Origin of the sequence: Anabaena sp. WA102 (genome assembly GCF_001277295.1) — a bacterium.
Classification (GTDB): domain Bacteria; phylum Cyanobacteriota; class Cyanobacteriia; order Cyanobacteriales; family Nostocaceae; genus Dolichospermum; species Dolichospermum heterosporum.
This window is the reverse complement of the sequence record NZ_CP011456.1, coordinates 1,614,801-1,672,471: the sequence shown is the minus strand read 5'-3', so window position 1 is coordinate 1,672,471 and position 57,671 is coordinate 1,614,801. Positions and strand designations below refer to the sequence as shown.

58 protein-coding genes and 1 pseudogene (2 of these 59 cut by a window edge) are annotated in these 57,671 nt (G+C 37.2%); 29 read left to right on the top strand and 30 right to left on the bottom strand.

All coding sequences use genetic code 11. The features are described from left to right. The 3 genes from AA650_RS07275 to AA650_RS07265 all read left to right on the top strand — a co-directional run. A protein-coding gene (locus tag AA650_RS07275) for a response regulator (protein WP_053541213.1) crosses the window boundary here: on the top strand, positions 1–1,007 show its 3' portion. Its footprint begins 34 nt before the window's first position; only the last 1,007 of its 1,041 coding nucleotides appear in the window; its start codon lies off the left edge, out of view; its stop codon occupies positions 1,005–1,007. 240 nt (positions 1,008–1,247) lie between these two features. Beyond that, a complete protein-coding gene (gene tmk, locus AA650_RS07270; protein WP_039200915.1) occupies positions 1,248–1,874 on the top strand; it encodes a dTMP kinase in 627 nt (208 codons plus the stop codon). 2 nt (positions 1,875–1,876) lie between these two features. Continuing rightward, positions 1,877–2,830, top strand: a complete 954-nt coding sequence (locus AA650_RS07265; protein ID WP_053538519.1) for a DNA polymerase III subunit delta' — start codon at positions 1,877–1,879, stop codon at positions 2,828–2,830. A 463-nt stretch (positions 2,831–3,293) separates the two neighbouring features. On the opposite strand, the gene AA650_RS07260 is transcribed toward AA650_RS07265, so the two are convergent. The 5 genes from AA650_RS07260 to AA650_RS07240 form a co-directional block, all read right to left on the bottom strand. Continuing rightward, positions 3,294–3,740 (bottom strand): VOC family protein, encoded by a 447-nt coding sequence (locus AA650_RS07260; protein ID WP_053538518.1) that lies wholly within the window; start codon positions 3,738–3,740, stop codon positions 3,294–3,296. Positions 3,741–3,758: 18 nt separating this feature from the next. Beyond that, positions 3,759–4,352: a Uma2 family endonuclease gene (locus tag AA650_RS07255; RefSeq protein WP_039200917.1), complete on the bottom strand. Its 594-nt coding sequence runs from the start codon at positions 4,350–4,352 to the stop codon at positions 3,759–3,761. A 165-nt stretch (positions 4,353–4,517) separates the two neighbouring features. Continuing rightward, positions 4,518–5,537 (bottom strand): aldo/keto reductase, encoded by a 1,020-nt coding sequence (locus AA650_RS07250; RefSeq protein WP_053538517.1) that lies wholly within the window; start codon positions 5,535–5,537, stop codon positions 4,518–4,520. 13 nt (positions 5,538–5,550) lie between these two features. Next, complete coding sequence (gene petJ / locus AA650_RS07245; RefSeq protein WP_027402187.1) at positions 5,551–5,886, bottom strand: cytochrome c6 PetJ; 336 nt, start codon at positions 5,884–5,886, stop codon at positions 5,551–5,553. Then, positions 5,883–6,107 (bottom strand): hypothetical protein, encoded by a 225-nt coding sequence (locus AA650_RS07240; protein WP_053538516.1) that lies wholly within the window; start codon positions 6,105–6,107, stop codon positions 5,883–5,885. Before AA650_RS07240 ends, petJ begins: the two co-directional genes overlap by 4 nt. Before the next feature lie 306 nt (positions 6,108–6,413). Here AA650_RS07240 and AA650_RS07235 point away from each other — a divergent pair, with 306 nt between their 5' ends. Further along, positions 6,414–7,196 carry a hypothetical protein gene (locus AA650_RS07235; protein ID WP_053538515.1) on the top strand — a complete coding sequence of 261 codons (783 nt, stop codon included), beginning with the start codon at positions 6,414–6,416 and terminating at the stop codon, positions 7,194–7,196. A gap of 71 nt (positions 7,197–7,267) precedes the next feature. Here the strand turns inward: AA650_RS07235 and AA650_RS07230 are convergent, their stop codons facing one another. Together AA650_RS07230 and AA650_RS07225 are read right to left on the bottom strand one after the other, a co-directional pair. Then, positions 7,268–7,459: a YqaE/Pmp3 family membrane protein gene (locus AA650_RS07230; RefSeq protein ID WP_027402184.1), complete on the bottom strand. Its 192-nt coding sequence runs from the start codon at positions 7,457–7,459 to the stop codon at positions 7,268–7,270. A 35-nt stretch (positions 7,460–7,494) separates the two neighbouring features. Continuing rightward, the gene (locus AA650_RS07225) at positions 7,495–7,863 is read right to left on the bottom strand and encodes a phage holin family protein (RefSeq protein ID WP_039201081.1); all 369 of its coding nucleotides are present in this window, start codon (positions 7,861–7,863) and stop codon (positions 7,495–7,497) included. Positions 7,864–8,478: 615 nt separating this feature from the next. On the opposite strand from AA650_RS07225, the gene AA650_RS07220 reads away from it, so the two are divergent. The 4 genes and pseudogenes from AA650_RS07220 to AA650_RS07205 form a co-directional block, all read left to right on the top strand. Continuing rightward, positions 8,479–9,489, top strand: a complete 1,011-nt coding sequence (locus AA650_RS07220; protein WP_053538514.1) for a hypothetical protein — start codon at positions 8,479–8,481, stop codon at positions 9,487–9,489. Positions 9,490–9,508: 19 nt separating this feature from the next. Next, positions 9,509–10,366 (top strand): hypothetical protein, encoded by an 858-nt coding sequence (locus tag AA650_RS07215; protein ID WP_053538513.1) that lies wholly within the window; start codon positions 9,509–9,511, stop codon positions 10,364–10,366. A gap of 51 nt (positions 10,367–10,417) precedes the next feature. Next, complete coding sequence (locus tag AA650_RS07210) at positions 10,418–13,189, top strand: dynamin family protein (protein ID WP_053538512.1); 2,772 nt, start codon at positions 10,418–10,420, stop codon at positions 13,187–13,189. A 60-nt stretch (positions 13,190–13,249) separates the two neighbouring features. Continuing rightward, positions 13,250–13,429: pseudogene (locus AA650_RS07205) on the top strand (DUF2887 domain-containing protein); the annotation flags it as partial. Positions 13,430–13,496: 67 nt separating this feature from the next. Here the strand turns inward: AA650_RS07205 and AA650_RS07200 are convergent. Beyond that, positions 13,497–13,772 carry a DUF5615 family PIN-like protein gene (locus AA650_RS07200; RefSeq protein ID WP_234413330.1) on the bottom strand — a complete coding sequence of 92 codons (276 nt, stop codon included), beginning with the start codon at positions 13,770–13,772 and terminating at the stop codon, positions 13,497–13,499. 36 nt (positions 13,773–13,808) lie between these two features. On the opposite strand from AA650_RS07200, the gene AA650_RS07195 reads away from it, so the two are divergent. After that, a complete protein-coding gene (locus tag AA650_RS07195) occupies positions 13,809–14,144 on the top strand; it encodes an Rpn family recombination-promoting nuclease/putative transposase (protein ID WP_442853954.1) in 336 nt (111 codons plus the stop codon). A gap of 464 nt (positions 14,145–14,608) precedes the next feature. On the opposite strand, the gene AA650_RS07190 is transcribed toward AA650_RS07195, so the two are convergent. Next, positions 14,609–16,768, bottom strand: coding sequence for a Tex family protein (locus AA650_RS07190; protein ID WP_053538510.1), 2,160 nt, complete (start codon positions 16,766–16,768; stop codon positions 14,609–14,611). A gap of 221 nt (positions 16,769–16,989) precedes the next feature. Between AA650_RS07190 and AA650_RS07185 the strand changes: the two genes are divergently transcribed. Beyond that, complete coding sequence (locus tag AA650_RS07185; protein WP_039202163.1) at positions 16,990–17,202, top strand: hypothetical protein; 213 nt, start codon at positions 16,990–16,992, stop codon at positions 17,200–17,202. Between the two features lie 172 nt (positions 17,203–17,374). Here AA650_RS07185 and AA650_RS07180 read toward each other — a convergent pair whose 3' ends face one another. Together AA650_RS07180 and AA650_RS07175 are read right to left on the bottom strand one after the other, a co-directional pair. Continuing rightward, positions 17,375–18,121 carry a DUF4276 family protein gene (locus tag AA650_RS07180; RefSeq protein WP_053538509.1) on the bottom strand — a complete coding sequence of 249 codons (747 nt, stop codon included), beginning with the start codon at positions 18,119–18,121 and terminating at the stop codon, positions 17,375–17,377. 1 nt (position 18,122) lies between these two features. Next, positions 18,123–19,307, bottom strand: a complete 1,185-nt coding sequence (locus AA650_RS07175) for an AAA family ATPase (RefSeq protein ID WP_053538508.1) — start codon at positions 19,305–19,307, stop codon at positions 18,123–18,125. Between the two features lie 302 nt (positions 19,308–19,609). Here AA650_RS07175 and AA650_RS07170 point away from each other — a divergent pair, with 302 nt between their 5' ends. Both AA650_RS07170 and AA650_RS07165 read left to right on the top strand, forming a co-directional pair. Continuing rightward, entirely contained in the window at positions 19,610–21,082 is a 1,473-nt protein-coding gene (locus AA650_RS07170; RefSeq protein WP_053538507.1) for a TldD/PmbA family protein, read from the top strand. A gap of 191 nt (positions 21,083–21,273) precedes the next feature. Continuing rightward, a complete protein-coding gene (locus tag AA650_RS07165) occupies positions 21,274–22,614 on the top strand; it encodes a TldD/PmbA family protein (protein ID WP_053538506.1) in 1,341 nt (446 codons plus the stop codon). Between the two features lie 220 nt (positions 22,615–22,834). Here the strand turns inward: AA650_RS07165 and AA650_RS07160 are convergent, their stop codons facing one another. Further along, positions 22,835–23,767 (bottom strand): lysylphosphatidylglycerol synthase domain-containing protein, encoded by a 933-nt coding sequence (locus AA650_RS07160; RefSeq protein WP_053538505.1) that lies wholly within the window; start codon positions 23,765–23,767, stop codon positions 22,835–22,837. A 62-nt stretch (positions 23,768–23,829) separates the two neighbouring features. After that, positions 23,830–25,116, bottom strand: a complete 1,287-nt coding sequence (gene larC, locus AA650_RS07155) for a nickel pincer cofactor biosynthesis protein LarC (protein WP_053538504.1) — start codon at positions 25,114–25,116, stop codon at positions 23,830–23,832. 86 nt (positions 25,117–25,202) lie between these two features. On the opposite strand from larC, the gene AA650_RS07150 reads away from it, so the two are divergent. Next, positions 25,203–25,862, top strand: coding sequence for an L-threonylcarbamoyladenylate synthase (locus AA650_RS07150; RefSeq protein WP_053538503.1), 660 nt, complete (start codon positions 25,203–25,205; stop codon positions 25,860–25,862). Between the two features lie 407 nt (positions 25,863–26,269). Beyond that, positions 26,270–27,490, top strand: coding sequence for a HetZ-related protein (locus AA650_RS07145; protein ID WP_039201475.1), 1,221 nt, complete (start codon positions 26,270–26,272; stop codon positions 27,488–27,490). 361 nt (positions 27,491–27,851) lie between these two features. On the opposite strand, the gene AA650_RS07140 is transcribed toward AA650_RS07145, so the two are convergent. Beyond that, positions 27,852–28,688: a DNA adenine methylase gene (locus AA650_RS07140; protein ID WP_053538502.1), complete on the bottom strand. Its 837-nt coding sequence runs from the start codon at positions 28,686–28,688 to the stop codon at positions 27,852–27,854. A gap of 65 nt (positions 28,689–28,753) precedes the next feature. Between AA650_RS07140 and AA650_RS26200 the strand changes: the two genes are divergently transcribed. From AA650_RS26200 to AA650_RS07130, 3 genes are all read left to right on the top strand, one after another. After that, positions 28,754–28,960 carry a DUF751 family protein gene (locus AA650_RS26200; protein WP_072033605.1) on the top strand — a complete coding sequence of 69 codons (207 nt, stop codon included), beginning with the start codon at positions 28,754–28,756 and terminating at the stop codon, positions 28,958–28,960. Between the two features lie 126 nt (positions 28,961–29,086). After that, positions 29,087–29,485: a 30S ribosome-binding factor RbfA gene (gene rbfA / locus AA650_RS07135; RefSeq protein WP_039201470.1), complete on the top strand. Its 399-nt coding sequence runs from the start codon at positions 29,087–29,089 to the stop codon at positions 29,483–29,485. 504 nt (positions 29,486–29,989) lie between these two features. Continuing rightward, complete coding sequence (locus AA650_RS07130; protein ID WP_028091717.1) at positions 29,990–30,232, top strand: DUF4327 family protein; 243 nt, start codon at positions 29,990–29,992, stop codon at positions 30,230–30,232. A 486-nt stretch (positions 30,233–30,718) separates the two neighbouring features. On the opposite strand, the gene AA650_RS27675 is transcribed toward AA650_RS07130, so the two are convergent. Together AA650_RS27675 and petN are read right to left on the bottom strand one after the other, a co-directional pair. After that, on the bottom strand, positions 30,719–30,880 hold the full coding sequence (locus tag AA650_RS27675; protein WP_168634893.1) for a hypothetical protein: 162 nt from the start codon (positions 30,878–30,880) through the stop codon (positions 30,719–30,721). 7 nt (positions 30,881–30,887) lie between these two features. Next, positions 30,888–30,974: a cytochrome b6-f complex subunit PetN gene (gene petN, locus AA650_RS26195; RefSeq protein WP_013189847.1), complete on the bottom strand. Its 87-nt coding sequence runs from the start codon at positions 30,972–30,974 to the stop codon at positions 30,888–30,890. A 101-nt stretch (positions 30,975–31,075) separates the two neighbouring features. Between petN and AA650_RS07125 the strand changes: the two genes are divergently transcribed. After that, positions 31,076–31,516, top strand: a complete 441-nt coding sequence (locus AA650_RS07125) for a hypothetical protein (protein ID WP_053538501.1) — start codon at positions 31,076–31,078, stop codon at positions 31,514–31,516. Between the two features lie 220 nt (positions 31,517–31,736). Here the strand turns inward: AA650_RS07125 and AA650_RS07120 are convergent, their stop codons facing one another. Beyond that, positions 31,737–32,162 (bottom strand): hypothetical protein, encoded by a 426-nt coding sequence (locus AA650_RS07120; protein WP_053538500.1) that lies wholly within the window; start codon positions 32,160–32,162, stop codon positions 31,737–31,739. 61 nt (positions 32,163–32,223) lie between these two features. On the opposite strand from AA650_RS07120, the gene AA650_RS07115 reads away from it, so the two are divergent. From AA650_RS07115 to AA650_RS07105, 3 genes are all read left to right on the top strand, one after another. Then, positions 32,224–32,451 carry an ATP-binding protein gene (locus AA650_RS07115; protein ID WP_039201459.1) on the top strand — a complete coding sequence of 76 codons (228 nt, stop codon included), beginning with the start codon at positions 32,224–32,226 and terminating at the stop codon, positions 32,449–32,451. Positions 32,452–32,527: 76 nt separating this feature from the next. Then, a complete protein-coding gene (locus AA650_RS07110) occupies positions 32,528–35,119 on the top strand; it encodes a cation-translocating P-type ATPase (protein ID WP_053538498.1) in 2,592 nt (863 codons plus the stop codon). A gap of 91 nt (positions 35,120–35,210) precedes the next feature. Then, a complete protein-coding gene (locus tag AA650_RS07105; RefSeq protein ID WP_053541212.1) occupies positions 35,211–35,492 on the top strand; it encodes a peptidase in 282 nt (93 codons plus the stop codon). Positions 35,493–35,623: 131 nt separating this feature from the next. On the opposite strand, the gene AA650_RS07100 is transcribed toward AA650_RS07105, so the two are convergent. Continuing rightward, entirely contained in the window at positions 35,624–36,859 is a 1,236-nt protein-coding gene (locus AA650_RS07100; protein ID WP_053538497.1) for a glycosyltransferase, read from the bottom strand. 808 nt (positions 36,860–37,667) lie between these two features. On the opposite strand from AA650_RS07100, the gene AA650_RS07095 reads away from it, so the two are divergent. The 4 genes from AA650_RS07095 (at position 37,668) to AA650_RS07080 (ending at position 42,280) form a co-directional block, all read left to right on the top strand. After that, positions 37,668–39,248 (top strand): glycosyltransferase family 39 protein, encoded by a 1,581-nt coding sequence (locus AA650_RS07095; protein WP_053538496.1) that lies wholly within the window; start codon positions 37,668–37,670, stop codon positions 39,246–39,248. 579 nt (positions 39,249–39,827) lie between these two features. Continuing rightward, the gene (cofH, locus tag AA650_RS07090) at positions 39,828–40,970 is read left to right on the top strand and encodes a 7,8-didemethyl-8-hydroxy-5-deazariboflavin synthase subunit CofH (protein ID WP_053538495.1); all 1,143 of its coding nucleotides are present in this window, start codon (positions 39,828–39,830) and stop codon (positions 40,968–40,970) included. A 191-nt stretch (positions 40,971–41,161) separates the two neighbouring features. Next, positions 41,162–41,560, top strand: coding sequence for a photosystem II protein Psb27 (gene psb27 / locus AA650_RS07085; protein WP_027402160.1), 399 nt, complete (start codon positions 41,162–41,164; stop codon positions 41,558–41,560). 144 nt (positions 41,561–41,704) lie between these two features. Beyond that, the gene (locus tag AA650_RS07080; RefSeq protein ID WP_039204034.1) at positions 41,705–42,280 is read left to right on the top strand and encodes a Uma2 family endonuclease; all 576 of its coding nucleotides are present in this window, start codon (positions 41,705–41,707) and stop codon (positions 42,278–42,280) included. 93 nt (positions 42,281–42,373) lie between these two features. Here AA650_RS07080 and AA650_RS07075 read toward each other — a convergent pair whose 3' ends face one another. The 3 genes from AA650_RS07075 to trmB all read right to left on the bottom strand — a co-directional run bounded on the left by AA650_RS07075 (position 42,374) and on the right by trmB (position 44,538). Further along, positions 42,374–42,703 (bottom strand): hypothetical protein, encoded by a 330-nt coding sequence (locus tag AA650_RS07075; RefSeq protein WP_168634897.1) that lies wholly within the window; start codon positions 42,701–42,703, stop codon positions 42,374–42,376. Positions 42,704–42,991: 288 nt separating this feature from the next. After that, positions 42,992–43,423: a hypothetical protein gene (locus AA650_RS07065; RefSeq protein WP_053538492.1), complete on the bottom strand. Its 432-nt coding sequence runs from the start codon at positions 43,421–43,423 to the stop codon at positions 42,992–42,994. 410 nt (positions 43,424–43,833) lie between these two features. Continuing rightward, entirely contained in the window at positions 43,834–44,538 is a 705-nt protein-coding gene (trmB, locus tag AA650_RS07060) for a tRNA (guanosine(46)-N7)-methyltransferase TrmB (RefSeq protein WP_053538491.1), read from the bottom strand. A gap of 150 nt (positions 44,539–44,688) precedes the next feature. Here trmB and AA650_RS07055 point away from each other — a divergent pair, with 150 nt between their 5' ends. After that, the gene (locus tag AA650_RS07055; protein WP_053538490.1) at positions 44,689–45,792 is read left to right on the top strand and encodes a metallophosphoesterase family protein; all 1,104 of its coding nucleotides are present in this window, start codon (positions 44,689–44,691) and stop codon (positions 45,790–45,792) included. Between the two features lie 60 nt (positions 45,793–45,852). On the opposite strand, the gene AA650_RS07050 is transcribed toward AA650_RS07055, so the two are convergent. The 4 genes from AA650_RS07050 to AA650_RS07035 form a co-directional block, all read right to left on the bottom strand. Beyond that, positions 45,853–47,109: an FIST signal transduction protein gene (locus AA650_RS07050; protein WP_053538489.1), complete on the bottom strand. Its 1,257-nt coding sequence runs from the start codon at positions 47,107–47,109 to the stop codon at positions 45,853–45,855. Between the two features lie 169 nt (positions 47,110–47,278). Further along, positions 47,279–47,833, bottom strand: a complete 555-nt coding sequence (locus tag AA650_RS07045) for a Uma2 family endonuclease (RefSeq protein WP_053538488.1) — start codon at positions 47,831–47,833, stop codon at positions 47,279–47,281. Between the two features lie 107 nt (positions 47,834–47,940). After that, positions 47,941–48,963, bottom strand: a complete 1,023-nt coding sequence (locus tag AA650_RS28630) for a hypothetical protein (RefSeq protein WP_234413328.1) — start codon at positions 48,961–48,963, stop codon at positions 47,941–47,943. Positions 48,964–49,417: 454 nt separating this feature from the next. Beyond that, positions 49,418–49,765 (bottom strand): hypothetical protein, encoded by a 348-nt coding sequence (locus AA650_RS07035; protein WP_027402149.1) that lies wholly within the window; start codon positions 49,763–49,765, stop codon positions 49,418–49,420. A 272-nt stretch (positions 49,766–50,037) separates the two neighbouring features. Between AA650_RS07035 and AA650_RS07030 the strand changes: the two genes are divergently transcribed. Then, positions 50,038–50,940: a cation diffusion facilitator family transporter gene (locus AA650_RS07030; protein WP_027402148.1), complete on the top strand. Its 903-nt coding sequence runs from the start codon at positions 50,038–50,040 to the stop codon at positions 50,938–50,940. A gap of 117 nt (positions 50,941–51,057) precedes the next feature. Here AA650_RS07030 and AA650_RS07025 read toward each other — a convergent pair whose 3' ends face one another. The 4 genes from AA650_RS07025 to AA650_RS29070 form a co-directional block, all read right to left on the bottom strand. Continuing rightward, the gene (locus AA650_RS07025) at positions 51,058–51,318 is read right to left on the bottom strand and encodes a chlororespiratory reduction protein 7 (protein ID WP_053538487.1); all 261 of its coding nucleotides are present in this window, start codon (positions 51,316–51,318) and stop codon (positions 51,058–51,060) included. Continuing rightward, positions 51,303–51,581, bottom strand: a complete 279-nt coding sequence (locus AA650_RS27670) for a hypothetical protein (RefSeq protein WP_199924397.1) — start codon at positions 51,579–51,581, stop codon at positions 51,303–51,305. The genes AA650_RS07025 and AA650_RS27670 overlap by 16 nt, the downstream gene beginning before the upstream one ends. Beyond that, the gene (locus tag AA650_RS07020; RefSeq protein WP_199924396.1) at positions 51,541–52,746 is read right to left on the bottom strand and encodes a histidine kinase; all 1,206 of its coding nucleotides are present in this window, start codon (positions 52,744–52,746) and stop codon (positions 51,541–51,543) included. The genes AA650_RS27670 and AA650_RS07020 overlap by 41 nt, the downstream gene beginning before the upstream one ends. Before the next feature lie 644 nt (positions 52,747–53,390). Continuing rightward, complete coding sequence (locus tag AA650_RS29070) at positions 53,391–53,594, bottom strand: AAA-like domain-containing protein (protein ID WP_256366864.1); 204 nt, start codon at positions 53,592–53,594, stop codon at positions 53,391–53,393. 113 nt (positions 53,595–53,707) lie between these two features. Here AA650_RS29070 and AA650_RS07015 point away from each other — a divergent pair, with 113 nt between their 5' ends. Continuing rightward, positions 53,708–55,036: an S-layer homology domain-containing protein gene (locus tag AA650_RS07015; protein WP_039204047.1), complete on the top strand. Its 1,329-nt coding sequence runs from the start codon at positions 53,708–53,710 to the stop codon at positions 55,034–55,036. A gap of 81 nt (positions 55,037–55,117) precedes the next feature. On the opposite strand, the gene AA650_RS07010 is transcribed toward AA650_RS07015, so the two are convergent. Continuing rightward, positions 55,118–55,810, bottom strand: coding sequence for a peptidoglycan-binding domain-containing protein (locus AA650_RS07010; protein WP_053538485.1), 693 nt, complete (start codon positions 55,808–55,810; stop codon positions 55,118–55,120). Between the two features lie 529 nt (positions 55,811–56,339). Between AA650_RS07010 and AA650_RS07005 the strand changes: the two genes are divergently transcribed. Then, a protein-coding gene (locus AA650_RS07005) for a hypothetical protein (protein ID WP_053538484.1) crosses the window boundary here: on the top strand, positions 56,340–57,671 show its 5' portion. The gene runs 87 nt beyond the window's last position; the window shows 1,332 of its 1,419 coding nt (coding positions 1–1,332); the start codon lies at positions 56,340–56,342; the stop codon falls past the right edge of the window.

The window sequence follows — 57,671 nt, the reverse complement described above, 5'->3', positions numbered from 1 at the left end:
TTCAAAATATCCAACCAATTAGCTTATTAAAAAAGATTACTAATAATTCTTTTACTGGTTGTTTGCAGGTATTTAGTGAGTCGGGTGCTTGGTCAATATATATGGATCAGGGTAAACTAATTTACGCTGGTTATTCTGAGGAAATGTTTGAACCTCTTTATCGTAATTTACAGAGATTGAGTCAGCAAATTTCGACTCTTCCTATGGGTATTAATGAACAGGTACGGATGATTTTTGAAAAGGATCTTGAAAATCAGTCAATACCAAATCCAGATTATTTAGCAATTTGTTGGTTAGTTAATCAAAAATATATTAGTCACTTTCAGACTGCTTTGTTGATTGAACAATTAGCATTGGAGGTTTTAGAATCATTACTAGATTTAGAATATGGCAGTTATGAATTTGTTCGACATACTTTTTTAGATAATCTTCCTAAATTTTGTCATTTAAATTTAAGAACTTTAGTAGAACAATGTCAATCAGGGGTTAAGGTTGATGTTCAGGAAAATTTGAATTTTGAAAATCATCATCAATCCCCGTCACATACTACATATCACGAACAGTTACCTAAAAGCAATTCTGAGCAAGTTGATTCTCAACTACATATACATCAGCCGATAAACTCCCCAGTTAGGGAGAGGAAGAAATATAGTATTTTGGGTGTGGACAATGATTATAGCATATTAAATACTGTGGAAAATTTTTTAGATGAGCAAATATTTTCTGTGCTGAAATTCATGGATTCTTCCCAAGCTTTAATGGAAATTTTGCGAGTACAGCCCGATATGATTTTATTAAATGTAGAAATGCCTAATTTAGATGGCTATGAAATCTGTTCTTTATTGCGGAAACACTCGCATTATAAAAATACTCCTGTGATTTTGATGACCGAAAGAATCGGATTAAGAGATAAAGCTAAAGCCAAATTTGTGAGGGCTAATGGCTATTTAGAAAAGCCTTTTTCTCAAGGGGATTTACTGAAAATTATTTTTCATCATATTGTGTGAAAATTTGACCCCTACAAAATTGATTAGTTTAGGGATTTTTATAATGTTCAATTTATTTTGCACTCATACCCAGATCCCCGACTTCTCTAAGAAGTCGGGGATCTGACTCTTGGAGTTAATGTAGCACCACGTCTTCGTGTCTACTGCGATATTTGGGGCAATCATATAAGGTTTGCTTTTGGTGTAGAGTTTATATAAATAGGGATGTCTAAAAAATCAGTATTTACAAAATTTAACAACATGAGTGGTAAGTTCATTGTATTTGAAGGTGTGGAGGGTTGTGGTAAAACTACTCAGATGCAACGGTGTTTTCAGTGGTTAGAAAGCTTAAATATATCAGTAATACTGACTCGTGAACCAGGGGGAACGGAGTTAGGAAAGGATTTACGGGCGTTATTATTGGAAAAGTCACCAAGTAAGCCGGTGGGGGAAGTCACGGAACTATTATTATATGCAGCGGACAGGTCACAACATATTGAAGAAGAGTTAAAACCTAATTTAGCCATAGGGAAATTTATTCTGTGCGATCGCTATACTGATTCTACTATCGCCTATCAAGGTTATGGTAGAGGTTTAAATATGAATCTCATTCATCAACTTAATCAGATTGCTACTGGTGGCTTAGAAAGTGATTTAACTATTTGGTTAGATGTAGATGTAGAGGTAGGACTATCCCGCAAACGGGGACAAGCTAAACTAGATAGAATTGAACAGGAAACTATTACTTTTCATCGTCGGGTACAGCAAGGATATACAGAATTAGCTGCATCCAATCCATCCCGAATTGTGCGAATAGATGGCAATGACAGTCAAGATATCGTTCAAAAAAGTATCCAGGAAATTTTACAGCAACGCCTGTTTTCATAACTATGTTCTCGTCATTAATCGGACAACAGCAAGCGGTAGAATTATTAACTCAATCCGTTAAACAACATCGAGTTGCACCAGCTTATATGTTTGTGGGTGCTGATGGTGTAGGCAGAAGTTTAGCAGCAAAATGTTTTATTGAATTACTTTTTTCTAGTTCTATAAAACCCGATCAAATTCCCATTTTACACAATCGCATTCAGCAAAGAAATCATCCAGCTTTATTGTGGGTAGAACCAACTTATCAATATCAAGGACAAAGACTCACCCCAGCAGAAGCAGCCGAAAAGGGAGTTAAACGCAAAGCACCACCGGTTATTCGTTTAGAACAAATTCGAGAAATTACGCAATTTCTTTCTCGTCCACCATTGGAAGCAGCGCGGAATATCATAGTATTAGAACAAGCAGAAACAATGGCGGAATCTGCGGCAAATGCGTTGTTAAAAACTTTAGAAGAACCGGGAAAAGCGACATTAATTTTAATTGCTCCCTCCCCCGAATCTGTGCTACCAACTTTAGTATCCCGTTGTCAAAAAGTTCCCTTTTATCGGTTAAATACTGCGGCTATGACTGAGGTATTGACACAAACAGGAAATGCCGAAATTTTGCAACATCCAGAAGTTTTAAATATAGCCGCAGGTAGTCCAGGAAATGCCATTTCCTCCTACCAACAATTACAAACCATTCCTAGCGAATTTATCGCCCAGGTGAAAAAAACGCCAACATCTTACCGTCATGCTTTAGAATTAGGTAAAAAAATTGATAAAGAATTAGATACAGAAGCCCAATTATGGTTAATTGACTATTTACAACAATACTATTGGCAACAAATACATGAACCTAAAATTATTCAACAATTAGAAAAAACTCGGAAACATTTACTTTGTTACGCCCAACCTCGTTTGGTTTGGGAATGTACATTTCTAGCCTTATTTCAAATATCCCAAAATCCGTAGGGTTTCCCCACCCTCAATTACAGTAGGTTAGCATTGAAAATTGTCTTTATGGGAGGGCAAGAGGCAAGAGGCAAGAGGCAAAAGGCAAGAGTGAAGAAGCTTTGGACGATTTTACTTTTCTTTTTTCTTTACACACCTTGGTTTTATAGACTTCCAATTAAAAAAATATCCCAAAATTTCTTGTGGTGCGGGCATCTTGCCCGCTAATAATAAAAGGACGGGCAAGATGCCCATCCCACAAGATTGGATCATCTTTTTTGTGGAGTTCTCTTATTCTCTTATTGTGTTCACCTACTTACAGTAGTTTCCAATGATATGAGTTACATCTTAGCCCCCTCATCGCTTGCGGGGAGGGGGTTGGGGAGGGGGTTGGGGGTGGGGTTCTTGTACCTCATAACACCGGGAAGTGCTGTATATTGCTTTTATATTGCCTTTAATTATCGAAATTTTCCCACTGTCTCATTTAATCAGGATCACAACGAATTTCAATCATAAACCCATCGGGATCATAAAAATACACTCCTCTACCAGTAGGACGGGAAACTGGTCCATAAGCAATGACCAAATTATTTTCTTGAATTACTGCTAATGCTTGGTCAAATAGTTCTGGATCAATATCAAAGGCTAAATGATACGCTCTAGTGAAAGACTTACTGGGATCTGGATCTGGTGGTAATAATTCTGGTTCTCCAAATAAGTCAATAATTGTACCGTCAGGAGTGGCAAAGTTGGCGACTTTTCCGGTGTTGACAAGTTCTATTAATGTTTCTGGTATTTCATCCCCTGTAAGTTCGTGTAAGCCTAAAATATGACCATAAAAATGGCGAGATGCTGCCATATTTTGGACGTTAAAAGCGATATGATGAACCTTGCGGAGGTAGCCAGTGGGAATATTTTTTTGAGAAATCATCATCCCGAAATTTAGAATCTATGGATTTAAAATTATCTGCAAATCGAGAATAAAGCCCGGTAAAATATCTTCACCAGAAAGTTTTGGTGGGTTGTCAACATCAAAGTTTAAAACTTCTACATCTTTTCCGTAACGATAAATTTCTACTAAGGGTGTTTGTGGATCAATTAACCAACCTAAAAGCGCCCCATTATTTTGATATTCTCGCATTTTAGCGCGTAATTTTTCTAAACTATCCGTTTCTGATCGCAATTCAATCACAAAATCAGGACAAAGGGGGGGAAACCGTTTTTTTTCTTCTTTACTTAAAGCCTCCCAACGTGCTAGTTTTACCCAAGCTGCATCAGGACAGCGATAAGCACCACTGGGTAATTTAAACTCTGTAGAAGAATCAAATACTTTACCTAATTTAGTTTGACGATTCCAAATACTTAAATCTGTAGTTATATCTGAGTTTCTAATTCCGCTTTCTCCACCTGTGGGAGGCATAATAATTAATTCTCCCGTTTGGGTAAGTTCTAATTGCCAAGGTTCGTTGGCAATGCAAAGTTGATAAAACTGCTCATCTGTTAAATTTACTGCGGGAGGTATGTTTAAGGTGAGGGTTTCCATAGGTTTTGCTTAAAGAGGCTAGTTTTATTATCAGATAAAATTCATGAAAATTCAGAAAAATTTAGGCTAGGCTAGGAAAATTCAGGCTAGGCGATCGCTAAAATTGACCCCAATGATCTAATACAATGCTGGTCGGTCAAGGAAAATGGGGAGTAAAATGTTCAATTAACGTCTATATTCATCTCCACAATCACCAATTAACTTATATAAATCTTTTGACTGTTCAGAAACTGCATCTATTTTCCCGATATCCTCAGCATCTAAATTGAAACTAAACACCCTAGCATTATCTGACAAATGTTCTGCAATTCCTAACCTTGCACCCACAATTACACCCCCAACTGCTGGCTGATTTAAAACGTAATTTACAGCCACATTAGCAATACTTACTTGATGTTTATTAGCAATGGTTTTTAAGGTATTTAGTAACTGTTGAAATAGTCCCCAACCACCCCAATTATCAATCATTTGTTTGTATTTTCTCAAACTGGTGGTATTTATTTCTAAGCCTTTAAGTTCTGGTTTATTCAAATACTTTTCTGATAACAAACCACCGCAAATACTACCATAGGTAAACAACTTAATATCATGTTCTTGACAAAATTTAACCATGTTTACCTGTGGTCTTCTGTCAACTAAAGAAAACTGCACTTGATTAGAAACAATCTTGATTCCTGCTTCGGTGATAATTTGCAAATGTTCGGTATCAAAATTAGTTAAAGCTAAATGTTTGATTTTACCTTCTGTTTGCAATTCTACCATATATTTGAGAGCATCTAAATAATTAGCATCTCGATATTCCCACCAGTGAAACTGCATTAAATCCAATGATTTAACGTCCATTCTTCTCAAAGAAATATCAATATTTTCCTCAACCAGTTTTTTTGTCATCTTCCCCGCACGAGGAACCCACTTGGTAAAAGCTTGAATATTATTTACAGCTTCTTCTCCACGAGTCGCTATCAGTTGACGACGAAACTCACCAATAAAATCTTCTGCTGGTCCATAATGGTCTGCTAAATCCCAGGTTGTAAAACCAGCATCAACATATTGAAACATAGACTCAATGGCAGTTTTGGGGTTAATGCGTCCATGTCCACCGGAAACTTGCCACATTCCATTTAAAATTCGGCAAATTTTCAAGTCGGGAGTAAATTGTAAATAGCTTTCTTGAGGTAACATCATATTTTTTATCTTGTTATTTCCAGTCTTTTTCTGCTTGTTCCAAAACATAAGCTGCAACTTGCTGAATTTCCTCAGTTGTCAATCTTTTTTTATAAGCTGACATATTATTCTTACCATTAGTGACAATGGCTGTAATCGCTTCTAAAGAATCCATGCCATATTTTTTAAGTGCATTCTTTTTTAAGTTTTTACCGCGTCTAATGATATTTTCCCCATTAATATGACAACCAGCACAATGAAAACTAAAAATTTCTGCCCCTTTGGCTGTATCTAAAGCGTTAGCGGGTGAGGTGAAATTGATAGTCCACAAGCAAAATGTGCATAATATCAATACTATTAGTTTTTTCATAAGGCTTCAAAATCAGATATGAAGCCGATAAAGTTTGTACATTGTTCCTGAAAAGCTTCTGCTTCGCTGACATCTTCAATTTTATAGGACATGATCCGTTTTCCATCTGGCATTTTTTTAGAACCAATCAATTCAGCTTGGTAATTTTCTACCATTTTCTTAAATTCAGCACCGTACACTTTCCACGCTTCACCATCGCAAGTGATATTTACCTGCCACATAATTTAAAATTTAGTTATTGACCAATATTGATTATTTCATAAATTGGCAACATTTAACTAAAAAATTCCTGGCGACTAGAAGTCGCGGCTATACAGACAAAACCCACTTGCGTGGGTTAAAAACTTCTAATTGCTGAATCTACGAAGGTAGACTTTGCTTGTGTAGCGTGGTGGAAGCATCTTTCTAATCGCCAAATACTTTGAAGTACCTAAAGATAGATATGATTTTATCTCTTTAGAGGGTGTTCATAGCTAAAAGATTTCGCCATAATGAGTGTAAGTGTTGTAATGAGATTTGTATTTAGTATGACCACAAATAAGAACATTAAAGAACAAATTCAAATAGATTTACACCAAGCTAAAGAAACAGGACAATTAAAAGCTGAACGCATTCGGGAAATTGTCAAATCTGCTGTTTCTCAAGTAGGTTCTGAGTTTCAAGAAGGTTCTCATGAACTGCGTAATTTAGTTAATGATGCTGTGTCTACCGTCATTGATAATTTACAAGAAAAAGGTAGTGAAGTTAAAGAAGGAGTGGTAGCTTCAATTGAAGGAGCGATGGAAGCAATAAATCTGAAAAAACACTCAGATATTGTCAAAACTCAAGCCGAAATTAAGCAATTACAAGCTCAATTAGATAGAGAAGAAGAAGAACTACAAGCAGAAATTGAAGGAATTTTAACGAAGATAATCGAAACAAGTCAAGATAAATCAGCAGACACAAAAATTGCGATTGATTCAGCCATTGATTCTATAAAAGATAGTGAAGAAATTGGATTATTAAAGAAACGCTATGCACAATTACAAGCACAGTCAGCAATTATTCGAGCCAATTTATCGGCACGTTATAGCGGAAGTGATCAAGAAGTACAGGATTATTTAAATGAAGCAAAACAATGGTGTGATAAATCCCATCCCAAAGCCGAATCTATCACAGCACAAGTAAAAGAAAGTTACTCAGTTCTAGAAAAAAAATTGACAGATGCAGGTGCAGTTATAGCAAAGAAAGAACGTCAATTAAAACAAACTTTACGCGAGTTACTTTTAGCAACGGCTGATTTATTCAAAGATAAAGATATTCGTGCTTAAAGACTAACTATCCTTTAGATCCCCGACTTCTCTAAGAAGTCGGGGATCTAAATTCTTGTTGCTTGTTATACTTAATAAGTACCTTCCTCTCTATTAATATTTTCTTCATGCTTGACAATTACCCAAACTGCATGAATGCTACCAGGAAGCCAACCAAGCAGAGTCAGCAAAATGTTAATTAACAAAGTTGGACCAAATCCAACGGTGAGAAAAACCCCCAAGGGAGGTAGAAATAAACCGATAAGTATACGCAGTAAGTTCATGGATATTTATTTCCTAGTTTTAAAGTTGGGTTTACCTATTGACTATCTTGTAATTCAAAACCTTTTTCTGCGAAGTATTTACTGAGAAAGGTATTAGCTAAAGAAAGAACTACAGGACCGATAATAAAAGCAATTAATCCTTGAACTTGAAAACCTGGAACTAAAACTGATGCTAACCAAAAGCAGAGTCCGTTAACAATTAGGGAAAATCCACCTAATGTGAGATATGTCAAAGGTAAAGACAAGATATTAATGGTTGGTTTAACTCCACTATTAATTAAACCAATCACAACAGCGGCAATTAAAGCTGCCGGAAAATTAGCAATATCTACACCGGGAACAACTAAATCAACAATCAGCAAACTTAAAGCTGTAGCGAGTGCGATGAAAAAATATGACAACATTTTTACCTCAGTAACAGCAATATCAGTGCTAATTACTATTTTCAAAGATAGACTAATATTTCACATCTTTTCTTAGATATAATCTTGATCTATCTTAGGTTAGATTAAATAATAAATTTTCAGTAAGATACCCGACTTCTCTAAGAGGGTGTTTGAAAAGTTATGGTTGATGTATCAAATATTTTTTACCCCTCCCTAACCCTCCCCTTGTAAAGGGGAGGGAACTGGATTTTTATTGTTTCCCCCCTTTACAAGGGGAAAGGGGGTTAGATTTCTGGAGATTATCGGTTTCATCTAATAGTTTTCAAACACCCTCTAAGAAATTATTGTATAACCAAAAAACCTAAAATTACAGTATTAAGTAATTGTACAGTATTAAGTAAGTAGGTGAACAGAAAAATTTAAAGGTATCTAACGATATGTAAAGTTGTCTCAATGCGATGACTGTGTTTCTACATGATCTCGCATTGACTAAATTGCATCGTGTATTTCTCTAGTGCAGTCATTTTATTTACACCAACTGTATATTTATTCTTATCAGTAGTCAATTATTGCTGTATTGAGTATAATTTATTTTATTAAACGCTTCTGTCAAATATAAAAAGGTAATTATCCATGTCTGACGATTCCCAGCGTAATTCTGCTGTCAATGCGGCTGCGACAACCAACATTCACCACGTCAATTTACAGGATCTATCTAAAAGCATGGTAGATAGATTAAGTAAAGGCGGTGTTCGTTCTGGCGAACCTATCCGAACGACAATAAAAGCCCAAGAAATGCTAGATAAGATTCCCCCATCTCAACGTGCGAGTATAGATAGTCAAACTGCGGCCAAGAATGTAGAACAGTACCTATCTGATAAGCACGCTAGTCACGTTAAACCCCACAGTAAGGGAGGTTCTAATGATCCGAGTAATATCAGATGGGAGAATGGTAAGGATAATATGGCTCGTGGTGATAAAACCATGACTAGTCGGGAGCAAATGAGATTAAATGCTAAATACCACTTTGATAACTTAACTGGTGCTGTAAAAGCAGGTTTGCAAGCTGCACCAATAGGGGCGGCTGTGGGTGCAGTTACAACTGTACCTTTTTCACTTCTAACTCATGGGCTGCGTGTAGTTCGAGGTGAAATTTCTGCACAGGAAGCGGCTACAGAAACATTAAAAGATACTGCTATGGGTGGTGCAGTTGGGGGTGTAACAGCATTTACAACAGCAACATTAGCAGCAGCTTGTCCACCAATAGCGATCGCATTAACTACAGTAGCACCTTTATTAGCTGTTGTTGGTACTGGAGGTATGGCTGTTGAGTTTTTCAGAATCTTAGATGATCATAAACAGGCTGTAAAAACCTATTATGAATCTTTAACTCAGCAAGAATTAAGAAGATTACAAGAAATTGAAAATGATCTGATTTATGAACATCAGAAAAATCTAGAATTTTTGGCAGAAGCAAAAGCAATTAATCAAGAAATTACAAATCGTCCAATTGCACCAGGAATAGAAGGGGCTATGCAACGGTTACGTGAATCAGTGGCTATTGCTCAATCTTTAGGACTTACATCAGCAGATAGTAAATTATTGCCTAATTCTCAACCTGTTTACCTTCCTTCTAGTCATTAAATAATAAATCAAGAATTCTATGATTTTCATACTACCTTTTGTATTTGGTGCTGTAGGTCTAGCTGTTGGTGCTGTTGCAGGTGCTTTTACTTCTCATGCTGCTGGAGAAAATGATAGACAAGCTGCAAAATATCACAGGAAAGTTGCAAATGAATTAGTTGAGAAATACACGAATCTACAAAAACAATACTATGAACTTGCTGATGAAAGTCAGAAACAAATTCACGATTTAACTCGACAGATTGCATTAGGTGAAATAGAAAAAGACTGTTTGCGTTTAGCACTGAGATTGCAACAGAGTTTGATTTATTTGATGTGGGAAATTGATAAAGAACCAACAGCAGAAATTTTAAATCAGTTTAAACTAGCAGTAGAACAAACTAATTATATTCTCTATCAATTAAATGAGGAATTAATTATTGTTCCTAGTGATTACTATCAACGTAGTATTTCGTCAGTTGTTCAAAAACCAGAACGAAGATTACCACAAAGATTTAGTTTTATTAATAATCCAGAATTGGAGGATCTATATAATAGAATTTACAATAGTGGTAATAGACTCTTACAGTATCTAAATGAGATTCGTAATAGACGTATTAAAGAAGGTGATATTATTAAAAAGCTTCAATTTTTTGAGGATAATATCACAAAAGCTTTGTATGACTTATCGCAATGCAAAAATCAGGCGGGCTTAATTTCGAGATTAACAGATATTTTGGATAAAATTAACAAATCTGCTCAAGATACAGCTTATTTATGTAATGTAGACCTTAGAGGATGGGATCTAGAATTTGAACAATTGAAAGCTAAAATATTTCAATATCAAAAAAATCATTATCCAGCTAAAACTAAGACTAAAATTAACTCAAGTAATTAATTTTTGCAGGTATTAACAACACTAATCAATAGAGGATTGATAAAAAATTATATGATTTTTATATTGCCTTTTGTAATCGGTGCTGTAGGCTTGGCCGTTGGTGCTGTTGCAGGTGCTTTTACTTCTCATGCTGCTGGAGAAAATGATAGACAAGCCGCTAAACATCACAGGAAAGTTGCCAATGAATTAGTTGAGAAATATACGAATCTACAAAAACAATACTATGAACTTGCTGATGAAAGTAAAAAGCAAATTGACGACTTAACTCGACAGATTGCATTAAGTGAAATAGAGAAAGATTGTTTGCGTTTAGCTGTGAGATTGCAACAGAGTTTGATTTCTATAATGTGGTCTATTGATAAAGAACCGACAATAGATGTCTTAAAGCAATTTGTAAAAGCAGTGGATCTTACAAATAATGTTCTCTGCCGAATTAATGAAGAGTTAGTTAATGTTCCTAGTGATTACTATGAACGTAATTTCACTCAAGCTGTGAAAAATAATCTTTTAACACAAACAGAAGAATTTACAGCTTTTCATAGTGGAGATACCACTGCCAATATAGTTTCAGAACCACCTACAAATAACACAACTACCCCAGGAATAAAAATAATGAAATCCTATTCACAAGAATTTCAAGATACCTATAACAGAGTTAATGATATAGGAAATAGACTCTTAACTTATCTAAAAGAACTTCGCGCAGGACGACTCCAAGAAGGAGATAATACCCAAGGATTAGAAAATGTTGAAAATAGTATTGTACAAGCTTTACAAGCCTTAGTTAAACAAAAATATCAAGTAGCTGTAATTGCAGCTATGAATGCAGGTAAAAGTACATTCCTCAATGCTTTGATTGGTGCAGATGTTTTAGCTACTAATGTAGAGGCTTGTACAGTTTTTCGTACAGATATTCGTCCAATTAACGCAGAACAAACACCCAGACTTTTAGAACATCGAGAAAATCAAGAATTTCCTGAAATTATAGCAACTGGTGATGCAGAAGAAATTAAGCGGAAGTTTTCAGAACGGACATATCAAATAAGAGATAATAAAAATTTAGATCATACTATAAGTTTTGAATTAGAACATCCTATTGAAGCTATTAGTAAATTGCCTTCTCTAGCTGGATTTACCTTAGTTGATACTCCTGGACCAAATGAGTGGAACTCAGAGAGTTTTAATACAGTAGCTTTAAAACAGACGAGTCTACAAGCACTTCGCACTTGTGATGCTATCTTATTTATTCTGGATTACCTATCTTTTAAAGACAATATTAATTTAGAATTGCTGCAAGATTTAATTGAAAACCGCCAGGACTTTTTGGCACAAAATACAGGAAAAATGTACTTTGTACTTAACAAGGTAGACATGAAAGGAGAAAGTGATAGAAAGATTGAAGATGTGATAGAATCTTTAAGAATGAGTTTGGTTAGCTTTGGTATTCCTGAACCAAATATTTCTCCAGTCATTGCTAGACAGGCTTTATTGTCTAAGCTGATTCAAGAAGGAAAAGCAACTGATAGTCATATTAAGGATTTTGAAAAGTTTTATATCATTAAATATGCAGAAAGAGATGAAAAAGGTAGGATGCTTATTCCCTTACCAGAAGAAATTGCATCTCAATCTTTAGAAGATAGCGGTATTCTCAAAATTGAAGAGACAGTAATTAAAAATATTGTGCAAACTTCAGGATGGAATTTATTGAGTGATGTCTTGGCTGTTTTGAATAAAGCTGCTCAATCTGTAGCTGATACACTTACTACGGAAATTCGCGGTTGGGAGTTAGAATTTGAGGAACTACAACAAAAAATAGAGGAATATAAACAACGTTTTGAGTTGATTGAAAATAAGTTAGCAAGTGTAAAAAAGTCTGTACAGTCACAAAAGAAAAGATTATTCAAAACTTTTAGGCAAGAAATTTATAAGTTTGCTGAAACTGCTAAAAATCGTATAGATTTGGAAATTGATAAAGTAGTAGAAGAACAAGCTAAAAATTCGGGTTCTGTATCTAGTAAAGAAAACCAAAATCTTGTCTCGTTTATTTGGAATAAAGTTACTTCATTGTTAAAAGAGGATTCAACTTCAGAACCATATAAAATCAAGGTAAAAGACAAAAAAGATGCTAAAGAAATAGGTAAAATTATTAATGATTACTGCGCTCCTATAGTTCATAACTTTTGGCTGGATACACAAGACAGACTTGTGAGAGAAGGTGCAAAGATTCACGAGGACTTAGTTAAGCAAATTCAACAAGAAATACAAGCTATTTCTGATGAATTATCTCAGTATATTGGTGAGACTTTGCAAATAGAGATTGGTACTAATGCAATTCAGTTTCCTAAGTTTGAATTTTCTGGCATTGATACTAAAATTCAAGAACAACGAGAAGTTTTTGAAAGAACTAAGAAAATAACTATGCAAGAGGAACGTTGTTGTGCAAGTCCTCATGTCTATGAACAAGATGTTGTTATGAAAACAGAAGTATCCTACTATGAAATTGATTTACGGCTGACTGCTCAAGGAATTAAAGACAAGATAGATGAGCAAGTAAAGAGAAACATAGGTTTACTCAAGGGTATTATTGACGAACAAGTAGAAGAGAATTTTCAGAAAGGTGAACAGCAAATCAATGATTATATCAATAGATTTCTGGATATTTTCGATAATTTGCTGACACAAAGGGTAAAGAGAGAATCAGAAGTGAATGAGATTGTTTCTACTCTTAAAAGCCAAAAATCAGAAGTAAGTGAATATCTCAATGAATTGATATTGATTCAAGAAGTGCTTGATAATTGGAAACCATCACCTATTAACCGATAATTCTCGCTACAAACAAAACCCACACAAGTGGGTTTAAAATCCTTTGAACAACTTTTTAAAATGAAAACAGACAGCATATTTTACCGATTGTTTCAAGAAATACCCAGCATATTTTTTGAACTTATTGGTAACTCTCCCCAATTAGCAGAACTTTATCAATTTTCATCAGTTGAAGTCAAACAAACAGCCTTGAGAATAGATGGAGTTTTCTTACCTAACCAAAATACAGCCAATCCTGTAGGGTGCGTTACATTTCATTAACGCACCTTATTACTGGTTTGAATGCAGTTCTAAATTTTCAGTGCGATTATGATAGAGCAAGCAATGATGAATTTTCATCTTCATAAAATAATTTGATTGTGCTGAACTCCCGACGCAGTAAATTTTCAACTTGTAAGGTAGAACAGTTTCCCAGTCTAAGCCAGATGACTTTTGGAGGATTCCCCAACACTAAACTCAGATCGTGCATATCAGCATCTTTCGAGACAATCATCAAATCATTATCTTTTGCATAATTCCAAACTATCGGGTCTATTGTTGCTTTCATCCCTACATCCCGATAGCGAAGCGTGGCGTAAGCCATACATGAAGGGAGTCTGGAAAAATATCGCTTAAACGGGTGGATAATTTAGGCGATAAGTTTTCATCAAAGCAACAGCAACAAGTATTACAAATCATCGAGACAATTTTAATTTACAAGTTTCCAAGAATGAATAGGGAGGAAATAGAAGCTATGTTTGGATTAAGTGAGTTAAAACAAACCCGATTTTATCAAGAAGCAAAAGAAGAGGGAAAGGAAGAAGGAATAGAAGTAGGTGAACGCAAAGCCAAATTAGACGCAGTTCCTGGATTGATAGGATTGGGTTTAACTGGAGAACAAATCGCACAAGTTTTAAACTTAAGTTTGGCAGAAATTAGCGAGATTATTCAACAACAGAATACAAAGGACAGGTAAACATTTGGTGATTTGTGATCAAATCTCTGATTTTCATCCTTTAATCCTGCATATCCTGTATCCCTTAGAGGATGTTTTAAAAGTGGTATTCCGTAATTTTCATCATATTGCTACCCCCCTTTACAAGGGGAAAGGGGGGAAACAATAAAAATCCAGTTCCCTGCCCTTTACAAGGGGAGGGTTAGGGAGGGGTAAAAAATATTTGATACATCAACCATAACTTTTCAAACACCCTCTTACGGGAGGTGTTAGCCACTTCTGACAATTTACCTAACTATACTGCAAACGGTTCATAGTTTAACCAAATATGAAACCCCTCTGGTAAACCTCTCCAGTATTAAATGTTATTCCTTTTCCCTCTCCTATAGGGAGAGGTGCGGGGAGAGGCTTTAAACCTTGTTCTTTGTATGATAAAAAAGTCCAGCTTCTAGCCGTTTTGAGTATAACAAGTCAGGGAGAGGTAATTATTGTTTGATTCCTTTCATTGATAAACCTATGCGTTTGAGTTTTTCGTTGATTTCTAAAACTTGCACTTTAACGACTTGTCCAACTTTTACAATTTTTTTCGGATCATCTACAAATCTATCAGCAAGTTGGGAAATATGCACTAAACCATCTTGATGGACTCCAATATCAACGAAAGCACCGAAGTTAGCAACGTTGGTAATAATTCCTTCTAGTTGCATTCCTACGGTTAGATCTTTAATTTCTTTGATTCCTTCTTTAAAGGTAGCATATTTAAATTCCGCACGAGGATCTCTGCCTGGTTTTTCTAATTCGCTGAGAATGTCGCGCAGGGTTGGTTCTCCAATGGTTTCGGTAACGTATTTTTTGATGTTGGCTTTTTTGAGGTTTTCTGCAACTTGTGTCACTTGATTTAAGGATACTCCTAAATCAGCCGCGATAGATTGTACCAAAGAGTAACTTTCTGGATGAACTGCGGTATTATCTAAGGGGTTTTCACCACCACGAATTCTTAAAAACCCTGCTGCTTGTTCAAAGGCTTTAGGTCCTAATTTCGCTACTTTCAAAAGTTGACGACGGTTTTTAAATGCGCCATTTTGGTTACGATAGGCAATAATATTATTAGCTATGGTGGGGGTAATTCCCGAAACAAAGGTGAGAAGTTCTTTGGAAGCAGTATTTAAGTCTACACCCACATAGTTAACGCAACTTTCGACGGTTTCATCTAATTTCTTTTTCAGTAATTTTTGATCAACGTCATGTTGATATTGTCCGACACCAATTGATTTAGGATCTATTTTAACTAGTTCTGCTAAAGGATCTTGTAATCTTCTCCCAATACTGATTGCACCCCGCACGGTAATATCTAAATCGGGAAATTCTTCTCTAGCTACGTCGCTGGCAGAATATATAGATGCACCAGATTCATTTACCACAACTTTAACTGGTTTATGGGCTATATTTGGTAATATTTCGGCCACAAATTCTTCTGTTTCTCGTGACGCTGTACCGTTACCAATAGCGATTAATTGAATTTGGTATTTTTCAAGTAATTTTTTAATAGTTTGGGCGGCTTTTTGTCGTTGTTCTGCTGCTTGGTGGGGAAAGACAGCTTGATATTCTAAAAATTGCCCAGTTTCATCTAATATAGCGACTTTACACCCGGTTCTAAAACCTGGATCTATAGCCATTGTCGGTTTCATTCCTGCTGGTGCGGATAATAGCAATTCTCGTAAATTGGTTTCAAAAGTTTTGATTGATTCTATGTCAGCGTAGGTTTTTTTCTCGTTTGTTACTTCGCTAATTAAGGAAGTTTTCATCAAGCGGTTAAAACTATCTTTTAACATGACTTGATAAAAATCTCGAATATTGCGAACTTGAGTTTTTATTTCTTGAGATTCTAAATAACCCAGCACAAAATCTTCATCAAACGCAACTTCAAAACTGAGAATTTTTTCATCTTCTCCTCGACATAATGCCAACAGATTATGAGGGGCGATATTTTTGACTCTAATCTGATAATTGCGGTACATTTCAAATTTAGTTGTCCCTTCAGGATGTTCGTCTTTAATCCGAGAAATAAATACCCCATTTTCTAACAGATAATCGCGGATATAAGCGCGTGATTCTGATTTTTCTGCTACTTCTTCAGCTAAAATATCAGACGCACCTTTTAAAGCTTCATCTGCGCTTTTTACTCCCAAGGTTTCCGAAATATACTTTGCTGATTCTGCCTCTAAAGATGCGGAAATACCATTTTTAACATTTAGGGATTTAATAAATGTAGCCAGTGCTTCTAACCCTTTTTCCCTAGCAATGGTAGCACGAGTCCGACGTTTAGGACGATAGGGTAAATATAAATCTTCCAGTTCAGTTTTTTGTAAACAGGATGCTATTTTTGCTTGTAGTTCTGGGGTAAGTTTATCTTGTTGAGCGATCGCACTCACAATTACTTTTTTTCTTTCTTCTAACTCCGTTAAGTAATTATGCCTATCTTGTAAATCCCGTAATTGCACTTCATCCATTTCATCAGTGCGTTCTTTACGGTAACGCGCAATAAAGGGAATTGTTGCCCCTTCTGCTAAGAGTTCTAGCGCATTTTGTACTTGGTGGGGTTTAAGTTTTAGTTCAGTTGCGAGGAGTTGGGAAATGTTCAACATTGGATATTTAAATTGAAAGTGTTAAGTTGATTCCAGCACGAATAGATAGTGTTAACTTAATTTAGCAAATAATGGCATCATTTGAGAATAGCTAATTTCATCACTTGAGAATAAATTTGTTGCCATTTTGTCTTACTTAAGTATAATGTTAATAACGTTCTTGAAGAAGGTTAAAATCTACTGGTATTAAACAGTAGCTCGTAGTTTGGAGATTAGTGAAAATGCCTTTATTTTTCTTAATAACATTAGTTACAGGTGTAATGACTGGCTATCTCTTCCAAAGAAATGATGATGAAATCACCAATATTGCAGGTGTCTTCACAGCCGTCATTTTTATTGTAAGTTTAGTGTTATCACCTTGGCAAATTCAGTTTGGTATGTTGATGTTTGTGGTCATTGTCAGTAACAAACTGCTGAATAAAAATTGGTTTTAAATCAATTTTCGCAATATTTAGAAATAAAATACAGTCAAGTCGGCAATTATCCACCCTCGATAAAATAATCATTGAGGGGAAGGAGGGTGTTGATAGTTGGATAAAAGATAGAATAGCTGAAACTAGATAATTCAGTTAGAACTAAAAACATTTATTCTTTATCTAAATCCTACTAATTAATATCATCTAGAAATACTTGTTTATTTTCATCTACTAATTTTTGCAAACATTTCGCAAACTCTACCAATGAATTATTTTTTCTGAGAGTTTGGTTATTAATTTCAATATATGCTGCTATATTAGATGATTGACTTTCTTCATATTCCCGTTCTTTCAAATTTTTGGGTTTATCTTGGAGATTCGGATTATGCTTAATTAGGATTTCGCGTGATAACTTTACTAAACATTCCTTGACACCCCTTCCTCCTGACTCAGCTTCTGCTATTAAATCTGTTTGTCCACGTTGTTTACTATTGGCAAATTTGATCCATTCTGGATGATTTCGATGATCAGCATTTTTTGTAAAAAAGCAGCATATACCCAAATAATCAACTAATAACCAAGCCTCCAATTCTTGAATCATCGGAAAATATTTTACTCTTCCTTCACCTTCAAACAATTTAACAACTTCTTCAATTCGATTAACCAGAGAATTTTTTTCCCTCCGTCTTTGGTTTTGCGATTGTGTCCCATCAGAATCTAGCAGAAAGATAACTAAATCATCATTTTTTAAATAAGTATCAACTGCCTTCTTTAAACCATCTTGGATTTTTGGATGTATAGCTGTATTAAAACCCTGTTTAGTGGCAAGTTGGATAGTTATATTACCACCATAAAGCGCGACTATTTTGTTAGCAATACAGCCAACTGCTTTACTATCATGATCAGATTCCGGCACCCAAAGACGAACACTAGGCATATTAATCAGCAAAAATTCCTTCTAGTAAGTGACTATGATAAATCGCGCTACCTATTCCAAAATCATTCATCCAATCGGAAAAATCATCTCGGTTTTCTGCTAATTTATCAAGTAGACAAGCTTTAGTTCCTATTTCTCCTTTCTGATTTAAAAGGATTACCGAAATGTCAGATGATATTTCTTCAGTAGAAAAACAATCTAATAATTGAGAACTATGGGTTGTAAAAATCACCTGTGTTCTCTTGGATAACCTTTTGATCATATCAGCAATATCTTGTAAAATACCAGGATGAAAATTTCTCTCAGGTTCTTCAATACTAATGAGAGTTGGAACATCAGATTCATAAAGCATGATAAAATAAGCTATCAACCTCAGAGTCCCATCTGACATATTAGATAAAGCTATTTTTTTACCATCTTCTTCAATAACTTTAATAAGTGGTTCTGCAACATCATCTAACTGTAACTTAATTTTCAGACAGTCATACAGTTCTTGGCTCACTTCATCAAACTTATTTTTATCATGTCTACCCCAGTATTGTAAAACTTCTTCAACTTCACTAGCGTCAGTATCAAGGCTAGGTATTCTTTCATCATGTTGTAAAGATTTATAGATCATATTTAATTTAGTAATTCTAGAATGTATTCTGACGCTATCAGGATCTACATCATAGAATTTCCAATCTTTTATATAGCTTGCCAACTTTTTTGTAATTGGTTTATGACCATATTTACCTACATCCGCTAATGTGAGTCCATCACCCTCAGAAAATTCGTATGGTTGAGAATTTTCGCCATTTTCATCATTCACTGTTCCTTTACCATCAATAATATTAATTACTTCAATTTCATTAACTAAGAGATACTCTCTATCAATTAAAGTATTATTTTCACTGATACTAAGTACCAAACTATATTCTACTTTAGCTTTATTATCTTCATCATCTTCTATAATAATTTGATAAAATGTTTGTTTTTCCCCCACCCTTAAGATACTATCCATATATTTTAGAGAAGGAAGTTCCTGGTCTTTTAAAAGTTTACTGAGAAAGCGTAATGCTTCTAAAGAATTGGATTTACCACTAGCATTAGCTCCTACCAAAATTGTTAGATCCCTGAAATTTAAATCCACATCTCCTAAGCTTTTAAAATTTTTAATTTTTGCGGATATGAGTTTAAGAGTCATAAATATCTCCAGTATATTAGTCAGTCTAGTGACTACGCAATTATTTTAAATAAAAAGTCACAGAAAGTGAGAATTAACTATAGTTTTATAGTAATACTCCAACCCAACGTTAACATAAAATCGGAATTAGATCACATCATTATCTGGCTTAGAATGTCCACTGATCACATCTTAAAAGACAATATGGCGGAAAACCCTACAGCCTAACTGCCAACAACGACTTTCATAGATTTGTTAGACTGAACACACCAGGATTTTTTTTCAGTCACATCTGTAGATAACGCCAGCAGACGAGGCACTTCATGCTTACAAACACCCTACTTCTCTCAAATCAACTTCCCAGTTTACAATATTCATCCACCACAGAACGCTTCGATGACACTTGGGAAGCCCCCCTGGCAACCCTTTTGGGACTAGGACGCGCTGCCGGTGCTGATTTTGTGGAATACTTCTTAGAACGTCGCAACTACATCAGTTGTTTAGCCGAAGAAGATACCATTACCAGCATTTCCCCCAGTTTAGCTACCGGTGCAGGAGTGCGAGTATTTCGTGGCAAAGCTGACTGCTACGTTAGCACCAATAACCTCACATTTGCCGGTTTAAAAGCTGCTTTAGAAAAAGCTCTTTCCATCTTAGGCTTACAACTACCAGGACCGAGTGCCTTCATTCCCGAAATCAACCTAGAACTACTCAGAGACTACGCCAGCAAACGCGGTAAAGATGGTTGGCTACCCTTATGTAGTTCTATCAGCGAAATGGGAGAAGTCCTCCTTGATGGTACAGCCCAACTTAATAAAAAAGCTACCCACGTCCAATCCCGCCGCGCTTCCTACTTCCGTGATTGGCAAGAAGTATTAGTTGCTGGTAGTGACGGAACATTTGCCCGTGATATCCGCCTCACTCAGTCTGTCGGATTCAACCTGCTTTGTGCTGACGGTGCTAACCGCTCCTCCATTGGTGAACGGGCAGGTAACACCAGTGACGCTAACTTCCTGAGAACCTGGGATTATCAACAAGCCTCCGAACAAATCGCCGAATCTGCTGGTAAAATGCTTTACGCAGATTACGTAGAATCAGGAACTTACCCGATTATCATGGCCAATCACTTTGGCGGTGTAATTTTCCACGAAGCTTGCGGACACCTTTTAGAAACCACCCAAATTGAACGCAAAACCACACCATTTGCCGACAAAAAAGGGGAAAAAATTGCCCACGAAAGCTTAACAGCTTGGGACGAAGGCCGCGCCGATAATGCCTTCGGGACAATTGATATGGACGACGAAGGAATGCCCGCCCAAAGAACATTATTAATTGAAAAAGGTATCCTCAAAAACTTCCTAGCTGACAGAACCGGTTCAGTGCGGACAGGACACCCCAGAACAGGCAGTGGCCGCCGTCAAAATTACACTTTTGCAGCCGCTAGTCGGATGCGAAATACATACATTGATTGTGGAGAACACACAACAGAAGACCTATTTGCCTCCGTTGATAAAGGTATTTACTGTAAGAAAATGGGTGGCGGAAGTGTGGGCGCAACAGGTCAATTTAACTTTAGCGTTGATGAAGCTTACCTAATAGAAAATGGCAAAATTACCAAACCATTAAAAGGTGCTACGCTCATCGGTGAAGCCAAGGAAATCATGAATAAAATTTCCCTATGTTCCCAAGATTTAGAACTAGCTCCCGGCTTTTGTGGCTCAGTCAGCGGCAGCATTTACACAACAGTTGGACAACCCCACATTAAGGTTGACTCTATTACCGTTGGCGGCAGATAAAAACCAATACGGTTTAGTTAAATTTAGAACTCTTTGTGAAAGTCATTTTTTAAACGAACCACAGAGGCACAGAGGACACAGAGAGAAGAAAAAATTTTTAACTAAACTGTATTGAGCTAAAAACAGATAAACCATATTATCCGCGTTTATCTGCGTTCATCTGTGTTCAAAATTCAAAAATTAATTCAATCATGTCTAACATTCAAGAAATCGCAACCTACGCCCAAGAAAATGCCGCCAAACTTGGCATTAAAAAATTCGATATCTACGGTTCTACTGTAGATGATACCAGCGTTCAAGTTGACCAAGGTGAACCCAAACAAGTTAAGGCTTCCAATCGTTCTGGGGTAACAGTTCGGGTTTGGAATGAAGAAAATACAATGGGTGTTACCAGCACTACAGATGTAGATGCTAAAGGATTAGAATTAGCCCTGAAAACTGCTTATGAAGCCAGCTTTTTTGGAGTCAAAGAAAACGTTCCTGATTTTAGTCCAGAAGCCACTATTCCTATCCCTAATAAACATCAAGAAAAAGCCCTCCAATCACCTGTTTCTGAACTTATAGAAAAACTATTAGTAGCAGAAAAAGAATTGTTAGCAATTCATCCGGCTATTACAAGTGTCCCTTATAATGGTTTAGCACAAAGAGATATTGATAGATTTTATCTCAATAGTGAAGGGGCTTTAAGAACTGAATCTCATTCTTTGGCTTCTGTATATTTATACAGCAAAACAGAAGAAGAAGGTAAAAAACCTCGCAGTGCTGGTGCTTATCGAGTTAAGGAAAGTGTCGCTGATTTAGATATTGCTGGTTGTATCAAAGAAACTGCTGAGAAAACTATCAGTCATTTGCATTATGAAAAAATCAAAACTGGTAAATATCAAGTAGTTTTCTCTCCTGAAGCTTTTTTAAGTTTGTTGGGGGCTTTTTCTAATTTATTTAACGCCCAAAGTATTCTGGATAATCAAAGTTTATCGAAAACTGATGATATTGGTAAAGAACTAGCTTCACCTTTACTTTCAGTTTATGATGATGCTTTACACCCTGCTAATATTGGTGCAGAAAGTTTTGATGGTGAGGGTACTCCTACCCGGCAAATTAAGTTAATAGAAAAGGGCATTTTAACTAGCTTTTTGCATAGTGCGGGAACTGCTAAACGGTTAAATGCTCAACCTACAGGTAATGCTAGTATTGGCGCAAAAGTTAGCGTTAGTCCGAATTTTTATCACGTTTTTGCGGCGGGAACTCCTGAGAAAGAATTGAGTCTAGAAACTGCGGAAAATGTGATTTTAATTGATGATTTACAAGCTCTCCATGCGGGTGTTAAGGCTTTACAAGGTTCTTTTTCTTTGCCTTTTGATGGTTGGTTAGTTAACAAAGGTGAGAAAACCAGTATTGAGTCCGCAACGGTAGCTGGGGATTTCTTGGAACTTTTGAAATCAATTGTTTATGTCGAGAAAGAGGTGGAATTAACACCAGGAGGAGTTGCTCCTAGAGTTTGGGTGAGTGAACTTTCTATTACTGGGGATTAATATCTTTTTCACTCTGTGCGTCTGCGGTTTAAAGATATTTTATCGAACCACAGAGGCACAGAGGACACAGAGGACAAGGAGAAAGGTTGTTAAGAGACTTCCAATTAAAAAAATATCCCAAAATTTCTTGTGGTGCGGGACGAAAAGCCCACTAATAATACAAGGACGGGCAAGATGACCATCACACAAGATTGGATAGCGAGGCGCTGCTGCAAGCAGTTCATCTTTTTTGTGGAGTTCTCTTAATTCTTTGATGTAAGGAAGCTATGGCTGCTCCTGTGGTTTCTGCTAAGATACTAATGAGCCGATAAAGTGCGATCGCACTAATCACCAAAGCCGCCGGAAAATGATATTGTAACAGTAACATCGCTGTGGTTTCAAACACGCCCAAGCCACCAGGCGCACCAGGAACAACTAACCCCAATACCCAAGCACAACTAAAAGCTCCCACTAATAAGGGTATTTGCTCCCAATTTACCGAAGTTAACGCCATTATAGTTAATATAAATCCAGCAGCCCTCAACCCTAAAAAAACTAATTCTCCTAATAATGGTTTCACGGGATAGCGTTGAATTATAAAACTATTAATTAACTGATTTTCTTCATCAGGTTTTTTATTTTTCCAACGTTCTAAAAGTTGAATAACTGGATTTAAAAATCGGGGATCAAGTACACCTAAGACAATTATTAAAGCTAAAAATTGGAGAATAATTAAATTATAATTCAGATTATTAACAATAATTTGAGTACCAAATAAAACAATAATAATTAAAGCTGCTGCTAACATTAATAGTGGTTCTAACAAAACACTTAAAGTGGCAATATTCGTAGGGATATTAGCATTTTTAGCCGCCATGATTCGCCCATAATAATGCCAAACATTCCCAGGTAAATATTTAGCAATATTCGTTTTTAAATAAACTTGGATAAACTCAATAGCAGATACAGATTGATTTAACTCCCTGAGTACCCAAGTCCAAATCCAACCTGCCCAAATATGTGCCAATAAAGTTACACTTGTAGCAGTTGCTAATATTAACCATCCGGTAATATTAATCCGAATAGCACTAACTCCTAACCAATTATCTTTTAACGCTTTCAATAAAAAAAACAGCGTTCCACCTAAAATCAACCACCGGATAATTTTCTTCATTTTAAAAGGATTTAGATCCCCGACTTCTTAGAGAAGTCGGGGATCTTGTTTTTGTGTTTTTGTTAATTTTGATTTTGCAAATACCAACTTTCTAACGCCAAACGATGAATTTCTCGCCAAGGAATATTATTTTTTCGTGCTAATTCTGCACAATCTTCATATTCTGGCTGCACATTAGTAATTACCTTTTCTGTAGCTGTTCCTGTCCATGCCACTTTTACCGATATTGTTCCATAAATAGTGTCTACATTTTGCATTTTTCGTTGTAAAATTGCCCGTTTTTGAGTAGTGCGACGAATGCCTAAAGTGCTAGTTTCTCGAAATAAAACTGCTTCACAACTAGCTAAATTTTCAGGATGACAAATCACAGTTAATAAAATTCCAGTTCGTGACTTTTTCATCCCTATCGGTTGAGTAAACACATCCACCGCACCCGCAGCAAATAAAGCCTCAAATACATAACCAAATACTTGAGGATTTAAGTCATCTATTTGAGTGTCTAGGACAGTAATCGTTTCTAAATTTGGGGAATATTCCGCTAAATTAGAGTTATCAGTCTGTAAAGATTCATTTTCACCGTACCAAAGCCGTAGTATATTGGGAATGGGTAAATCTAGAGAACCCGCCCCTAATCCTACCTGTTTGATAGTCATTGGTGGTGGTGAACCAAAGTCTTGAACTAAGGTAGTAGCGATCGCCGCCCCCGTTGGTGTTACCAATTCTCTGTCAATGCCATTGCTATAAACTGGACAACTCCGCATTTCCCACAACTTTAACACCGCTGGTACTGGTACAGCCATTCTTCCATGTGCCGCATTAACAGTACCACCTCCCGTTGGAAATGCAGAACAGTATAGCAAAGGCAAACCCTGGCGATCGCTATCAATACCCAACCAATCCAACCCTAAACAAGTACCAACAATATCCACAATCGCATCCACCGCACCCACTTCATGAAAATGAACTTTTTCCGGTGCGATGCCATGAACAGCCCCCTCTGCAACTGCCAACTGTCGGAAAACAGCTAAACTCCAAGCTTCCGCCCGCACTGGCAAATTCCCCTTAACAATCATCTCCTCTATTTCTGGCAAATGACGGGTGTGGTTGTGATCATGTTCATTGTGAGAATGATGATGGTGATGATGAGAAACCAAATCTACATGAACCTTAATCGCTTGTTGACCTTGACGGTGAACCAATTCCGCGCACAATCGGTATTCTTGCTCAATTCCCAAGCCATTGAGTTGTTCTATCAAATACTCCACAGGCACACCCAGACTAACCAACGCCCCCAAACACATATCACCAGAAACCCCTGTTGGACATTGAAGATAAACAATTTTATTCATAAATTTATTTGTTAATTGTCAGTTGTCAGTCGTCAGTTGTCAGGAAGAAGAAAACTATCACCCATTACCAATCACCAATAATCATTATGGCCAAAATATTCACCATTCATCCTGATAATCCTCAAAGCCGCCGAATAGAGGAAATAAAGTTAGCGCTATTAGGTGGCGCTATCATGCTCTACCCTACAGATACAGTTTATGCAATTGGTTGTGACTTGAATGCCAAGTCGGCGGTGGAAAGAGTGCGGCAAATCAAACAGTTAGCAAATGATAAACCACTGACATTTTTATGTCCCTCACTCTCCAATGTGGCGACTTATGCCTTCGTAAGTGATACAGCCTACCGACTAATGAAGCGGTTAATACCAGGACCCTACACTTTTTTGCTCCCTGCGACCAAATTAGTACCGCGACTAGTACAAAATCCCAAACGCAAAACCACAGGAATTCGAGTGCCAAATCATAACGTTTGCTTGGCATTAATGGAAGCGTTAGGAAACCCAATTATTTCTACTTCGGCTCATGTTAGAGCAAATGACGAAGACCAGGAAATAGTTGAAAATGGAAAACAACCAATGTTGTCACGGGTAGATTTATACGACCATTTGGATAAATTGGTAGATATCATTATCGACACTGCCGAAGAACCTACATATCAAGTGTCTACCATTTTAGATTTGACCGATGAAGAACCAGTTATTATTCGGAGAGGTTTAGGTTGGGAAGCTGTAGCTACTTGGGTTTAAGAATAAAGCTTTATAAGTGCAACCCCTTGTTTTGGACTCCGTTGCGCTAATTATTATGATCACCTGACTCCAATTTTGAAATTGTCATCCTCCCAGGCACTCTTATCCCAGTCATGAAATTATGGCTACGCCACACAGGCTATCGGCCAATCTTAGCATGACTAAGGTTTTGGCAATTTGTCCTCAGAGTGAATATCTATTATGCCATCTTTGATTTAGTTGCTAAAAATAAAGCGACACAATTAACAAGCCCTTAACTTTGGAAATTTCCTACAGTGTTTACATATCAGGAGTCTAGTTGGTGAGTTTTGAGGCATAAATCCCCAAAGATTTTTACTCCTGAGACTGGCCTTAAATACTGTATATGCGTTTGAGTTAAGGTGCAATACCAATTTTATAGAAAAGTCATGAAAGCTAACATCGCCAATCTGCCTAATTCTACATCTGCTTTTGATAGCTATATTTCTCTTGAAGAATTGTCTGTTCCTACCAGCGATACATTAGTACAACTTTTATCCCATGAGATGCAATCTCAAGTTAAATCCGCCACTTCAGGTGTACAAGATGTTGTTGGACGCATAGCCAAAGAAGTAGAACGGATATGTGATAAAAGCTCCCGCATTCAAAACTCAGGACAAATTCAGTCTTGGCAAATTACATTAGGAAGACATCGCTTACAAAAGTGCCTCCGTTACTATCAACTTGGTTCTAAACAAGGACGAGTAGAATTACACAGCAGCTTAGGCGCAATTGTTTATCGTCACGTAACTGTTGCAGGCTCAGATTTAGGATTTGAGGCTCGTTACAATCTGATTGAAGATTTTTTACAAGCTTTTTATATCGAAGCAATTAAAGCTTTCCGTCGAGAAACCGAACTACCTGAAGATTACACCCCCCGTACTCAGTTACAAGTAGCTGAGTATATGGCATTTACAGAACAATATGCCAAACGCCGGATTAATTTACCTGGTGGTGCTAATCAACAACTAATTGTTTTACGCGCTCAAGGTTTTGCCCGTCGTCAACCCCAAGAAACTACTGTAGATATTGAAATGGCAGTGGATTCTGCGAAAACGGAAGAAGCAGAATCTTATCAACGCAATGTGGCAGTGCAGCAAATTCGCTCACAAATGATTGCTAAACCTGGTTTTGACCCTTCTGAAGAGTCGGAACGCAATCGCGTGATTACCGAATTGATGAAATATCTGGAATCTCAAGGACAATCTGATTGTATGAATTACTTGACTCTCAAACTCCAGGATCTTTCTGCACCGGAAATTGACCAAATTCTCGGTTTAACCAGTCGTCAACGGGATTATTTACAACAAAGATTTAAATATCATGTTGAGAAGTTTGCCAAACAGCACCAATGGCAATTAGTTCATCAATGGTTAGGTGCTGGTTTAGAACATAAGTTAGGTTTATCTTCCCAGCAATGGGATATTTTTTGGAATCAACTCACACCACAGCAGCAACAAATTTTTGAACTAAAAACCGCTTGTCAAAGTGATCAACTTATTTCTAAAGCCGTTCAATGTACTCCGAAACAACTGCAAAAACGCTGGACACAAATGTTGGAATTAGCATGGTCTATTCGTAACGGTCATGCTGAAACCAAAAATAATTAAATTCCATCTGGTCGGTTGGGTTGACGCAAGTAAACCCAACATTTTCATGGAAATGTTAAGTAGGTTGGCGTTAAAAATTGTTGTTATAAGTAATGGACAAAAATATTTACAGTCATTGCGAGCGAAGGGAAGCAATCACGACCCTTGCAATTGTTTCATTTCACTTCGTTCCATCTGGCTAACCCCACGCAACGCTTACGCAATGACATTGTGTAATTAATTCTGTCTCACTACTTAGTAAGGCAAGAGTAAAGAAGTTTTCAGCGATTTTACATCTCTTTACACAGTTTTGTTTTATTGTGTTAACTTACTTAGATGTTATAATGTTGGGTTTCACTTCGTTCTACCCAACCTACGATTTCTACAATTTTCTATAAGAAGTTACTAATACTTCAGTTATTTTCCCTCGCTTCTGGGCATTAGAATTAATTGACCTTGCTGCTGATATGGTGTGAACATTAAAATCACTATAAAGGTCACGAATCAATGGACAATCAGAATTAGATAACATAACTTTTACACCTTTATCAGCTAATTCAATAAAAATATCTCTGAGTTTTATTTGTTGATTCTCGTCGAAACAGAAATTACTATAAGCTGTAAAATTGCTAGTTTTATTTAGAGGATAATAGGGAGGATCAAAATAAACAAAGTCATTAGTACCAGTTGCATAATTCAACACTTCTGCAAAATTTGCTTGTTTGATTTCTACTTTCTGGAGTGCTAACGATGCGACTCGCAAAACTTCTTCTTGACAAATACCAGGATTTTTATATTTACCTACAGGGACATTAAATTTTCCTTGAGAATTAACCCGGTACAGCCCATTAAAACAAGTCTTATTCAGATAAATAAACCGAGCCGCTTTTGTTAAATCTGTCCCATTATGATAATTTCTGACATCATAGTAATACTCTGAATTATGTCTTTGCTGATGTGCTTGCAGTAAAGTTATTAATTCTTCAAGATTGTCTCTAACGCACCGATAAGTAATAACTAAATCTGCATTAATATCAGTTAAAACTGCATGAGATGGTTGCAAATGGAAAAAAACTGCTCCACCCCCTAAAAATGGTTCATAGTAGGTCTGGTAATGCTGGGGAAAATGGTCTTTATATTGCGAAATCAATCTAGTTTTACCCCCAGCCCACTTTAAAAATGGTCGTGGGTAAGTTTGTTTAGGGATTTGACTTACCATCTACTTACGATTAAACTAAAAACTAACTAATCAATAAAGTCTATAATAAGGCAGTCTAAATTCAAATGTTTGATGGATTTTGGGATAACGTCTTTCGCTACCCTCGGTATTTAGTTAGTATCGTCTTGGGTATTTTTCTAAACACCCTTGAGCCGCTGTTTCCATTATTAAAACGTCCTGTGACGCTGATGGCTATTTTAGGTTTGTTTACTGGTGGTCTTTTTTTCGTAACGCTTACCGTGCGGGCCATGCTGGGATTGAGTTCAATGTAAACCAAAAGCCAGGAAAGGGTTGAGTTTATTGGACTGTTGGTGTTGATTTTATCACGTCAAGCACCGTCCACTTTCATTTACGTTTAGAATCATGTTATTAAACCTCTGTGAGAAGGCGGAATTTATATGGCTACAAATCGCCGCGTTTCCCGCGTTGCTGAATTAATTAAACGGGAAGTTAGCCAAATGCTACTCAACGGTATTAAGGATGACCGTGTGGGTACGGGAATGGTCAGTGTTACCGATGTGGATGTTTCTGGGGATCTACAACACGCTACCATCTTTGTGAGTATTTATGGAACGGAGGAAGCGAAAACGGAAACAATGGCTGGTTTAAAGTCAGCTACGGGTTACGTTCGCAGTGAATTGGGGGCTAGAGTCAGATTAAGACGGACTCCAGAAGTGATCTTTGTGGAAGATCGTTCTATAGAACGAGGTACTAAGGTGCTGAGTTTATTAAACCAACTGGAGCAACAACGAGCATCAGCAAGTGTGGATGAGGTAGTAGAAGAGATGGCTGAATGATTTATTAATGCAAAGTTAACCAAAATATAAATAAATCTGGAACTTGTTGCTAGTTAAAGCACTCTAGGTGGGGATAATAGGCAATGCCTTGATTCCCTATTTTTAGAGAGTTATGGGTATTGCAAATCTTGTGTCTTAGGATAGAGGTCAAAAATCATAGACTTATATATGCTAATAAAGTTAACGCTAAAGCAAATCTAGTATGATTTTAATAATTTTAATACAAGTTAATGTTAAAAATGTAAATATCTAGGTTTGATTAGTAAACTTAACTGCTGTTATCTTAGGAATATCAAGTTGAAATACCATGAATGTCATCCTTTGTTGACAAACTTAACATTTCTTTAGATAATTTGGAGGTGTATAGCGTCAAAATGATAATAGTTCCGTATAGCAAACTACAAAACCCTGGACACAGGTTTAATTATTGCCATGTTTGTTCCTCGTGCATAACGGGAACGCTATCTAAATGTATTTTTGATGTAATTTTGTGAGAAAAAAACCATGACTGTGAATACGGTGCCTTCTATCAATTACAATTACTACTCTCTGAATGTTATTCAGGACGAAGCACGCCGACTGGTGGAAAGGGGAATGGTTGGTCGTCAACAGCCAATATATACACTTTGCCAGTTTATCCCGGCTAGAGAGTGGGTTTGTGTAGAATGTGAATTGGAGAAATGTGATTTTTTACTGCGCGATCGCATCGGTGATTTAATCGGACGTGAAGAGTGGGATAACGACTAATAATTTTGTTTTTTTAATAAACTACTGTTATTTTTGATTGTACTTGTTTGTAGTTTCTGGCTATAAACAGGTATATTTTTTTCTATATTTCTTGAATTTCATTTCACGCAGAGACGCAGAGACGCAAAGAAATAATGATATAAAGTTGGGTAAGATCTTCGGTAAAACTGCGATCACCTGAGTTCGACATAAGATAATTTTTGGAAAACTGCCCCAAATATGAGTCTCAAACCCTTATGATCTCGTTGAAAAAATCATAACTCTGTTCGCGTAGCGTCTCCGAAGGAGAAACTCCGAACTCCTAACACCGAACTCAGGTGCGATCGCTTATTTTGGTTGATCACGCCGAAACCCATTGTCTATCTACATTCTCATAGATAAATTCCCTTGTATATAAGTATAATTTATGTAGGGATAGAAATAGTTATTATCCCTACATAAACACTGTTTAACGCAAAATACAGCTATATATATGCTGCAATAGAATCATTTTCGCTTGCTAGTGCTACGTCGGGCTTCGCGGGTTTCGTCTTCGAGACGACGGCGATCGCGCCAATCTGATAATGTTAGATAAACAACACCACCAGTAACTCCTACTAGCAGCAGCACCCCAAATAAGGCTAAAATACCCAAAAATGGACTTTCCACGATGCCTCTATAGTCCGTTGCGTCCCCAAACTACCATAGAAATAGACCAAGTAAACACAACTAACAGCGATACCCAACCCAGTGTCAAAATCATAGTTCTACTTTTCAAATAATTACAAAACGGCTCTAATATCCATCATACTGGGAAAATGCAGTGGATTCATTAACTAGATTGATAGGAGAGTTAGAAAAATTATGGAATTAATGGCAGAACGGCTAGAATCCCTGAAAGCGGGAGTAATTGGTAGCATATCTTTAGGTTTAGCTTTTCTTAGTACCAGCTTTATTAATGTTTTGTGGCTAGATAAGTATTTTCCAATAGTTACTTATGATAAAATTGATATAGTAAATTTACAGATGTTATTAAATGGTGTCATAGCCGGGTTTTCTGGTTTTCTATTTGGTGTCACCTATCGTTATATTATCCGTGTAGATGCCAATCCTCACCTCAAAACTGGTGGAGTTTGGGCTTTTGGTTTAGTGCGGGGTTTAACTCAAATAGAAGTTGGTTGGGATATAAATAATCCGGTTTTGCCTTTTTTAATCTTAGCAGGAGAAAGTATATTGTGGTTTTCTCTGGCTGCTTTTGCTCTGGATACTGCTATTTTATGGAAATGGTTGAAACCTTTTTCATGAATTTTATTGTCAGAATCAGGATATCCAGGATAGCAGGATGAACAGGATGAAAATAGGTATTTTATCACCTATTACCAGCCTCAATTAGATGACTGATGTATCGTTCATGGACAGATCCCCGACTTCTTTTATTGATTGTGTATATAAATCATAAATTGATCACAGAAGTCGGGGATCTTTGTTGTCAGATTTTAGATATTGTCAAACTCACAATATTTTATTAAGACTTGGGAATAGTATTAATAGTTTTTTCCAATGACTTTAAGGATGCTAATAATTTGTCTTTTTGGGGTTTAGCAGCTTTGAGTTCTCCTGAAATTTCATCCATACTTTTTTCTACAGCGTCATAATTATTACGGGATTTAGCTTTGATGCCATCTTCTACTTCTTTCCAAGCATCTTCAAACTTGTCAAATTCTTTTTTAGCTTGGACAAAATTGCCAGATGTAACTGCGGTTTTTGTTTTGGAGACTACGGCGAATAAACCTGCATTACTTACTGTGGATTTTTGTCCTGGGACTTTTTTTGTAGAATTGGAAGTTGCTGCTGGGGTAGTTTCGGTAGCAGATTGTTCGGGCTTGTTACAACCTACTAAAGCCAGTAAGCTGATACTTGCAATAATTAACATTGGTTTGAAATTCTTCATGGTCAACTCCTAATGGATATTTTTATTTGTGCCGTTAATATTTCCTATGATAAAACAGCAAATGTCAAGAACTCGGAAAGTGCAACTTGACAATTTGCTGGGAAATACGTTGCAATATCCATCTAATGATGGTCTGGTCAGGATAAAAATCGTTAAATGGGATGATTTTGTAGTTATGGAAGTGGCGGATACTGGTATTGGTGTCGCCTCTAATAGCGCAGCTTGGTCATCAGCCTATGAGTGGGAACGCTCTGCTCAGAATAACAGTTTTAAGAGATTTTTAAGATAAATTTTGGGGATTTTTTGGCGATCGCTATATATATGTAGTTTACACGATATGTAACCACTCAAACAAAACTTTTATCATGACTCATAAAATCGAACTCCAATCTATTACGGGGCTATCTGTGTCAGTAGCAAGCGATCGCCTCCAACAAGAAGGATATAATGAGCTACCATCTACCCAACATCGTCAAATCTGGGAAATTGCCCTAGAAATCTTCCAAGAGCCGATTTTTCTTCTGTTATTAGGATGTGGTATCATTTACCTGTTTTTGGGTGATGCCCAGGAAGCTTTAATTTTACTAGGGTTCATCTTTTTCATTGTTGGCATCAACTTATACCAGGAACAAAAAACAGAAAAATCTCTTGAAGCATTACGGGATCTTTCTAGTCCACGCGCATTAGTTATTCGTGATGGCAAACGTCAACGAATTGCTGGACGGGAAGTAGTTCGAGAAGATGTGATTGTTTTGTCAGAGGGTGATAGAGTTCCTGCTGATGCTGTGGTGATGTGGTCTACCCATTTGAGTCTTGATGAGTCTTTGTTAACTGGGGAATCTTTACCCGTTCGCAAGCAGGATACTACCGATTTAGAAAACACAATGAGAACCGCCACACAGCATCGTCCTGGTGGTGAAGATCTACCTTTTGTCTATTCGGGAACGTTAGTAGTTCAAGGTCAGGGAATTGCCCAAGTCTATGCCACAGGTATGCAGACGGAAATGGGTAAAATTGGTAAAGCCTTGCAAACTGTCGAATCCGAAGACACGGTTTTGCAACGGGAAACTCGAAAAATTGTCAGTAAATTGACCTTTGTAGCGATCGCTATTTGTGTAGCTGTAATCGTTATTTACGGTGCAACAAGGAACGATTGGCTACAAGGAATTTTAGCAGGTTTGGCGCTGGCGATGGCAATTTTGCCCAATGAAATTCCTGTGGTCTTGGCAATTTTCCTGGCTTTGGGGGCTTGGAGATTTTCCCAGGCTAGGGTTTTAACTCGGCGTGTTCCTGTAGTAGAAACACTGGGTTCTGCGACTGTTCTTTGTGTAGATAAAACTGGAACACTGACTTTTAACCGGATGTCAGTTCAGCAATTATTTGTGTATCAGCCGACAACATTAACATCGCAATTTTACGATGTTGCCCTCCATGAACGGGAAGCCCTGCCGGAAACTTTTCATGAATTAATCGAATTTGGGATTTTAGCCAGTCGCAAAGACCCTTTCGACCCCATGGAAAAAGCCCTCAAACAAGTGGGTGATGATTATTTAGCTAGAACAGAACATTTACATCAAGATTGGGAAATCCTGCGAGAATATCCCCTTACAGGTGAATTATTAGCCATGTCTTGTGTGTGGCAATCTCCAGAAGATAAATTAGTAGTTGCTACCAAAGGAGCGCCGGAAGCGATCGCTGATCTTTGTCATTTTAACACCCAACAAAGGCAAGATTTGGAACAGCAGATTAATAAAATGGCGATCGCTGGTTTGCGTGTTTTGGGTGTAGCCAAAGTTATTGGGCAACATCAAAAAAACAAAACCCTCAAATCTCTTCCTGAAGCCCAGCATGACTTTGAATTTGCCTTTTTGGGACTGCTAGGTATGGCTGACCCCGTGCGTCCAACTGTCGCCCCAGCCATTGCCGAGTGTTACACCGCTGGTATCCGGGTAGTGATGATTACAGGGGATTATCCCGCCACAGCCCAAAATATTGCCCGCCAAATCGGTCTAAAACCTGCCACAGAAGTAATTACTGGTGCAGAACTGGAAACAATCCCAGAAGGGGAGTTACTATCTCGCATTCAAACTGTGAATATTTTTGCGCGGGTTGTTCCCGAACAAAAATTACTAATTGTGAATGCCCTCAAACGCTGCGGTGAAATCGTGGCTATGACTGGAGATGGTGTGAATGATGCCCCAGCTTTGAAAGCTGCAAATATCGGTATTGCTATGGGTGAAAGGGGAACAGATGTCGCCCGTGAATCTGCGGATTTAGTTTTGCTAGATGATGATTTTTCTGCCATTGTCCAATCTGTGAGGCTAGGACGGCGAGTATTTGATAACCTGAAAAAAGGTATGGCTTATACTTTGGCGGTGCATATCCCCATTGCGGGAATGTCCTTGATTCCGGTAATATTTCATTGGCCGCTGGTATTATTGCCTATCCACATTGCTTTTCTGCATTTAATTATTGACCCTGCCTGTACTGTAGTATTTGAGGCTGAACCAGAAGAAAGCAATATCATGAACCGTCCACCCCGTAATCCCAGAGAGTCCTTATTCAGTCGTCGAACTTTGAGGTTAGCACTGCTGCAAGGGATAAGTGTGCTAGTGGTGTTACTGCTTGTATTTGCTGTGGCTTTTTATTCTGGACATGGGGAATTTGATGCCCGTGCTTTGGCTTTTACTACCCTAATTGTCTCAAATTTGAGTATGATTTTGAGTAATCGTTCTTGGTCGCGGACTATTCCCGAAATGTTACGCACTCCTAATGCGGCACTTTGGTGGGTGTTGGCTGGTGCTGTGGTGTTTATGGGTTTGGTGCTTTATGTTCCTGTGTTACGTCATTTATTCCGGTTCTCTGTTCTTCATTTTGATGATTTATTAGTTAGTCTCACTTCTGGAGTATTGAGTATTTTGTGGTTTGAAGGATTGAAGGTTTGGGGACGCAGATAATAATATGTCTCACGCAAAGGCGCAAAGGCGCAAAGGTAACATCCGCGTTTATCTGCGTTCATCTGCGTTTAAAAATCTTTGGAGGGTTACTGTGAAAAAAGCATTTCGTAAATATCATCGTGTTATTGGCATTATTGTTTGTGTCCCACTTTTATTAACTGTTTTAACGGGAATGTTAGCAACTATTATTGGGGAATGGTCTGTGAATATTGGACTTTCTTCTAGATTAATGTTGAAAATTCATACTGGGGAAATTTTTCATTTACAGGGAATTTATCCGATTTTGAATGGTTTCGGATTAATCGGTTTATTGGTGACGGGTATGAGTATGTCGGGTTTGTTCAATCAGAAGAAAAAACCTAATCATAATTAAACGCAGATGAACGCGGATAAACGCAGATGAATGGATTTCAAGGATTCAGAATAGAAAATCTTTTCTTCTTTTTCTTCTTTTTCTTCTTTTTCTTCTTTTTCTCCTGACTCCTGACTCCTGACTCCCAAAAATTATTTGACTTCTGTGACTCGCCAGCTTAGTTTTAGGTTAACCCAGAAGTTCCAAATTGTGGCTACTGCGATCGCTATTAATTTAGCTATATACTGGTTCATACCTAAGCTATTGAATAGGAAATTGACTACTAATGTTTGGATGATTATCCCTGCTAAACAGACCATATTGAATTTCAGGAATCTTTTGAAACGCTGGCGCTTTCCTGTCTGTTTCCGGGAAATATCCCCAAATGTCCACAAATCATTCCAGAGGAAATTATTGAGAATTGCTACTTCGGCAGATAAGATTGTACTGCGAGTTAAACCCAAATTAATTACGGTACGCATAATGTGAAATATGGTTAAATCTACAAATACGCCACTAAATCCTACTGCACCAAATCTGAGAAATCGTCCCATAGGAAAGTTAACTTTTTGACGAATTTTTCCTATTTTTCCAGTAGATAACCGTAATCTGATTAAGTGTTGAATATAGTCTACGTATTGTTTCCACGTCACTTTGCTTTCTCCTTCTGTGCGTTCGCGGAATACATAACCGGCTTCAGCAATTTCTCCTACCTGTCCCCGACCAATGACTTCTAAAAGAATTTTATACCCTATAGGATTAAGTGTGGTATTAGCGATCGCACTTCGTCGTACTATGAAATAACCACTCATTGGGTCACTAACTCTACCTAAAACTCCCGGTAAAATCACCAATCCTAGCACTTGCGCTCCACGGGATAAAAAGCGTCTAATTACACTCCAACTACTCACACCACCACCGTCTATATGACGACTAGCTAATGCTAAATCAGCCCCCGCTTCTATTTTCTGCAACAGTTGTGTTAATACTTCTGGAGGATGCTGCAAATCGCCATCAATTACGCCCAATACACGCCCTCTAGCCGCTTGCCAGCCACGTATTACTGCTGAAGAAAGTCCTCTCTCTTCTTGACGACGCATGACCCGTAATTGGGGATAATCTGGAATCAGAGATTGTGCTATTTCCCAAGTTCGGTCAGGGCTATCATCATCTACTATAATGAGTTCATAATTACCAGGAATAGCTTTATCCAATAACCCACTTAATATATTGACTACATTTTCGATATTGTCACGCTCTTGATACGTGGGAATTACTAAAGATAGGAAAATGGCATTGTTTTCGGCTGTTTCTTTGGGTGTAAATTCAGCAATCATCAATGTACCAATAGGAACTGCTAATAAAGAATTAGATGAGTTGATGGTCATAAAATCAGTAGTAAATTTTAACTTTCTAAATCGCCTATAAAGGTTAACTCTTCATAGAGTACAATACTTTTGGCATATAGAAACAATGGATAAATTTTAATATTAAATATTATTCTTTTTCCCTCTCCTTATTACGATACAAGGGGTAAAGCAAAAGCTTAATGGTGTCAACTTAATCTCAAATCCCTACCACATCTTGTTCCTAGTCTCTGACTAGGAATACAGTTGATGAGGCTCTGCCTCTAATATTATTGAAGGCAGAGCCTTCTAGAATGCATTTCCAGTCAGAGACTGGAAGATGAATTGAGTTTTTTGCGGGATAGATGTTTTACGTTAAGTTGACACCAATGGGACTGCTCATTGGTGTCAACTTAAGCTCAAATCCCTACCACATCTCGTTCCTAGTCTCTGACTAGGAATGTAGTTGATGAGGCTCTGCCTCTAATATTATTGAAGGCAGAGCCTTCTAGAATTTATTCCCAGCCAGAGACTGGGAATGAGATGACTTGGGTTCTTTGTCATTTGGCAAAAGTCCATGTCCCAACCGTCTTGAGTATAAAAATAGTCATGGTTTGTGAAAGATAAAGTCATTCCAGATCAAAATGTGAAATAACTGTTCACACTCTCACACTCCCCCCCTATCCTTAACGAGAGGTCAAGGGTTTCGATAATTTTAGAGGGGGGAGTGAATAACTACAATGTGAAAACATTTATGTTGCATATAATCTTGATAAAGATATAATGGTATGTTATTGACGTTCACACAAAAACTAGTTCTCTGAAAAATTTATAATAATTTTATTTGAATATGAATTTATATTTAAAGAAAATTCTAGCTTCACAAATTAACTATTGGTTAAGTATTGGATTACTATCAATAATAACATTGTTATTGATTTTTTACCCTATTTACCGCATAAGTTTCTCAGGAATTTTTATAAATTATAATGAGGCTTGGAATGCATACCATCTGACTAGAGTAAATTCAGGAGAATTACTTTATAACTTGCAACAACAATGGACTCCAGTTAACTATCCTCCATTTTCTTTCTATATTGTCAGCGGTTTTAGTAAATTAATCCATAATCCTATTTTGGCAGGAAGATATTTATCGTTATTATCTTTGTTATTAATAATAACAATGGTAGTTTTTATAGTTAATATTTTAATTAAAAACCTTCATTATGCCGTTTTATCGGGAATATTTTGCCTAAGTTTATTCACGACAATGGCTCAAGTTTATATAGGCATGAATGACCCTCAACTATTAGGGCATTTACCAATTATATTAGCGTTATTAATTTATTTACGACCTATTAAAATAAAATATCATTTATTGATAGTGGCAGCACTAATGGCAGTGGGTATTTTTATAAAACACAATTTAATTGCCTTACCATTGGCTATAACTATCGAACTTTTTTTGATTTCACGTCCAGATTTTTTCAAATGGCTGATTTACTTAGGCTTGATTACAAGCGGTTTTATTTTAATTAGTATCAATATATCTGGTAGCAATTTTATTCATGAAGTAATGCTTACTGGTAGCCGTGTATATAGTATTCCACAGATTGTAAATAGTGTAGATTTGCTATTAACCAAGTTATTTATTCCGTTTATTCTAGCAATTATCGGTATAACTTATGCTGCCAGACATTTAAAACTAAGAATTACTGCTCTATATTTAGTTATATCTATTAGTACAGGCATATATTTTTCTGGAGGGTTAGGGACTAATATTAATATCTATTTCGATACATTTATTAGTCTTTCTATATTGCTAGGTGTAATTCTTTCTTATCTAGATTCCAAAAGTAAATTGGCAAAAATTTTCCCCCTAGTTATTAGCTTGAGTATCCTAATATCTACACGGATAATGATTATAGATAGTATTCACCAAATTATCCATTTACCTGATCTGGCAAAAGAAGAACAGATGAATCGTGTAGATGCCTCTTTTTTGGCACAGCAAGATGGTTCTGTATTGTGTATACATAATAGCATCTTCATCTGCTATCTTTCTGGCAAGTCCTTTGAATATGATTCATTTAATGGAGGACAAATGATAGCAACTGGAAAAAATAATAAAAATAGCTTTTTAGAAAAAATAAACACAGGATACTTTAGGACAATTCTTCTGGATAATGACTATTTGAATCTAGGGTTAAATGAGAATAATTTAAATATTGAAAAATCACCAATTCAGAAAATTCATATAATGTTTGTAAAATATATCACTGATGGGTTAGAAAAGAAATTCGGTAAACATTCATCTGTTCAATTCAAATCTTTGGATCTCTTGAGAATAAATATTCTACAAGCTATCAATGAACATTATACTATCAGCTATAAAAGTATAAATGGGACTTTTTATACATACAAAAAATAAGCAATATTACTTAACAACCCCGATTCTAGTTTACCAAAAATTGTGTTGTCAAAAAAGTATTTAAAAAACTTAATGGATTATAATTGTATAAGACTCCCATTTGATTTTTGTTGGCGCAGTCTGTGCTTTGTGCTTACAAAACTCAATACGCCTTAATATTAACCAGCGGAGAAAAATTTCGTCTGTGTAAGTAATTGGACAAAAATATTTACAGTCATTGCGAGCGAAGGGAAGCAATCGCCAGGGTTGTGATTGCTTAATTTCACTTCGTTCCATATGGCTAACGCCACGCAGTGCTTACGCAATAACATTGTGTAATTAATTCTGTCTCACTACTTAGTCTCGATTTATAATCTCTTAACAAAGATTCTCTAGAACAATGGTGTTTATCAGTTAAATAACATTTAAAAGTTACAAATTTCAATTTATTATGAAATTAAACGAGTTGTTTAAGTAGGTGAACACAATAAAACCAAACTGTGTCAAGAAACATAAAATCGCTGAAAACTTCTTTACTCTTGCCTCTTGCCTTGCCATAACAACAATTTTCAACGCCAACCTACTTATATTTAATCACCTGTGACTACTATAACTTTTGAGTCTATTCTGCAATCGGCTTTGGCAGAGGATAATATATCCCCTAATGATGGAGTATTTTTACTAAAACAAACTGACCCACAGGCGATCGCTCAAATTCAGTCTACAGCAAATCAACTTCGTCAGAAACAAGTTGGTAATACTGTTACTTACATAATTAATCGTAATATTAATTTTACTAACATTTGTGAGCAACATTGCAGTTTTTGTGCATTTCGCCGGGATGATGGTGATGCGGATGCTTATTGGTTAAGTTCGGCGCAGATTTTAGAAAAAGCTACAGATGCAGTGCGTCGAGGAGCAACGGAAATATGTATGCAAGGGGGATTACACCCACAAGCGCAAATTAATGGTAAGTCTTTACCCTATTATCTCAAACTGGTAAAAACCATTAAGGACGAATTTCCTCACTTACATTTACACGCTTTTTCGCCCCAAGAAGTCCAATTTATCGCCAGATTAGATGGAATTTCTTATACTGATGTGATTAAGGCTTTGCGAGATGCTGGTGTCGGTTCTATGCCCGGAACAGCCGCAGAAGTGCTAGATGATGAAGTCAGACGGGTACTGTGTCCAGAAAAAATTGATACAGCCACTTGGCTAGAAATTGTCAGTACAGCCCATCAATTAGGTGTACCCACTACGAGTACCATATTGTCTGGACATATTGAAACCCCAGAACAGCAAATTGTCCATTTAGAAAAATTGCGATCGCTCCAACAAACAGCCATAGAAAAAGGCTATCCTGCAAGAATTACCGAATTTATTGTCTTACCCTTCGTTGGTCAAGAAGCCCCCAAATCCCTACGCAAAAAGGTAGGAAGAGACCAACCAGTTCTCGCTGATTCCCTATTACTAACCGCTGTAGCCAGAATTTATCTGGGAAATTACATCCCCAATCACCAACCAAGCTGGGTAAAGCTGGGACTAGATGGTGCTACATCAGCCTTAAATTGGGGTTGTAATGATATAGGTGGCACATTAATGGAAGAACACATTACCACAATGGCTGGGGCTGTGGGTGGTACTTGCATGGAAGTAGAAACTTTACAAAATGCAATAACTTCTTTGAAAAGACCCTATCAACAACGGGATACTTTATATCGGCTAATGGGTAATGGGTAATTATCTCGTTCCCAGTCTCTGACTGGGAATGCAATCATAGAGGCTCTGCCTCATAGTATTATTGAAAAGGCAGAGCCTTATAGAATTTATTCCCATACAGAGTATGGGAACGAGACAACTGACCTATTCCCCATATACCGATTCAAGATAGGATGGATTTTGATTTACTTGTTCTTTTTTACTTAATGCTTATGAAAAGCTATTGGTCGCGTTTGCTTTCTCTAGTTTTAGTTTTAGTTATCGGTTTAGTTGGCTGTGCTGGTAGTCCAGATAGTTTAACCGGGGATTATCGTCAAGATACCTTAACTGTAGTCAATACGTTGAGACAAACCCTAGAATTACCTCAAGATTCCCCAAATAAAGCCGAACTTGAAGCAGAAGCCCGTCAAAAAATCAATGACTTTTCGGCTCGCTACCAACGGAATACTTCTGTTTTGGCTCTTAACTCTTTTACCACCATGCGAACAGCCCTCAATTCCCTTGCAGGACATTACAGTTCTTATCCTAATCGTCCCGTTCCTGAAAAACTGAAAAAACGTCTGGATGCTGAATTCAAGCAAGTAGAAGCATCCCTAAGACGTGGTGCTTAATGTATGTCTCAAGGATAGTTTCTTGATACAGCATCATTCAGGGCGGGGCTTCCCCGCCCAGGTTTCCCCAACCCGATTCTCACCTAAAAATCCCCAAATTTAGTTATCATAAAAGGCGGGAAGATTAATCCCTACAAACTAACTATGACTCAACTAAAAAATCAGCTTACTGTCGAAGAATTTCTCGCACTTCCCGAAAATGATACTACTTATGAGTTGGTTGACGGGGAAGCTGTACCTAAATATAAAAATGAGCAAATGTCTCCTAAATTCTTTCATGGCTCAACCACAGGAGCATTATTTATACTATTATCTACATGGGCGCAAGATCAAGGTCGTGTTGTTGTGGAATGGGGAATCAAATTAACCAAAAATCAAACAAGTTGGATACCCGTTCCTGATTTAACTTATGTTTCCTATCACCGTCTTGCTGCTGACTGGCTTGAAGATGAGGCTTGTCCTGTTATCCCAGAATTAGTCATCGAAATTATTTCTCCTGGTCAAACTTTTGGAGACATGATTGATAAAGCTACTTATTATCTACAAGCGGGGATTCTATTAGTTTGGATAGTAGATACAATCTCTCAAACTATTACTGTCTTTACAGTATCTTCTCTGCCTGTGACTTTTCGAGAAAATCAAATGATTAGTCATGAAATATTACCAGGATTAGAAATCACTCCTCATACTATCTTTCAACGGGCTGGTTTAATTCGTTAGTTGAAAGACATAGCAGAAGTCAGGAGTAAAACTGGCTTGCTATCTGGCTTTGAATTTACATCCTGTACCCTATGGCTAACGCCAAATAACTAATTATTTTTTACTGCTTTTACCCGCTTTGTGTCTTTTCTGCGCTTGTTCTAATCGTATTTTAATTTGTTCTAATTTATCACGGATTTTTAAAAAATCTTTATCAGTGTATTGGCTATAATACTCTCTAGCACTACATTCTAAAATGTCGTTTCTATTTACTAAATATCTAGCTAGTAAACTTTCATTAAAAAGAAAATCATAATTTGCTTGTAAATCCTTACAATTAATATAATTACTGATAGTTTTCACATATTCTCTTCTAAGAGAATGCTGTGATATTTTTGAATCCTCATCTACTTTTAGCCCACATTCCGCACCCCCCGGTGTCACAATCGGTAATTTCGGACTTTTTAATATATTAAAGGATGATTTTTATACAAAAAGGTCGAAATTTTATGTGGCGATAGCGAAGCGCTGCTGCAAGCAGTTCGCTAATCCCAAATCCCCCAACGACCATTTTTCGTTGTGTGACAGTTTAGGGTGCGGAAGATGGGTTTTAGTAGATCTATCTGATTTAGTTCAAGAGCATAATCATTTATTAGATGCAAAGCTGCATAAAAATACATAATAATAGCCCATTCAGGAAAATACTTTTGGGCTATCTTTGCGCTTTCTTCGTTAGCTTGAGATTGCAGGAGATAAATACTTGGTTCTGTCATTGTTGAAAATAATTATTTGATTTTTTTTATCCTCCCTAAACTTTCTAACTACTTGAACCTCAAGATGCCAATTTCTACTCTTAGTAAGGGCATCCATCTTCCATTCTGTTTCAACTGCAAAATCAGTAGCTTCCGTTAGAAGGTCTATTCTTTCACTAGGATTCACGGTAGCTAGTATTTCAAATATTATCTTACGTGAATCACCATTTTTGTTGCGTATTCCCCTAGCCGCTTGAACATTGGGTAAAGCTTCTAGTTTTTCAATTAATTTTCTAACTTCCGCTAATTCTGGGCGTATTTTTTCAACAATAAACCCAAAGAAATTTTTCAAAGCATTGGGTACAGCGAAGAGAGTATTGCTTTTTAATTTTTCTAGGTGTAAAGGAACCATTTTCGCCTCCTGAGATTTTAGAAGCCATAAAACTCCATAGATAAGTTAATTTGGCTCTTCGGCACTTGTTATGGCAAATATGAATTTATTTACTCCAAAACCTTTATAAATAAAGGATTTCATGGGTTTTGATGCCACACTTATGTTAAATCAACCGATGGATCAACCTAAAGTCCTTATATGGTAAGGATTTTACAATTTGATGGGCTAATCTAGCATAGTAAGTCCCGAAGAGCCTTTAATTTTATCTACATTAGTGGCTTTTGAGTTGGATTAAGTCGGTTTGGTGTTTAACCAGTTAATCAACTATATCACCCATTAAAACAAAAGTTAGTAATTTATCACTTTTAAACACGGGTTCAAAGGATGATTATATATACTCAAACAAGTCTAATCGTGTTTAGATTAATCTAGCAAGGGTTACAGCCTGAGCGTAAGTTTCTGTACGATTGCTCATTTACCCCAGGCTCTAAAATTTCAGTTTTCTTTGTAAATAAAGCCCTATATACTGGTTCACCTTTGTTTTGAGTGGCTATTTCCCGTTCTGTGGGGACAGGGAGAGGATTTTGGGCTAACCATGTTGTTGTTCCTAGCTTCTCAAATGCAGGATGTTCATCAAAGCGATCGCACATTTCCACTGCTACAAATTCTATATCAGATTGCAGAAAAACAACACCACCCACTGCTAAATATTTCGCTAATTCTGTGACTAATTCCGCTTGGACTACCCGACGTTTCGCATGGCGATTTTTAAACCAGGGATCAGGAAATTGAATTGTAACTTTTTGTAAGCTATCTTGAGGTAAAGTTGATAATAAGGAAATGAGGGAATTATTCACATTTGCAAACAAATAATGCAGATTGGTTAAACCCATTTCATCGCGGATTCTATTTGCTTCTACTACTAGGGGTTCTCGGATTTCTAACCCTAAAAAATTCCAATTTGGTTCTACTTGTGCCATTTTGAGGACAAATCTACCTCTAGCACAACCGATATCTAAATGTAGAGGTAGGTTTTGTTGGATATAAATCTTTTCCCATTCTGGAGAAGCGGTTGGGGTTTGGAATTTACTTGCCAGGGGGTTTACGTGCTGACGAACTCGAACAGGTGACAAAATTTACGCTCCTTTGAAAAAACACAATTTTAAACAAATGTATACAAATATTATTAAGTCTAAATATTCCTGCACAGGTATACACAGTGAGAGTTATACTTTGAGAAAAAGAATCTTTGCAACTTTATTTTTAACATTTTCTTAAAATCAATGAAACTCAATTTTCGTTTTGCTATCGTTAGCGACTTACACATTGCGCTTCCTGAAACAATCTGGGATCACCCTAGTCGGTTTCATTTGGTGGAAGTGAGTATTCCGGCTTTTGATAGTGTATTAGAACATTTAACCCAATTAGATTTAGATTTTTTGTTGATCCCTGGAGACTTAACCCAACATGGCGAATCAGCGAATCACAGTTGGTTACAAAACAGGTTATCACAGTTACCTTTTCCATCTTATGTTATTCCTGGTAATCATGATGTCCCTGTTTTAATCGCCAATCAACAATCAATTAGCTTTGCAGATTTTCCCTATTTCTACCAAAAATTTGGTTATGAAAATCCTCAACAACATTATTACAATCAGCAGATATTTCCAGGGGTGAGGTTAATTGGTCTTAATTCTAACTCATTTGATGATCAAGGTCAGCAAATAGGACGGTTGGATAGTCAGCAATTCCAATGGTTAGAACAGCAGTTAGCAGAGATTGATGATGAATTGGTTTTAGTTATGATTCATCACAACGTGGTTGAACATTTACCTAATCAATCAAATCATCCGATGGCAAATCGTTATATGCTGGAAAATGCTCCAGAACTGCGGACATTATTACAACGCTATGGAGTTAAGTTAGTATTTACAGGACATTTGCACGTTCAAGATGTGGCTTGTGCAGACGGAATTTATGATATTACGACTGGTTCCTTAGTCAGCTATCCTCATCCTTATCGGGTATTAGAATTTAACCGCGATGAATTGGGTAATGAATCGTTACAAGTTGTTTCTCATCGTGTGGAATCAGTGCCAGATTTTCCCAATTTACAAACATTATCACGGCAATGGATGGGCGATCGCTCTTATCCCTTTGTCCTCAAATTATTGACTTTACCACCTTTAAGTTTACCACTAGCACAGGCACAAACCCTAGCCCCCGGTTTACGGGACTTTTGGGCGACAATTGCCGATGGTGATGCTATGTTAGAATATCCCCACTTTCCGATTCATGTTCGTCGTTACATCGAAGAATATAGCGCAGTTAATGATGGGAATCCGGCTTTTATTGATAATCATAGTACGCTTTTAATTGGGAAGTAGGAAAAGGCAAGAGGCAAGAGGCAAGAGGCAAGAGGCAAGAAAATTTCTATTCCCTATTTCCTATTCCCTATTCCCTATTCCCTGTTCCCTGTTCCCTGTTCCCTGTTCCCTTAAAGAACGACAAATAGCAAATACAGAAGTATAACCATGGAGGAAAGTTCTGCCACTGACAGGACCGATTTCACCACCGCAGAAAAACCCACCCATTGGTATGTCCTGGACGTAACGGCTAAAGAGTTGAGAATCGAAATTAGGTTTGCCATAAAGACCTGTTCCTCGTCCTAAACAGGTAAACATCAAAGCGCCGACGGGAGAAGGTTGTCCGGCATTTTCACTTTGATATTCTTGGAGTAAAATTTCTAAATCTTGGGCTGATGCTTCGGCATCCCTCAGATGAAATTGTAACCTTTGTCCGGCACGAATGCGATCGCCAATTGCGATCGCCCCACCATTAGGATCTACTCCTAAAACATTGCGAATTAAAAAATCCCCCGAATGTAAATTTAGCCGAAATTCATCCATTGCTAAACCCACAAATAAAGAATGTTGCGCCAAAGTCCTTTCTTCTTCAGTCAAACTACTAATTAAATTTCGCAACACCATCAAAGGTACTTTTTCATCTAACTCTAAAATAATATTCCGTTCAGCTTTAGTGACTTGCAACGGTTCACCAATGGGACGACATCCCTGGGCTACAATAGTATCTAAGACGATATTGCCACTTAAAGCGATGCCTACCGTCCCTTCCCGATATAACTTATCATTACAAAATAAGCCCACACGACCATTCATAAAGCCGCTGCTGGCTTGTCCTCCCACCACCACCGAACCTGGATAAGCAAAATCTAACCCCTGCAACAAATCATTTGTTCCCGAAGCAAAGGGACTAGACAAGAGAATAAATTGAGGGACTACGGAAGGTGATACACCTACTAAATCAATCCAAGCAGTTGGGGAACTATCGGAATCTGGCAATTCTTCCGCCACAATATGAAAAGGTTGGATTTCGACACCGGGAAGATGGGCTAAAGTTAAACTCAGGGCTGGTTCTGCTTCTATTTCTTCCGTTTCTCCAGCCTGTTTTCTGCCAATGACACCCCCAGCACTACAACCAATTAATACAGGTACAGAAAGTTTTTCCGCCAATAAAGGCAAAAGTCGGGAATACTCACTCATAAAAGCAGAAGAAATGAATACCAGCCCTAAATCCGCTGGTGCTGTTAAAGATGCCACTGCTTGTTCTACAACATCGTTAATAGCCGCTTCTAAGGAAGGACGAGTTGATAGGGCATTTGTCCACTGCATTTGATCTGCCATGAGTTTTCGGCTGGTTTCTGTTTTGGGGTTAGTTGATTATTTTAACTAACTTTGTCGCTTGCTGAATAGAGTCAGATCCCCGACTTCTTAGAGAAGTCGGGGATCTCGTTGTTCAGTATAGGAAGTGGTATATTTATGATTTAATATCAAAAATTGAGGATATAAACACCTATTCAAACACAGGTGGCCATAATTCAGAAATGGCAATTTCCCAACCAGGAAATAATTCAGTTACGGTTAATTTATCATCTTCTGTTAATAATGTGATTTTACCATTAGGACGATAAACAGTAACAGTTAATTCATCAGGATTGATTAAAATTCCTACTTTTGCGCCTAATTCTAAAAATAATTTAAGTTTATCTTCTAATTTAGCAACTCTATCAGTTTTTGATTTAATTTCTACCACTAAATCAGGAACTAAATTTCCAAAATCTCTCACAGTCCGTTTTAATCTTGGGGCGGAAACAAAGGACACATCAGGAGCGCGTAAATCAGTATTTGGCATAATAAACCCACCACTGGAGTCAAATATTCTCCCTAATTTACGAGGATTAGTCCATAATTTTAACAAATATATGAACTCTGCACCAATTTCACTAGATTCTATATCCGATGGACCCATAATTAAAATATTCCCTTCTTGTAGTTCTATTTGATAGTCGTTATCATCATCTTTTAATATTTGTTCTATTTTTTCTAAGTTGTTAATTGTGAGAGTCATATAATTTTCATCTCCAGTAATATTTGTGATGATTTAATATTATAGCATATTTATTCAGATCCCCGACTTCTTTAAGAAGTCGGGGATCTAAAGGGGGTTTCCCCACCCTAAATTGTTCTTCCTCTGTTTTCCATAATATTACTTTTCAAGGTAATAGATAACTGTCGTAATCTTTCACTTACTTCTAAATTAGATTCCTGTGATTTTAAATGATTAGGTATTTCTGCTAATAAAAGTGGATTTCCTTGTAACCATTCATTCAAAGCTACCCCAGTCCAAGTACCTTCTTTTTCTCTGAAACCATCAACTAAACCTTTGAGTTCTTGAATACAAAATGATTCAAAACTCGCAGCATTAAAAATTGCAAATCGCAGGTATTCTTCAAAAGCATTAATATCATTTTCAACTTCAAAAAATACAGCTTCTTGTTCAACCGTAAACCCATTTTTGAGATTTGTTGAACTTGATTTTCCTACTTCTATCACTCCCAACACTTGTTCCCGAATTGCTGGGTTAAAAAGTAAATCAGCACCATATTTTACATATCTTTTGAGAACACTATAAGCAGGTTCTTCGCCAGTATAGTAGTTATCAACAATTTCAATATCTACCCCCAGGCTTTTGATGATTTTATTGCGAGTATCACTATTAACAGGTCCGCGAATCAAAACTTCTGCTACCGGACGTGCAAAGCGTAAAAATAACACAGTTAAACTAGTTTCTAATTTAGATAAAAAATAACTTTCTGAATTTTCAATTAGTCTAGCTTTGACTTGATTACTTCCCCATAATAAACTTGTCATATATTCAACTAAGTTTAAGGCTTCAGTTTGTAATTCTACAGCTAGTTGTCTAGCAATATTAGCTAAAAGTTTACTAATATCATTATACAAATCTTCGCGCCAAGCAAAGTTAGCTTTCATTCTGTCAAATTCAGGATTTGAGTTAGCCAAAAAGATAGTATTTTTCTTTGCAAATGTTTCTTTTCTGAGTTTTTGCATTTCTTGATCTACAATTTGTAGATATCTTTCTCGAAATTTCTCTATTTGAGTTAAAGAAGTAAGAGTTAAATTTTCTAAGTTTTTGTTAATAACAGAAGCATCATAGTATTTTTGTAAATCAGCTTTCATTATTAACCATTTTTGATTCCACCATTCTAAAAACAAAACTCGTTGATTGTTTTCTGCGAATAGCTTGGCTTGTTCAGGATTTTCTGGATGATTATACGTAGTTAGGTTTGGTTTTGTCTGTCAATGTCTCAAATCCTATTACATAGTATACACAGAATAGGGAATAACACAAGCCAAAGCAAAATAGAGGATAATAACCATACCTTCACCTCAGTTTTGTGACAAGTTGTATCTCATTATCTCGTTCCCAGTCTCTGACTGGGAATGCTATTCAGAGGCTCTGCCTCTGCTATTATTGAAGGCAGAGCCTTCTAGAATTCATTCCCATACAGAGTATGGGAACGAGAAAACGAGAAAAATGTCTGAAGTATGATTTTTAGGATTATTTTGATGAAGATGAGGGATTCATCATAAAAATCATCAAAATCACAAAAATCATAGTTTAGATGTTAATTTAAAACTGCTCTAAATACTGATTAAGATCCTCAATCACACGGGTAAGTTCCGCTTCTGTCGTTAACCGAATCCCTAGATTGCGAATTGTTAACAAAACTTTAGCTGCAAAGGGAGTAGGCCAGATATTAGGATTGCAGAATAGTTCTATGAATACATCCCCAGTGTAACGATACTCTAACGAGGGTTGGGGACTGACTTTACCTGTTCCTGGAGTTTTACTAGCAACAGCTTTGAGGCTTTTCATTAATTCATCTATTGCTGCTTTTAATTCTTGTGCTGCTTGGGGTGAAAAACTGACGGAAACAGAACCTTCTACTAGATTCAGTGTTAGAGGTACAGAAGACATAAGCTACTTATTAACAATAATTCGTAATTATCTATATTACCGGAATATGCTCTCTATTATATTTATAATATCCAGATCCCATATCCAGATCCCCGACTTCTTAAAGAAGTCGGGGATCTTTTTGTTCAATAAAGAGATAAATTCTTAATTAGCAAGTTTTGACCTATTTTCTATATATTTATTCTTAGCAACAAATACTTATTGGTGTACAGTAAGAGTTCAAGAAAACAAATTCTCTATTCCTTTTTTTCACAAATCACAATTATAAATATATGATTTACGATAACCGCACTGAAGTAAGAAGAGTTTTAATCATTACACTATTACTAAACATATTCGTGATGGGGTTAAAAGCCCTGGTGGGCTATTGGACAGGTTCTTTAAGCTTACTGGCTGATGCCTTACATAGTGTGACAGATAGTGCTAATAATGTCTTAGGATTAGTGGCTATTAAGTTTTCTTCACCGTTGCCAGATCGGGAGCATCCCTACGGACATAATAAGTTTGAAGCAGTGGGGGCTTTGGGTATTGCTGCATTTTTAGGAATAGCCTGTTTTGAAATTGTCCAAGGTGCAGTAGAAAGGATTCTCAAAGGTGGTGAACCTGTGAGAGTATCACCTCCAGAATTGTGGTTATTATTAATTGTTTTAGGAGTAAATATTTTTGTCGCTTTTTATGAACGGAATGTGGGAAAAAGGGTAGGTAGTTCGATTCTAATCGCTGATGCTACCCATACTATGAGCGATGTTTGGGTGACAATTTCGGTTATTGGTGGTTTAATTGGTGTGTGGCTGGGTTATCAATGGTTAGATGTGGTACTAGCTTTCCCGGTGGCTCTACTGGTATTTTGGAGTGGTTGGTCAGTCTTAACTGAAAATTTACCTTGGTTGGTGGATCAAATGGCGATCGCCCCAGAAACAATTCATGCGATCGCCGTTTCCGTCCCCGGTGTCCTCAACTGTCATGATATCGCTTCTCGTGGTGTCATTGGTCGTCAAGTTTTTATAGAAATGCACCTCATTGTAGATGCACCAGATGTAGAGACAGCCCACAACATCACGGAAGAAGTCGAAAAACAACTAGAACAACGTTTTCATCCTGTGAGGATTCTCATTCATGTTGAACCACCTGCATATCAGTCTGAGAGCATAACTTTTGAAACCGAACATAGATAAAGACAAGAATTCAGGAGTCAGAATATTTTTTAGATCAGGGATAGGGAGTAGGGATATAGCATTTCCTGATCATACTGAGTATATTATAGCATCGTCCTGGGAAGAATATTGTGGGTTTTATTTTTCCAACCTGACTGCATACCACTGTAAATATTTTCCTGGACCTAAATCTAAATTACAACTAGTATCTAGTAAATATTGTGCTTGTTGGCTGATTGAATTAAATTTTTGTAAATCTAGTGGTAAATCCTCCTGTGAGATTTGCAATAGGGTTGTTTCCAGCTTGAGTAGTAATTCAGCTACGGTGAGAAATTGTTCTGGTTGATTTGTCTCTAAAACAACAAAATCATCCTGTTGATACATTAATTGATTTGGCATTTTTGGTAATTGGTAATTGGTAATTGGTAATTGGTAATTGGTAATTGGTAATTGGTGATTGGTGATTGGTGATTGGTGATTGGTGATTGGTGATTGGTGATTGGTGATTGGTAATAATTTCTTATTCTGTTCCCTGTTCCCTGTTCCCTGTTCCCTGTTCCCTGTTCCCTGTTCCCTGTTCCCTGTTCCCTGTTCCCTGTTCCCTGTTCCCTGTTCCCTAATTCACGATGGATATACTGGCATTGTAAAATGAAACCATGCACCACCGTGGGGAGATGAATCTACCCAAATTTGACCGTAATGGGCGCGGATAATGCGTTGACATAAACAAAGACCAATTCCATATCCATCTGTGCCTCGATCGCGCTGGAGACGGAAAAGATTCTCAAAAATGCGATCGCGGTTTTCTTCGGGAATCCCTGGTCCTGTATCACCAACACTAAATTGAACTTTTTGGGTAGTCCGATGTAATCCGGCTACAGTGATAATACCACCAACAGGTGTATATTTGATGGCGTTATCTAAAAGATTAACTAGGACTTGCCGAATGCGTTCAGGATCAGCATATACATAGGGTAAATCTTGGGGAATATCTGTTTCTACCGTTTGGGATTTAGCTGTGTAGCGATCGCTCAATTCCTCTAATACTTGTAAACACAATTCCCCCAATTGTAACCTTTGTGGTACAATTGGCAATTCTATATCCTCACCCCGCCCGACCTGTAACAAATCAGCAATCATCCGATCAATAATCCGTGTTTGTGTCCGGGCCTGTTTTAATAAATGTATAGCCAGTCCTGGTTTCAGGCGGAGAAATTCCCCCGTATCTGGATTGTAATTAGATTGAAGAGTTTCAATAGCGATCGCCGCCGCCGTCAGAGGATTGCGAAGATCATGGGCTAAAATGGCAATCACTCGGTCTTTAAACAGTAGCTGTTCTTGCAGTCTCTCCTTTTCCTGCTTCAGACGAAAAATTTCATCCCCTAGTTGAATTGCCTCCGCCGAAGTAGCAACAGAATGAATGGTAGACTTAGGCGCAATCACCTGACTCTTCTCATCCAAACATTCTTGGGAATCTTCCTGTAACTTCAAAAAAGTGGTGACAGCGGTTTGCCAACGCGGCCAGCAGATTTTTAATTGCGGAATAATATTAGTACCAGCAATAGTTTGTTGAGGTTCGGGATGAATTTTAACCAAAGCAGGAGTTGCTACTAACTTAAAATGTTCCGCTAAATAGGGTTGTTCGCCAACATCAATAATTTGTAGTTCAAAACTATACCCAGCCTCTAATTCTTTTAAGTAAGCACGAATTCGCTGCACTTGTTGACGGGACTGAGGTCGCCCATCAATAAACAGCAGTAGTTGGAGTGGAGCCTCAGAATAAATAGGCTGATCCTGGGAAACTTGCATGACATCTTGTTTCAGCACTGGTAACAACCTGGGGACGCTTTACAGACGGTGAAATGAACTGACGTTGCTTAATGGCCGTTGTTTTTCTAATTTAATATCTATTTTAGATTCTTCCTACTGCAATCCGATCTATATTTTTGGGTGAAAGCGGATTTTTTCGGAATTTTGCTGCCATTTGCTCTTACTTTTACAGCTACTAGGCTTCTAGTCAGGAATTGTTGAACCTATCGTCACCTCCTTTAGCAATTATTTACAGAATCCAAAAAATAGCCCTAGTAGAAGTCAAGAGTCCCTTAATGTAGGCCTTTGCCATGTATTCTGTAACTCATTCAAGTGCATACCAACCTATAGCTAATTATGTAACACCGATGCAACTTGCGATCGCTTCCCCAATAGAAGCATTAAATCATCCCTAAGCCATCCATCAATTCTTACAAACAGCCGCAGAGTTGCCTTATTCCCAGCTTACCACTTCAAACCATTGGCGAAAACTTTCTATCAATTCCTCAAAACCTATAACCGCCACTATTGGCGTTGCAAAGCAATATTCCATTAACCAATAAATGTATAAATTTAGACTATAACATAACTTACGCAACTTACACATTGGTAGGGGCGCAGGGCCTGCGCCCTCGATTGTATTGCATCAAGCGCGACAACTGCTATATACGTTCTTGAAAATAAAAACGATATAAATTACAAAGACATTGCACATCATTTCCTTTAAATTCAATTAACCCCAAACTGCGTAATTTTAAAGCTTGAGTAGAATCTATTCTCATAGGAAGATCACTATTAATTATAGATGTGTAAAGGTTTAAGCTAAAAACGCATCTCTTCTTCCAGTGAGAGAAAAAATAAACCAAAAACAGTCGGTTAAAACCGACTTTAACTTTAAGACAGGGAATTTATTCCCTGGCTGACTACCCAACCTCAAAAATGCTACTGTAGAAGGTGAAAATCAATTTGTGATTTCTTTGTGTTTTCCCGTAACTACCCTGCTGTATTCCTGAGTTTTGCTGTTTTACTATCCTTAACAGCCTGTGCTAACAGTCAATCTGCTAAAAACCTAGAACAATCATTAGCGGCTGACCCTCAGTTGCAAAATAATCCTGTTCCCTTTGGCAAACCTCAGAGTCAGCAAACAACACCAAACCCCAACACATCAACAATTAAATTACCGGCTGATTTTCCCGCAGATATTCCCATTTACCCCAACGCCAAACTAGAGGAAGTTACACCAGCTAATTCCGAAAATAAAATATCAATTCGTTGGCAAAGTGCAGATCCCAGTAATATAATCACCAGCTTTTACCGCCAGCAATTTCAGGCTAAAAACTGGCAAATTGTCCAACAGCCTCAAGATGATGTAGATGGGACTTTTTCCGCCAAACGCAATGATTTACTCATCAATGTCACAATTAAACCACAAACTGTTACTAAAGCTGAACCCAATCAACCGCAAACAGCTACTAAATTATTAATTGAATATTCGTCCAATTCTCCAACTACGTCTACTAACCCAGTTACCCCTTCAGATAATCCAGAATTTATCGGTCCAGTATTACCTAAGACTGATAATACTAACGTAGTCACCCAGCCAACCCTACAGCCAACCACCCAACCGGAAACCTTAACAACTCAGGAATTTACTGATATTCAAAAAGCACCCCCAGAATGGCGCTCTCATATTCAAGATTTAGCTACATTAGGTGTTTTATCTATCGAACCAAAAACCAACGAATTTCTCCCTGATAAAATTATCACCCGTCGGGAATATGCCCGCTGGTTAGTTGCAGCTAATAATGCCATGTATGCGAATAATCCAGCCAAACAAATTCGGTTAGCATCCTCCAGCACTCAACCAGCTTTTAGGGATATCTTAACCAAAGATCCCGATTTTCCAGTCATTCAAGGATTAGCCGAAGCTGGTTTAATTCCCAGTGCTTTATCTGGAGATGCCACAGCGGTTTTATTCCGTCCTGATGCACCCTTGACACGAGAACAATTAATCCTCTGGAAAGTTCCTTTAGATACTCGCCAAGCCTTACCCGCTGCTAATTTAGAAGCCGTTAAACAAACTTGGGGTTTTCAAGATGCAGGTAGTATTGAACCGAAAGCATTAAAAGCAGTTTTGGCTGATTTCCAGAACGCTGAACAATCAAATATTCGCCGAGTTTTTGGCTATACAACCCTATTTCAACCCAAAAAACCTGTAACTCGTGCTGAAGCCAGTTCAGCTTTATGGTATTTCGGTACTCAAGGTGAGGGAATATCTGCAACGGAAGCTTTAAAGCTGAAAAGGTGAGTTTTATTTGATTTTGAGTAAACATCTGACAGGCTATTGTGCCTGTCATTTTTTACCGATTTCTAATTCTTGACTTTACTTTTACGGTGTAGGTGTAAGTGTAGGTGTAGCCGTTGGTGTAGGTGTAGGCGTAGCTGTAGCCGTTGGTTTAACTGTTGGTTTAACTGTTGGTTTAACTGTTGGTTTAGTCGTTGGTTTAGTCGTTGGTTTAACTGTTGGTTTAGCCGTTGGTTTAGCTGTTGGTGTAACTGTTGGTTTAGCTGTTGGTGTAACTGTTGGTTCGGGTTTAGTTACTGGTTTGGTAATGATAGTTTTAACTTCTTCATTTATTTTTTGACGAAGTTGTAAATCAGCAATCCCAGTTTCTGAGAGTTGATGTTTTTTCTGGTACTCCTTTACCAACTCTTCTAACTGGGGACTGTAGAATTGATCACGAGGAAGTAGAGTTTTTGGTTTAAGTACAGTATTCAAATTAGCTTGCAAAATTTGCACAATCATAGCAGCTTGATCTTGGGTTTGGGGACCTGCTTTCCCATCCACCTTTAACTTGTAGCCTGTTTGAAATTCAGTGATAGCCTTTTTAGTTTCCTCATCAGTCAGAGGATCTTTTTTAACCTTAACGTTATAACCCAATCCACGTAATACAGATCGGAATTCATCGGGCTTATAGTTGCGCTGACGAGCGGCAAAAGTCATATCTGAAGACACAACACTTGCTGCCACAATACAGGTTAAAGCTATAGTTACTCTAGACTTGTTTAAACCACACCACATCATAAAAACTCCTTGGGATTAAATCCTTGATACTAAGACACTAGCAGGTAATTCTGAAGTTTTTTTAACCTATGGCTTAACAATTAGTTATTAATTCTGATTAATTCGACTCTAATTGATTACTAATGAATATAACAAAAATTAGTTTTCGCCATCTGCCTAATATCTCCGAACTGATAAAAATACGCACTATCGCTGATCTATACAGATATACTAGGGTTTTAATGATATTAACTGCATCACTAAATAATTATGCACTGAAGCGTAATAATTTCCGGTGTTGCTGAGTAAAAGTATGATTTTATTATGCCTACGGCACGCTGCGCGAACACGCAGAGGCTCTCCAGGCGCAGAGAGTAAGAGTTTGAGAAATAGAATTTTCGACTTTCATACCCCAATTCACCAACGCCTAATAGTAGAAGACTCCTAACTTCTGACTCCTGATTTCTGCTATAACATTCATGACACTGGTTTTCAACCTGATGCTACTGTATTTCGTAAACCCTGCAATTTACTATAACTAGAAATCATGAGCAAATTAAAAATTTCCCAACACAAAAACCTATGGTTTGAAAGAGTAATGGCAATTACAGCTACTGTCAATTTAGGATTAGTTTTCTTGGATTTAAGTTATGTACCTTGGAGAGATTTTTACTTCCGTCAAATTCCTGTAATAACTCGATTATACGATCCAATCAAAGGTATTGAACCTCATCGTGAGACAAAACAATATCTAGAGGCAGTAGATGGATTAGAAAAACAGGTAATTCAAACAGGGTTAAACTCTCCTCAAGTCAAAACCAAGTTGGAGGAACTTCACTTTCTTAGCAAAGAGATGATTGATAGTAATCCTTTTGCGGGTGCAGGCAAGAGTGGAACGCTGGAAAAAATCAAAAACCGGATGCGGGAACACATCGGACAAAAATCTGCAAAAGGTGCATTTAATACTTTTTGGAGTCAGGAGTATTTATCTAAACATGGTTGGAATCAGGAAATAGCTTTTTTTAACCAAAAAATTCGCCCTGGAATTGCTAAAAACTATTATCGAAAAATTGGTGAGAATGGGGAATTTTTAGATAAATTCTGGATAATTGATTTACCATTTGTAGTTCTATTTGCCACAGAATTACTAGGACGTACTTTCTTAATAAAACGTAGATATAGCCATTTAAGTTGGTTGGAAGCAATTCTTTGGCGTTGGTATGATATATTCTTAATAATACCAATTTGGCGATATTTAAGAATTATCCCGGTTACAATCAGACTTGATCAAGCAAAGTTAATTGATTTTTATGTAATTAGACGGCAAATTCATCAAGGTATTCTTGCTAATTTTGCCGAAGAAATTACAGAAATTGTCGTAGTTCAAGTAATTAACCAGGTTCAAGGTTCAATTAAACGAGGTGAAATTACCCGTTGGCTACTAGAATCAGATCATCTGCGTTCTTATATAGATATTAATAATATCAACGAAGTCGAAGCAATTACTGGATTGTTAATTAAAACTCTGGTTAATCAGGTGTTACCTAAAATTCAACCAGAAGTAAATGCAATTTTGTGCCATAGCATCGCCATTGCTTGTCAACAATTACCAGGATATAGTAATATCCTCCTGTTACCAGGATTAGGTAAAGCTCAAACACAAATTAGTGAACAACTAGCCACGCAAATCACTAATAATATCTATGCTGCTTTATCTAGTACCATCAAAGATCCTGTCGCGGCAAAACTTTCTACTCAGCTAATAGAAAAATTCACAGCTTCATTTAGTTCAGAAATACAGCAAAAACAAGTTTTAGTGGAAATTCAAAGTTTACTAAATGACTTTTTAGAAGAAGTTAAAATTAACTATATTCAACGT

What these genes read in the sequence shown, in the direction of transcription:
- AA650_RS07095 (WP_053538496.1), top strand. Translation starts at nt 37,668, where the DNA reads ATGAATTTATATTTAAAGAAAATTCTAGCTTCACAAATTAACTATTGG.
- AA650_RS07145 (WP_039201475.1), top strand. Translation starts at nt 26,270, where the DNA reads ATGAAAGCTAACATCGCCAATCTGCCTAATTCTACATCTGCTTTTGAT.
- AA650_RS07240 (WP_053538516.1), bottom strand. Translation starts at nt 6,107, where the DNA reads ATGTGGCAGGTAAATATCACTTGCGATGGTGAAGCGTGGAAAGTGTAC.
- AA650_RS07110 (WP_053538498.1), top strand. Translation starts at nt 32,528, where the DNA reads ATGACTCATAAAATCGAACTCCAATCTATTACGGGGCTATCTGTGTCA.
- AA650_RS07140 (WP_053538502.1), bottom strand. Translation starts at nt 28,688, where the DNA reads ATGGTAAGTCAAATCCCTAAACAAACTTACCCACGACCATTTTTAAAG.
- AA650_RS07190 (WP_053538510.1), bottom strand. Translation starts at nt 16,768, where the DNA reads ATGTTGAACATTTCCCAACTCCTCGCAACTGAACTAAAACTTAAACCC.
- AA650_RS07055 (WP_053538490.1), top strand. Translation starts at nt 44,689, where the DNA reads ATGAAACTCAATTTTCGTTTTGCTATCGTTAGCGACTTACACATTGCG.
- AA650_RS07215 (WP_053538513.1), top strand. Translation starts at nt 9,509, where the DNA reads ATGATTTTCATACTACCTTTTGTATTTGGTGCTGTAGGTCTAGCTGTT.
- psb27 (WP_027402160.1), top strand. Translation starts at nt 41,162, where the DNA reads ATGAAAAGCTATTGGTCGCGTTTGCTTTCTCTAGTTTTAGTTTTAGTT.
- AA650_RS07080 (WP_039204034.1), top strand. Translation starts at nt 41,705, where the DNA reads ATGACTCAACTAAAAAATCAGCTTACTGTCGAAGAATTTCTCGCACTT.
- AA650_RS07050 (WP_053538489.1), bottom strand. Translation starts at nt 47,109, where the DNA reads ATGGCAGATCAAATGCAGTGGACAAATGCCCTATCAACTCGTCCTTCC.
- AA650_RS07160 (WP_053538505.1), bottom strand. Translation starts at nt 23,767, where the DNA reads ATGAAGAAAATTATCCGGTGGTTGATTTTAGGTGGAACGCTGTTTTTT.
- larC (WP_053538504.1), bottom strand. Translation starts at nt 25,116, where the DNA reads ATGAATAAAATTGTTTATCTTCAATGTCCAACAGGGGTTTCTGGTGAT.
- AA650_RS07125 (WP_053538501.1), top strand. Translation starts at nt 31,076, where the DNA reads ATGGAATTAATGGCAGAACGGCTAGAATCCCTGAAAGCGGGAGTAATT.
- AA650_RS07180 (WP_053538509.1), bottom strand. Translation starts at nt 18,121, where the DNA reads ATGCCTAGTGTTCGTCTTTGGGTGCCGGAATCTGATCATGATAGTAAA.
- tmk (WP_039200915.1), top strand. Translation starts at nt 1,248, where the DNA reads ATGAGTGGTAAGTTCATTGTATTTGAAGGTGTGGAGGGTTGTGGTAAA.
- AA650_RS07115 (WP_039201459.1), top strand. Translation starts at nt 32,224, where the DNA reads ATGTCAAGAACTCGGAAAGTGCAACTTGACAATTTGCTGGGAAATACG.
- AA650_RS07170 (WP_053538507.1), top strand. Translation starts at nt 19,610, where the DNA reads ATGCTTACAAACACCCTACTTCTCTCAAATCAACTTCCCAGTTTACAA.
- AA650_RS07260 (WP_053538518.1), bottom strand. Translation starts at nt 3,740, where the DNA reads ATGATTTCTCAAAAAAATATTCCCACTGGCTACCTCCGCAAGGTTCAT.
- AA650_RS07250 (WP_053538517.1), bottom strand. Translation starts at nt 5,537, where the DNA reads ATGATGTTACCTCAAGAAAGCTATTTACAATTTACTCCCGACTTGAAA.
- AA650_RS26200 (WP_072033605.1), top strand. Translation starts at nt 28,754, where the DNA reads ATGTTTGATGGATTTTGGGATAACGTCTTTCGCTACCCTCGGTATTTA.
- AA650_RS07175 (WP_053538508.1), bottom strand. Translation starts at nt 19,307, where the DNA reads ATGACTCTTAAACTCATATCCGCAAAAATTAAAAATTTTAAAAGCTTA.
- AA650_RS07100 (WP_053538497.1), bottom strand. Translation starts at nt 36,859, where the DNA reads ATGACCATCAACTCATCTAATTCTTTATTAGCAGTTCCTATTGGTACA.
- AA650_RS07065 (WP_053538492.1), bottom strand. Translation starts at nt 43,423, where the DNA reads ATGGTTCCTTTACACCTAGAAAAATTAAAAAGCAATACTCTCTTCGCT.
- AA650_RS07210 (WP_053538512.1), top strand. Translation starts at nt 10,418, where the DNA reads ATGATTTTTATATTGCCTTTTGTAATCGGTGCTGTAGGCTTGGCCGTT.
- AA650_RS07130 (WP_028091717.1), top strand. Translation starts at nt 29,990, where the DNA reads ATGACTGTGAATACGGTGCCTTCTATCAATTACAATTACTACTCTCTG.
- AA650_RS07235 (WP_053538515.1), top strand. Translation starts at nt 6,414, where the DNA reads ATGACCACAAATAAGAACATTAAAGAACAAATTCAAATAGATTTACAC.
- AA650_RS07165 (WP_053538506.1), top strand. Translation starts at nt 21,274, where the DNA reads ATGTCTAACATTCAAGAAATCGCAACCTACGCCCAAGAAAATGCCGCC.
- AA650_RS07035 (WP_027402149.1), bottom strand. Translation starts at nt 49,765, where the DNA reads ATGTCTTCTGTACCTCTAACACTGAATCTAGTAGAAGGTTCTGTTTCC.
- AA650_RS07265 (WP_053538519.1), top strand. Translation starts at nt 1,877, where the DNA reads ATGTTCTCGTCATTAATCGGACAACAGCAAGCGGTAGAATTATTAACT.
- AA650_RS07255 (WP_039200917.1), bottom strand. Translation starts at nt 4,352, where the DNA reads ATGGAAACCCTCACCTTAAACATACCTCCCGCAGTAAATTTAACAGAT.
- AA650_RS07010 (WP_053538485.1), bottom strand. Translation starts at nt 55,810, where the DNA reads ATGTGGTGTGGTTTAAACAAGTCTAGAGTAACTATAGCTTTAACCTGT.
- AA650_RS07230 (WP_027402184.1), bottom strand. Translation starts at nt 7,459, where the DNA reads ATGAACTTACTGCGTATACTTATCGGTTTATTTCTACCTCCCTTGGGG.
- AA650_RS07045 (WP_053538488.1), bottom strand. Translation starts at nt 47,833, where the DNA reads ATGACTCTCACAATTAACAACTTAGAAAAAATAGAACAAATATTAAAA.
- petN (WP_013189847.1), bottom strand. Translation starts at nt 30,974, where the DNA reads ATGATTTTGACACTGGGTTGGGTATCGCTGTTAGTTGTGTTTACTTGG.
- rbfA (WP_039201470.1), top strand. Translation starts at nt 29,087, where the DNA reads ATGGCTACAAATCGCCGCGTTTCCCGCGTTGCTGAATTAATTAAACGG.
- AA650_RS07025 (WP_053538487.1), bottom strand. Translation starts at nt 51,318, where the DNA reads ATGCCAAATCAATTAATGTATCAACAGGATGATTTTGTTGTTTTAGAG.
- AA650_RS07150 (WP_053538503.1), top strand. Translation starts at nt 25,203, where the DNA reads ATGGCCAAAATATTCACCATTCATCCTGATAATCCTCAAAGCCGCCGA.
- AA650_RS07225 (WP_039201081.1), bottom strand. Translation starts at nt 7,863, where the DNA reads ATGTTGTCATATTTTTTCATCGCACTCGCTACAGCTTTAAGTTTGCTG.
- AA650_RS07185 (WP_039202163.1), top strand. Translation starts at nt 16,990, where the DNA reads ATGCCTTTATTTTTCTTAATAACATTAGTTACAGGTGTAATGACTGGC.
- AA650_RS07120 (WP_053538500.1), bottom strand. Translation starts at nt 32,162, where the DNA reads ATGAAGAATTTCAAACCAATGTTAATTATTGCAAGTATCAGCTTACTG.
- AA650_RS07030 (WP_027402148.1), top strand. Translation starts at nt 50,038, where the DNA reads ATGATTTACGATAACCGCACTGAAGTAAGAAGAGTTTTAATCATTACA.
- petJ (WP_027402187.1), bottom strand. Translation starts at nt 5,886, where the DNA reads ATGAAAAAACTAATAGTATTGATATTATGCACATTTTGCTTGTGGACT.
- AA650_RS28630 (WP_234413328.1), bottom strand. Translation starts at nt 48,963, where the DNA reads ATGAAAGCTGATTTACAAAAATACTATGATGCTTCTGTTATTAACAAA.
- AA650_RS07200 (WP_234413330.1), bottom strand. Translation starts at nt 13,772, where the DNA reads ATGGCTTACGCCACGCTTCGCTATCGGGATGTAGGGATGAAAGCAACA.
- AA650_RS07220 (WP_053538514.1), top strand. Translation starts at nt 8,479, where the DNA reads ATGTCTGACGATTCCCAGCGTAATTCTGCTGTCAATGCGGCTGCGACA.